Origin of the sequence: Paenibacillus anseongensis (genome assembly GCF_009757995.1) — a bacterium.
Lineage (GTDB): Bacteria > Bacillota > Bacilli > Paenibacillales > NBRC-103111 > Paenibacillus_E > Paenibacillus_E chondroitinus.
In genome coordinates, this window is sequence record NZ_WSEM01000004.1 from 115,343 (window position 1) to 173,013 (window position 57,671).

General features: G+C 47.2%; 40 protein-coding genes (2 of these 40 running past the window's edge). 33 read left to right on the forward strand and 7 right to left on the reverse strand.

Annotation, left to right across the window (positions count from 1 at the left end; all coding sequences use genetic code 11):
• Positions 1 to 849, reverse strand: the 5' portion of a protein-coding gene (locus GON05_RS02590) for an AraC family transcriptional regulator (protein WP_127453789.1). It extends 3 nt beyond the left edge of the window; 849 of the gene's 852 nt are visible here — the first part of the coding sequence; it begins with the start codon at positions 847 to 849; the stop codon falls past the left edge of the window.
• A 156-nt stretch (positions 850 to 1,005) separates the two neighbouring features.
• Here GON05_RS02590 and GON05_RS02595 point away from each other — a divergent pair, with 156 nt between their 5' ends.
• From GON05_RS02595 to GON05_RS02635, 9 genes are all read left to right on the forward strand, one after another.
• A complete protein-coding gene (locus GON05_RS02595; RefSeq protein ID WP_157317687.1) occupies positions 1,006 to 1,857 on the forward strand; it encodes a sugar phosphate isomerase/epimerase family protein in 852 nt (283 codons plus the stop codon).
• A gap of 308 nt (positions 1,858 to 2,165) precedes the next feature.
• Entirely contained in the window at positions 2,166 to 3,743 is a 1,578-nt protein-coding gene (gene hutH / locus GON05_RS02600) for a histidine ammonia-lyase (protein ID WP_246238776.1), read from the forward strand.
• A gap of 19 nt (positions 3,744 to 3,762) precedes the next feature.
• A complete protein-coding gene (gene hutU, locus GON05_RS02605) occupies positions 3,763 to 5,436 on the forward strand; it encodes a urocanate hydratase (protein WP_157317688.1) in 1,674 nt (557 codons plus the stop codon).
• Between the two features lie 11 nt (positions 5,437 to 5,447).
• Positions 5,448 to 6,749 (forward strand): imidazolonepropionase, encoded by a 1,302-nt coding sequence (gene hutI, locus GON05_RS02610; protein ID WP_157317689.1) that lies wholly within the window; start codon positions 5,448 to 5,450, stop codon positions 6,747 to 6,749.
• Positions 6,746 to 7,714 (forward strand): formimidoylglutamase, encoded by a 969-nt coding sequence (hutG, locus tag GON05_RS02615; protein WP_157317690.1) that lies wholly within the window; start codon positions 6,746 to 6,748, stop codon positions 7,712 to 7,714. Before hutI ends, hutG begins: the two co-directional genes overlap by 4 nt.
• Before the next feature lie 182 nt (positions 7,715 to 7,896).
• Positions 7,897 to 9,060 (forward strand): YecA family protein, encoded by a 1,164-nt coding sequence (locus GON05_RS02620; RefSeq protein ID WP_157317691.1) that lies wholly within the window; start codon positions 7,897 to 7,899, stop codon positions 9,058 to 9,060.
• Between the two features lie 466 nt (positions 9,061 to 9,526).
• A complete protein-coding gene (locus GON05_RS02625; RefSeq protein ID WP_157317692.1) occupies positions 9,527 to 10,192 on the forward strand; it encodes a TVP38/TMEM64 family protein in 666 nt (221 codons plus the stop codon).
• A 40-nt stretch (positions 10,193 to 10,232) separates the two neighbouring features.
• A complete protein-coding gene (locus GON05_RS02630) occupies positions 10,233 to 10,937 on the forward strand; it encodes a phosphatase PAP2 family protein (RefSeq protein ID WP_157317693.1) in 705 nt (234 codons plus the stop codon).
• 196 nt (positions 10,938 to 11,133) lie between these two features.
• Positions 11,134 to 12,156, forward strand: coding sequence for an LLM class flavin-dependent oxidoreductase (locus GON05_RS02635; RefSeq protein ID WP_127453773.1), 1,023 nt, complete (start codon positions 11,134 to 11,136; stop codon positions 12,154 to 12,156).
• Positions 12,157 to 12,186: 30 nt separating this feature from the next.
• Here the strand turns inward: GON05_RS02635 and GON05_RS02640 are convergent, their stop codons facing one another.
• Positions 12,187 to 12,495, reverse strand: a complete 309-nt coding sequence (locus GON05_RS02640; RefSeq protein ID WP_157317694.1) for a hypothetical protein — start codon at positions 12,493 to 12,495, stop codon at positions 12,187 to 12,189.
• 360 nt (positions 12,496 to 12,855) lie between these two features.
• Here GON05_RS02640 and GON05_RS02645 point away from each other — a divergent pair, with 360 nt between their 5' ends.
• The 4 genes from GON05_RS02645 (at position 12,856) to infC (ending at position 22,330) form a co-directional block, all read left to right on the forward strand.
• Positions 12,856 to 14,025 carry a WG repeat-containing protein gene (locus GON05_RS02645; protein ID WP_157317695.1) on the forward strand — a complete coding sequence of 390 codons (1,170 nt, stop codon included), beginning with the start codon at positions 12,856 to 12,858 and terminating at the stop codon, positions 14,023 to 14,025.
• 153 nt (positions 14,026 to 14,178) lie between these two features.
• Positions 14,179 to 15,330, forward strand: coding sequence for a HupE/UreJ family protein (locus tag GON05_RS02650; RefSeq protein ID WP_157317696.1), 1,152 nt, complete (start codon positions 14,179 to 14,181; stop codon positions 15,328 to 15,330).
• Positions 15,331 to 15,595: 265 nt separating this feature from the next.
• Positions 15,596 to 21,703, forward strand: a complete 6,108-nt coding sequence (locus GON05_RS02655) for an S-layer homology domain-containing protein (protein ID WP_157317697.1) — start codon at positions 15,596 to 15,598, stop codon at positions 21,701 to 21,703.
• A gap of 141 nt (positions 21,704 to 21,844) precedes the next feature.
• Positions 21,845 to 22,330 (forward strand): translation initiation factor IF-3, encoded by a 486-nt coding sequence (gene infC, locus GON05_RS02660; protein ID WP_157318042.1) that lies wholly within the window; start codon positions 21,845 to 21,847, stop codon positions 22,328 to 22,330.
• A 73-nt stretch (positions 22,331 to 22,403) separates the two neighbouring features.
• Here the strand turns inward: infC and GON05_RS02665 are convergent, their stop codons facing one another.
• Complete coding sequence (locus tag GON05_RS02665; RefSeq protein ID WP_246238810.1) at positions 22,404 to 23,147, reverse strand: C39 family peptidase; 744 nt, start codon at positions 23,145 to 23,147, stop codon at positions 22,404 to 22,406.
• Between the two features lie 281 nt (positions 23,148 to 23,428).
• Here GON05_RS02665 and GON05_RS02670 point away from each other — a divergent pair, with 281 nt between their 5' ends.
• Both GON05_RS02670 and GON05_RS02675 read left to right on the forward strand, forming a co-directional pair.
• On the forward strand, positions 23,429 to 23,935 hold the full coding sequence (locus tag GON05_RS02670) for a hypothetical protein (protein ID WP_157317699.1): 507 nt from the start codon (positions 23,429 to 23,431) through the stop codon (positions 23,933 to 23,935).
• The gene (locus GON05_RS02675) at positions 23,932 to 25,179 is read left to right on the forward strand and encodes a M48 family metallopeptidase (RefSeq protein WP_157317700.1); all 1,248 of its coding nucleotides are present in this window, start codon (positions 23,932 to 23,934) and stop codon (positions 25,177 to 25,179) included. Before GON05_RS02670 ends, GON05_RS02675 begins: the two co-directional genes overlap by 4 nt.
• A 47-nt stretch (positions 25,180 to 25,226) precedes the next feature.
• Here the strand turns inward: GON05_RS02675 and GON05_RS02680 are convergent, their stop codons facing one another.
• The 4 genes from GON05_RS02680 to GON05_RS02695 form a co-directional block, all read right to left on the reverse strand.
• Complete coding sequence (locus GON05_RS02680) at positions 25,227 to 26,375, reverse strand: virulence factor (protein ID WP_157317701.1); 1,149 nt, start codon at positions 26,373 to 26,375, stop codon at positions 25,227 to 25,229.
• Between the two features lie 81 nt (positions 26,376 to 26,456).
• Positions 26,457 to 27,044 (reverse strand): guanylate kinase, encoded by a 588-nt coding sequence (locus GON05_RS02685; protein ID WP_157317702.1) that lies wholly within the window; start codon positions 27,042 to 27,044, stop codon positions 26,457 to 26,459.
• Positions 27,045 to 27,204: 160 nt separating this feature from the next.
• Complete coding sequence (locus GON05_RS02690; RefSeq protein ID WP_157317703.1) at positions 27,205 to 29,106, reverse strand: DEAD/DEAH box helicase; 1,902 nt, start codon at positions 29,104 to 29,106, stop codon at positions 27,205 to 27,207.
• Between the two features lie 168 nt (positions 29,107 to 29,274).
• Entirely contained in the window at positions 29,275 to 29,961 is a 687-nt protein-coding gene (locus tag GON05_RS02695; RefSeq protein WP_157317704.1) for a hypothetical protein, read from the reverse strand.
• 279 nt (positions 29,962 to 30,240) lie between these two features.
• On the opposite strand from GON05_RS02695, the gene coxB reads away from it, so the two are divergent.
• From coxB to GON05_RS02785, 18 genes are all read left to right on the forward strand, one after another.
• Positions 30,241 to 31,257 (forward strand): cytochrome c oxidase subunit II, encoded by a 1,017-nt coding sequence (gene coxB, locus GON05_RS02700; RefSeq protein ID WP_157317705.1) that lies wholly within the window; start codon positions 30,241 to 30,243, stop codon positions 31,255 to 31,257.
• 66 nt (positions 31,258 to 31,323) lie between these two features.
• Positions 31,324 to 33,156 carry a cytochrome c oxidase subunit I gene (gene ctaD / locus GON05_RS02705; protein ID WP_181646644.1) on the forward strand — a complete coding sequence of 611 codons (1,833 nt, stop codon included), beginning with the start codon at positions 31,324 to 31,326 and terminating at the stop codon, positions 33,154 to 33,156.
• On the forward strand, positions 33,153 to 33,767 hold the full coding sequence (locus GON05_RS02710; RefSeq protein ID WP_127453747.1) for a cytochrome (ubi)quinol oxidase subunit III: 615 nt from the start codon (positions 33,153 to 33,155) through the stop codon (positions 33,765 to 33,767). Before ctaD ends, GON05_RS02710 begins: the two co-directional genes overlap by 4 nt.
• Before the next feature lies 1 nt (position 33,768).
• On the forward strand, positions 33,769 to 34,086 hold the full coding sequence (locus GON05_RS02715; RefSeq protein WP_127453745.1) for a cytochrome C oxidase subunit IV family protein: 318 nt from the start codon (positions 33,769 to 33,771) through the stop codon (positions 34,084 to 34,086).
• Positions 34,087 to 34,180: 94 nt separating this feature from the next.
• A complete protein-coding gene (locus GON05_RS02720; protein WP_157317707.1) occupies positions 34,181 to 35,038 on the forward strand; it encodes a cytochrome c oxidase assembly protein in 858 nt (285 codons plus the stop codon).
• Between the two features lie 18 nt (positions 35,039 to 35,056).
• A complete protein-coding gene (locus GON05_RS02725) occupies positions 35,057 to 35,512 on the forward strand; it encodes a DUF420 domain-containing protein (RefSeq protein WP_127453741.1) in 456 nt (151 codons plus the stop codon).
• Between the two features lie 153 nt (positions 35,513 to 35,665).
• Entirely contained in the window at positions 35,666 to 36,571 is a 906-nt protein-coding gene (locus GON05_RS02730; RefSeq protein WP_157317708.1) for an ABC transporter ATP-binding protein, read from the forward strand.
• Entirely contained in the window at positions 36,564 to 37,850 is a 1,287-nt protein-coding gene (locus GON05_RS02735) for an ABC transporter permease (protein ID WP_157317709.1), read from the forward strand. Before GON05_RS02730 ends, GON05_RS02735 begins: the two co-directional genes overlap by 8 nt.
• 307 nt (positions 37,851 to 38,157) lie before the next feature.
• Entirely contained in the window at positions 38,158 to 39,042 is an 885-nt protein-coding gene (locus GON05_RS02740) for a carbohydrate ABC transporter permease (RefSeq protein WP_157317710.1), read from the forward strand.
• Positions 39,039 to 39,920: a carbohydrate ABC transporter permease gene (locus GON05_RS02745; protein ID WP_246069069.1), complete on the forward strand. Its 882-nt coding sequence runs from the start codon at positions 39,039 to 39,041 to the stop codon at positions 39,918 to 39,920. Before GON05_RS02740 ends, GON05_RS02745 begins: the two co-directional genes overlap by 4 nt.
• Positions 39,921 to 39,955: 35 nt before the next feature.
• Entirely contained in the window at positions 39,956 to 41,974 is a 2,019-nt protein-coding gene (locus tag GON05_RS02750; protein ID WP_157317711.1) for a beta-galactosidase, read from the forward strand.
• Between the two features lie 252 nt (positions 41,975 to 42,226).
• Positions 42,227 to 44,026 (forward strand): sensor histidine kinase, encoded by a 1,800-nt coding sequence (locus GON05_RS02755; RefSeq protein ID WP_157317712.1) that lies wholly within the window; start codon positions 42,227 to 42,229, stop codon positions 44,024 to 44,026.
• An 80-nt stretch (positions 44,027 to 44,106) separates the two neighbouring features.
• Positions 44,107 to 44,358: a hypothetical protein gene (locus GON05_RS02760; RefSeq protein WP_127453721.1), complete on the forward strand. Its 252-nt coding sequence runs from the start codon at positions 44,107 to 44,109 to the stop codon at positions 44,356 to 44,358.
• 40 nt (positions 44,359 to 44,398) lie between these two features.
• Positions 44,399 to 46,039: a response regulator transcription factor gene (locus tag GON05_RS02765; RefSeq protein WP_157317713.1), complete on the forward strand. Its 1,641-nt coding sequence runs from the start codon at positions 44,399 to 44,401 to the stop codon at positions 46,037 to 46,039.
• 112 nt (positions 46,040 to 46,151) lie between these two features.
• Entirely contained in the window at positions 46,152 to 47,459 is a 1,308-nt protein-coding gene (locus tag GON05_RS02770; RefSeq protein WP_157317714.1) for an ABC transporter substrate-binding protein, read from the forward strand.
• 157 nt (positions 47,460 to 47,616) lie between these two features.
• Complete coding sequence (locus GON05_RS02775; RefSeq protein ID WP_181646619.1) at positions 47,617 to 53,928, forward strand: discoidin domain-containing protein; 6,312 nt, start codon at positions 47,617 to 47,619, stop codon at positions 53,926 to 53,928.
• Positions 53,929 to 54,006: 78 nt separating this feature from the next.
• Positions 54,007 to 55,797: an S-layer homology domain-containing protein gene (locus GON05_RS02780; protein ID WP_157317716.1), complete on the forward strand. Its 1,791-nt coding sequence runs from the start codon at positions 54,007 to 54,009 to the stop codon at positions 55,795 to 55,797.
• Positions 55,798 to 55,870: 73 nt separating this feature from the next.
• Positions 55,871 to 57,671, forward strand: the 5' end (the start) of a protein-coding gene (locus GON05_RS02785; protein WP_157317717.1) for an NPCBM/NEW2 domain-containing protein. 2,675 nt of this gene lie beyond the right edge of the window; 1,801 of the gene's 4,476 nt are visible here — the first part of the coding sequence; it begins with the start codon at positions 55,871 to 55,873; its stop codon lies beyond the right edge, outside the window.

The following is a 57,671-nucleotide window of genomic DNA, read 5'->3' on the forward strand; positions in this document are numbered from 1 at the left end:
GCCCCGCCGCTGCTGCGCCTGATATTGGCGCGGGGGAAGGCCGACCGCTTTTTTGAAGGTGCGGATGAAGTTGGAGTAGTCGTTGAAACCGGCCAACTGGCAAGTATCCGTGACCGTAGAGCCTTCACGGAGCAGCTGCTTCGCTTTGTTAATGCGCTTAAATAGAATATGCTCATGAATGGTGCTGCCTGTATGTTTTTTGAATAATCGGCAAAGATAGGAGCGATTCATAAACACAACATGCTCCAGCACCTCGAGCGACAGATCCTGATCCAGATTTTCGTCAATATACGTAAAAAGGGAGGACAGCTTATCAGGTATCATGACCTGATCCTCTTGTTTGCCTTGATTGAGGAAAATCCGGTTAATAAACACGAGCAGCTCGGTAAAAGCGGCCACAAATAAAATGTCCGATCCAGGCAACGCTTGAGGGCGCGTGTACAGCTCCATACGCTCGAATATTTTCAGGAAGTCATCAATTTGCTGTGGATTCAGACGCATCCGGTTTTGTTCGCCGAATTTGCGATTATTGAAGCAGTGCAGCAAATCAAACTGCGAAGAATTCAGGTTAGCGAGCAGCGCAGGATTAAAGTGGATGACGCAGTTCTCATACCGCTGTTTTTTGGATTGGAAATTAGGCCTGTGAAGCTCGTTGCTGTGCATGATTAACAGATCGCCATACTGCAAATGATAGACCTGCTTTTCGATAAAATAGTGAACATCCCCGGTTAGGAAAAAATAGATTTCATATTGATCCTGATGCTGATGGAAATCCATCGGCCGCGGCTCATTCGTCAAGGTATGGCGGAAATTGATCAACTGATGAAGATTTTGGTATAGATCCTGCATGAGAGGTTCTCCTCTATTAAACTGGAGTCAATATTAGCAAACTTTTGCCCAATTAATGCAATGAATACGTTTTTATTATACTGCAAAATAAAGAAGAGTTAAACAAACAAGCTATTCTACTTACAACGATGATCGATACTCTAAGGAGGATTCAATATGAAATTGTCTATTTTTACAGTAGCAACACCTGACTTAACACCTGAGGAACTGGCCAAGGCAGCAACAGCAGCAGGTATTGAAGGGATTGAATGGCGTTTTAAAGATACTCCGGCGGAAGTGGCTAACGAGAAGCCGTCTTTCTGGCGTAACAATCTTTGCTCCATTGATCCAAGTGCTTCCGATGAAGAATTGGAGCGTTTCAGACTCATTGCTGTTAACAATAACCTGGTGAATTTAAGCGTTACTCCTTACTTGAATGACTGCAATGTGGATGAAACTGAGCGTGTATTTAAAGCGGCGAAAAAAGTAGGAGCTTCTTTCATCCGTTGCGGAGTTCCTAATTATGATAAAAGCGTAAACTATAACGATTTGTTTGCAAAAGCTACGGACTATCTGCACCATGTGCAAGAGTTTTCGCAGCAATATGGGATCAAGGCGTTGGCTGAAATCCACCATAACACAATTACTCCAAGCGCGGGGCTGTCTCACCGCCTGGTTTCACAGTTCAATCCAGACCACATCGGCGTGCTGCATGATGCAGGCAACATGGTCCACGAAGGTTTCGAGAACTACCGCATGGGCCTTGAGCTGCTAGGGCCATACCTGGCACATGTGCATGTGAAAAATGCGCAATGGGTACCGACAGGTGAAACGCAAGACGGCATTAAGCTTTGGAAAAGCGAGTGGGCACCGATTGACGCGGGTATCGTGAACTGGAAACAGCTGCTGGTTGATTTGAAAGCAGTTGGATACGACGGCTACCTTGGCATCGAAGATTTCAGCGGTCAATACGGCTCGCAAGAAATGCTAAACAATTTCTCATCCAAAGTGAAAGAATGGTTAGCTTAAGTTTTTAGATAAAAGTCTCATTCGCTCAAGCAAAGGCGGGTGGGGCTTTTTTTGTGTGTGGATCTCAGTCTTTGGGCAATAAGCCATATTGACAGTCTGCGAACCCCCGTGTGACAATAAAGGAAGGTATAACAAAAGGCATAACAACAAAATAATTCAAAAGTGAGTGAGCGCGATGAGGGATCGGCTGAAGCAGGATACCGGACAATCGCATAAAACCCTCTTTTTTAAAATGGGACCGTATGGAAGAGAACATCTTCCGTACGGTCCCTTTCTTTTATTAAAGCGAGAAAGGGGTCTGAATAGACATGGCGATGATATATGAAGAGAAGCTGCAACAAGATGACGGAGGAGGTAAACCTCCGGTGAAATTAGATGGTGAGCAGTTGACGCCGGCATTAGTGGCAGCGGTTGCTTACGAAGGGGTGCCTGTGGCGCTGGAGGAAGAAGCGATGAAACGCGTGGTGAAGTGCCGCGCTATGGTGGAGGAGCTTGTCGCGACAGGCCAAGTGGTGTATGGCGTCACGACGGGCTTCGGGAAATTCAGCGACGTACACATTTCCCCGCAGGACGCGGTACAGCTGCAGCTCAATCTGATCCGCAGCCATGCTTGCGCGGTAGGCAGGCCGCTGCCGGAACCAACCGTGCGGGCGTTGATGCTGCTGCGCGCAAATGCGCTGGCCAAAGGGCACTCCGGCATCCGTCCGGAAACGCTGCAGCTGCTGGTCGATTGCATCAATGGTGGCGTGCATCCTATTGTGCCGGAGCAGGGCTCGCTAGGCGCAAGCGGGGACTTGGCGCCGCTGTCTCATCTGGCGCTCGTGCTGATGGGCGAAGGCGAGGCCATCTACCAAGGGCAGCGCCTACCGGGTGCTCTGGCGCTTGCCAAAGCAGGCCTGAAGCCGATTACGCTTCAGGCAAAAGAAGGGCTTGCTTTGATCAACGGCACGCAGATTATGGCTTCGATCGGCACGTTAGCGTTCGTCAAAGCGGAGCGCCTCGCACGGATCGCGGATGTCATCGCGGCGATGACGGTGGAGTGCTTGCGCGGCATCCCGGACGCTTATGCCGATGAAGTGCAGCGCGTTCGTCCTTACCCGGAGCAGATCGGGGTAGCGGGTAACCTGCGCACGCTGCTGCAAGGCAGCAAGCTGACGACGCGTCAGGGCGAGATCCGCGTGCAGGACGCCTATTCCTTGCGCTGCTTGCCGCAGGTTCACGGTGCGACGCGCCAAGTTCTTGGTTATGCGGGAGACAAGATCGCCATAGAGATTAATTCAGCGACAGATAATCCGTTACTATTCGTGGATAAAGGACTTGTCATTTCCGGAGGCAATTTCCACGGGCAGCCGATTGCTTTTGCGATGGATTTTCTGAAAATCGGCATGAGCGAGCTTGCGAACATTTCCGAACGCCGCACGGAGCGGCTGGTGAATCCGGCATTGTCCGGCGGACTGCCTGCTTTTCTCAGCCATAACCCTGGTGTCGGCTCCGGCATGATGATTACACAGTATGTCAGCGCATCGCTTGTGTCGGAGAATAAAGTGCTGGCTCACCCCTCCAGCGTAGATTCCATCCCGTCTTCGGCGAATCAGGAGGACCATGTGTCGATGGGGACAACGGCAGCGCGCCATGCGGCCCAAGTGATCGACAATGTGTCGAAGGTGCTGGCGATCGAACTGATTTGTGCTGCTGAAGCCGCTGAGTTCATCGGGGCGGAAGGTCTTGCCCCAGCCACTCGCGTGCTGTACGACAAACTGCGAGCACTCGTCCCGCCCGTGATTGAGGATCGCTCCACCTCTCGTGAGATTGAGGAAGTAGCTGCTGCGCTGCTGGAAGGCGAATGGCTGCGAGCCGTTGAGGCAGTTACAGGTTCGTTATTTTAAAATCAAAGGAGATGCTGATATGACGAATGCTAACCACGGAAAAAGAGTAATCCGCGCCCCTCGAGGCACAGACTTATCCTGCAAAGGCTGGGTGCAGGAAGCGGCGATGCGCATGTTGATGAACAATCTGGACCCTGAGGTCGCAGAGCGCCCGGAGGATCTTGTGGTTTATGGTGGTATCGGCAAAGCAGCACGAAATTGGCCGGCGTTTGACGCTATCGTTCGTGAGCTCCAACGTTTGGACAACGATGAAACTTTGCTCATTCAATCGGGCAAACCGGTAGGTGTTTTCAAAACGCACGAGCGGGCACCACGTGTCCTACTGTCCAACTCGGTGCTCGTTCCCAAATGGGCCAATTGGGAGCATTTCCGCGAGCTGGAAGCGAAGGGGCTGATGATGTATGGCCAAATGACAGCGGGCAGCTGGATCTACATCGGTACTCAGGGCATTCTGCAAGGCACCTACGAAACGTTCGCGGAAGCGGCCAGACAGCATGCAGGAGGTACGCTGCAAGGTACGCTGACCCTGACAGCCGGTCTTGGCGGCATGGGCGGCGCGCAGCCTCTGGCGGTTACGATGAATGAAGGCGTCGTCATCGCCGTGGAAGTCGATCGCAACCGGATCGAGCGCCGTATTCAAACCCGCTATTGCGATGTGCTCGCGGAAACATTGGATGAAGCGCTTCTCCTCGCCGAGAAAGCGATGACAGCCGGGAAGCCGCTCTCCATCGGACTTCTGGGCAATGCGTCAGAGGTGTACCCGGAATTTGTGCGGCGCGGGATTAAGCCGCATTTTGTAACGGATCAGACTTCGGCACATGACCCGCTTATCGGATATATCCCTGCCGGGATGACGCTGGAGGAAGCGGTGGAACTCCGGCAGCGGAATCCGGAAACGTATGTGCAGCTTTCCAAAAGCAGCATGGCCCAGCATGTGCAAGCAATGCTTGATCTGCAAAAGATGGGTTCCATTGTATTCGACTATGGCAACAACATTCGTCAGGTTGCGTTCGATCAAGGTGTCGCGAATGCTTTTGATTTCCCTGGCTTTGTTCCTGCGTATATCCGACCGCTGTTCTGTGAAGGGAAAGGTCCGTTCCGCTGGGTCGCGCTTTCCGGCGATCCGGAGGACATTCGCAAAACCGATGAGCTCGTGCTGCGCCTCTTCCCGGACAATGCCCATTTGCATCGTTGGATTAAAATGGCGGGCGAACGCGTCGCCTTCCAAGGGCTGCCGGCGCGGATCTGCTGGCTGGGCTATGGCGAGCGCGAGAAATTCGGGCACGCGCTTAACGAGATGGTCCGCAGCGGAGAGCTGAAGGCGCCGATTGTTATCGGGCGCGATCATCTGGATTGCGGCTCCGTTGCTTCGCCGAATCGGGAAACGGAAGCGATGAAGGATGGCTCTGATGCCGTTGGCGACTGGGCGATATTGAATGCTTTAATCAATACGTCAGCAGGTGCCTCTTGGGTTTCTATTCACCACGGCGGCGGCGTTGGCATGGGGTATTCGCTTCACGCAGGCATGGTCGTGGTGGCGGATGGAACGGAAGCAGCGGCAGAGAGGCTGCGTAGTGTGCTGACCTCAGACCCTGGCATGGGTGTTATCCGCCATGTGGATGCCGGGTATGACGAAGCGATCGAAACGGCGGAGAAACACGGCATCCGCATCCCGATGCGCGAGCAGGAATAGGAGGAGCGAAGATGGAACGAATTGATTTGCTCCTCACCGGTATAGGCAGTTTGGTGACCCCGCAGGGAAATAAACCGTGCTACGGGGAGTCCATGAAAGAGGTTTGTGAGATCAAGGATGCGGTAATCGCCATTAGGCAGGGGAGAATTGCTTGGTTCGGACCGGCGAGTGTGTTTCAAGACCAGTTTGCAGGGAGCCAAGTAGCGGTGAAGCTGGACATCGGCGGACGGCTGGTCACGCCCGGTCTCGTTGATCCGCATACCCATCTCGTGCATGCGGGTTCTCGTGAGCATGAGCTGGCGCTAAAGCGGTCGGGTGTTCCGTATTTGGACATTTTGGCGCAGGGAGGGGGCATTCTTCATACGGTCAGATCTACACGCGCGGCAAGCGAGCAGGAGCTGTATGAGAAGGCGCGCCGCAGCCTCAACGAAATGCTGCTGAATGGCGTTACAACTGTTGAAGCGAAGAGTGGCTATGGTCTCTCATTAGAAGCGGAATTAAAGCAGCTGCGCGTTGCCAAACGTTTGGACGCGACACACGCTGTTGATGTTGTATCCACATTTATGGGGGCGCATGCGGTGCCTGAGGAGTATAAGGGGCGACGCGAGGCGTTCGTCGATGCTATTGTGGGCGACATGCTGCCTAAAGTAGCGGAAGAGGGCCTTGCCGAGTTTTGCGACGTGTTTTGCGAAAATGGCGTTTTCTCTGTTGAGGAGTCGCGTCGTATTTTAACGGAAGCGCAGCGTCTGGGGCTGCGTGCGAAAATTCACGCGGACGAAATTGTTCCGCTCGGTGGTGCCGAGTTGGCGGGAGAGGTAGGCGCAGTATCCGCCGAGCATTTGCTGGCGGCAACGGATAAGGGGCTTGCGGCTCTGGCTGAGAGCGGCGTTATCCCGGTGCTGCTGCCGGGCACATCGTTCAATCTCGGTCTAGCCACGCATGCGCGTGCCCGTGACATGATCGACAGGTACGGCCTGCCGGTAGCCCTGTCCACGGACTATAACCCCGGCTCCTGTCCGACGGAGTCGATACAGCTTATCATGATGCTGGCGTCGCTGTATTTGAAAATGACGCCAGAGGAAATTCTGACCGCCTGCACGATTAACGCGGCGAATGCGCTGGGGCGCGGGGATGTTATTGGATCGATCGAGGTGGGCAAATGCGCGGATCTAGCGATTTTTGATGCGCCTAACATTGCCTATCTCCCGTATCATTTTGGGATCAACCACACATATGGTGTGATAAAAAACGGGAAACCCACCGTTTGGAACCGCCAGCTTGTGGCGGCGACAGAGGAGGAGGAAGCGTTATGAGTGATGAGATTCCTTATTTGAAATCGCCCGATCAAGCTGCGTTTCGTGATCATATGGAAACCAAAGTCGCCCAGTGGATCCGCCCTTGGGACGGCCATGAGGAGCTGCTTGCAGGGATTGTCGGCGTACCTTTATCCAAGTCGTCGATCTCGCATTCGGGCGCTTCAACGACCCCTGCCACAGTTCGTGCGGCGTTCAAGTCTTTTACGACCTATTCGATGGAATATGGCGTCGATTTGCAGGATTTGGCCGTCCGTGACCTCGGCGATATCCAGATGCATGTGACCGACATCGCGGAATGTCATCGACGTATCGAGGATAGTCTCCGGGTGCTGTACAAGGAGCAGCCTAACTTGATCCCGATTATTGTTGGCGGCGATCATTCGACGAGCTGTCCGTCGCTCAAAGCCTTTGCTGACCGTCATCCGGGCCAGAAGGTGGGCATCATTCATTTTGACGCGCATCATGATGTACGTAATTTCGAGGATGGCGGGGTGACGAATGGTACGCCGTTTCGCGGCATCCTGGAGTCCGGTGTGGTTCACGGACCTGACATCGTGCAAATCGGAATCCGCGGATTCATGAACTCTAAGCCATATCATGACTATGTGAAGAGCAAAGGCGTACACGTGTATACCTCAAGGGATGTAAGACGTATGGGGATTGATGCCGTGCTGGATGAAGCGATAGGACTTGCCGGGAAAAATACGGATGTGCTGTATGTGAGTTTTGATGTTGACGTGATCGATCAAGCCTATGCACCGGGCTGCCCGGCTATCGGCACCGGCGGGATGAACCCATGGGACGCTATGGATGCCCTTTATCGTTTAGGAGCGCTTCCGAAGGTGCAGGGGCTGGATTTTGTCTGCATTGATCCGACTGTGGACCTCCGCAATGTGACATCGCGTTTGGCGGTTCAATTCATGCTCAGCTTCCTGGCGGGAGTGGCTGCTCGTCCAATTTAACTGGGTTAGTAATGTTTTGCAAGGCACTTGCCGATAAGTTGGTAAGTGCCTTTTTCATGGCTAATTCGTTAACTTTTATGGAAACTAGTGGGAAACTCTATCGCAAACGGCTGATAAATTGTACAATGGTAGGATGTCATTAAAAGTTGAAGTTGTTTTTCTTTTCGGAAAGGATGAAGAAAATGGACAAGCGCAAGAGCGCCAAAAAACAGAATGAGGCTTATGTAGGGGAGGAGTTTGGACCCGAGCTTACAATTCCGCTTTCACTCGCTGACTGTCTTGTTCGATTAACGAAAGGCGATCTTACGGAAATTCGGACTAATTTGGAGATTAAAGGGGTAAGCACTTTAAAGAAACAGGATCTAGCTATGGCATTGGTAGAGCATATTCCAAACGCGCTGCCAAGTTTATTTTTTAAATTCGATGATAAACGTTATCAAATTATGAAACAAATTGCTGGGCGCGGCGGCGTTGCCCCTAGTACGCTGATTGATGTAGATCAGATTTCTTATTATGTGGAGCGAGGGCTGCTTTTCCTTGGCAGGCACAATGGGAAACCTGTCATAGCCATGCCGAAGGAAGTGCGTGAAAGCTTTCAAAAGCTGGACTACAAATACTTCCGCGAGAAGTTCCAAAGAAATGCGGAATGGATTAAGCTCACGAACGGCCTTTTGTATTATTATGGTCATCTCAGTATCGAAGAGCTGCATAACCTCGTTGAGAGCTATACGGGGACGGAAGTGTACTGGCAAGAGTACTCAGCTGTTATAGAGGATTCGCTTGTGTTTTATATGCAAATTAGCCCAGACTCCAGAGGCTATCATAATATTCTATTGAACAACCCGAAACAAGTGCAGCAGGAGCAGGAGTCCCGATTGAGTGTCTCCCTGTATCCTTTCACCAAAGAGCAGCTTCTGGCTGCTGGGGAGAAAGATTTTGTGGATCGGACTCCAGCGCACAAAGCTTTCGTGGACTTCATTCGCAAAAACTATACGATTTCGTTTGAAGAGGCGGACTTTATCGTAGAGGATTGTGGGGATCATATTCGCAACGGAGCAACGCCGGGTTTTCTGCTTCAATCGATCCAACAAGATCTTGAAATCAACGACTTAGAGCTGACAAGAAGCTTTATGAATCACATTGCAGCTTTGAATAATACGACAAGGCAATGGATTCTCAAGGGTTATTCGCCGAATGAGTTATCTCCTGCCAAACCGCTAGCTGTACTCCAGCAACCTCCTGCTGTGGCAGATGTCATTGACATGAAAACACGCACGAAAGTAGGCAGGAACGATCCTTGCCCGTGCGGAAGCGGTAAGAAGTTTAAGAAGTGCTGTGCGGGTTAAGCATTAGCGGAAGCAACTTGGCTTAAAAATTGAGAAAACCGTTGAGACGATTTGTCTTGGCGGTTTTTTTGGCATTGGGTTGGGCCACTCAAGAAAATTGTTGCAATCGCTTGAGTGGTTCCTCCCTGGCCAGCGACGGGAACTACAGGGCTCTATTTCATCCGGAATAGGCCCTACTTCGCACGGAGAGGAACTGTGGGACTCTATTTGTCCGTTTCCTTAAAGAAAACGGGCTTAGTGGTCAAATAAGGCCCTGTAGTTCCGCATGAACGTGGAAACGGGCTGAATTTGATAGAATAGGGGCCTCTAGTTCCTTTATCCTCGCACAACAATTCCAACCAGCCTCTTAGCCCCACACTGCGAAGCCTTGTAGCTGCCAATAAGCAAAAGCGCCAAATTGTTGATATTGCCCCTTCGGTTTTGTAAGATGGAAGTCAAATAAGACTGTGCCGAAAGGAGGCAGCCAATGCCGCGCTCAAAGTCGCTTTGGTTATTAGTGGGATGGTTTCTGGCTGCTGGAGCGGGTTTGCTCGTTCTGCAGTGGACCGGAGTATGGGCTCGCTTGGATTTAAGTCGAGTGACGGAATGGCTGCGGCATTCAGGCCTGCTAGGCGGGCTTTTGTACATTATTGTTTACACGCTGCGTCCTTTGGTATTGTTTCCGGCAACGCCGTTGACGCTGTATGGGGGCTATGTGTTTGGCGCTTTTTGGGGGACGGTCTACGATATCATTGGAGCCGGTGCCGGTGCGATGCTTTCTTTTTATATAACGCGAAAATGGGGCAGAAATGGCTTTCAACGGATTTTACGCAATAAGAAGCTGCAATCTTTTGATCAGAAAGCTGAAGAGAAAGGGTTCATGGTCGTCTTGTACATGCGCTTGATGCCTTTTTTTCCGTTTGACGGTGTCAGCTACGGGGCCGGGCTTTCCAAAATTCGTTTTTGGGACTACACATGGGGGACGCTCATTGGTATAATTCCAGGAGCAGTGGTCTACAACGTGTTTGGCGCATCACTGCAAGATATTGGATCTGGCAAATTTTATGCAGCCGTCGGGATGTACATCCTATTTGCATTAATTCCGCTGCTGCTCAAAAAAAGACAGTCGATACGGGCTCGCAAACGGGCCTGACGAATAAGGAAATCTAGCGATCATCAGAGGGGAAATCAGCATGCAGGGGAAACCATTATACAAAGATTTTTTCTGGGGGTTAGGGGCGGCATGCGTGCTGCTAATTGGCTTTGTTATCTTATGGCAGAGCCTGTCGTCCAGTTGGTTACAAACATTTGATGCAGGAATTAGCAGGGCTATTCAGTCACTTCGAAGTGAAGGGCTAACGCCAATTGTTATTTTTATTACTACACTCGGAAAAGCAAAAGCAGAAAGCATCGTTTTCGTAGTGGTTGCTGCAATCTTGTTGTTTAAATGGAAACAGAGATGGGAGACACTAGTGCTGTTCATAGGTGTTCTGGCTACGTGGGGGCTTAACATCTTGATTAAAGGATTAATTGAACGCAAACGCCCTGCAGGACCGTGGCTCATTGAGGAGACAGGTTTCAGCTTCCCTAGCGGCCATGCGATGGTGTCTATTTTATTTTACGGATTGATAGGCTACTTAATATGGATCAATGTACGTAGCGGATGGAAGGCAGCATGGCTGGTACCGGTTGTGACTGTTGTATTTGTTCTGTGCATTGGAGCAAGCCGGATTTATTTGGGCGTTCATTATCCCAGCGATGTGCTGGCTGGATTCACAGTGGGCGGCGCAGCGCTGAGTGGATGCATTCTGGCCATTCATCGTATTACAGATCGTAAAGCTCGCGTGCAGCAAGGAATGAACCGGTCAAATCGGCCAGGCTACAACTATCCTGCATAGACGAGATGAGGTTTATTTACAAAAAAGTAAGGCATAAAATGATGCCAAAGTCATAAACTTTTAGTAAGTAAGAGGATCACTAAAGACATAGTTCACATCGGGGACAACGCCTTCCAGGGGTTCGTCCTTTTTCTTTTGCTTCCAGGACGTTGTATAATTAATCCATCGGCAGATGACTCAGAAAGAAGGGATGACTATGCTGAAACTAAGTATTCTTGATCAATCACCGGTTTCTTCCGGTTTTACGCATAGCGATGCGCTGCAGCAGACGATTCAGCTGGCGCAGTTGGCTGATCGCCTAGGCTACACGAGATTCTGGGTGTCGGAGCATCATAACTCGCAAGGGCTCGCCGGCTCTTCTCCGGAGGTGCTGCTCTCGACTTTAGCGGCGCGCACAAGCCGCATCAGGCTCGGCTCAGGCGGCGTGCTGCTGCCGCATTACAGCTCCTACAAGGTCGCGGAGAACTTCCGGATGCTCGAAGCGTTGTATCCGGGGCGTATCGACCTTGGTATCGGGCGTGCACCGGGCGGCACGCCGCACACGGCCAAAGCGCTGAGAGGGGTCAGCGCTGATCTGTTCGAAGGACTTGAGCGGTTCCCGGCGCAAGTCACGGATCTTCTCGGGTTCCTCACCGATTCGGTGGAACCCGGGCATGTGTTCGAGGGCATCCGCGCCACCCCGATGGTGGCTGGAGTGCCCCAGGTGTGGCTGCTCGGCTCCACCGGGCAGAGCGGGGTGTACGCCTCGCAGGCAGGCGCAGCGTTCTGCTTCGCGCACTTCATTAACGGCGCGGGCGGACAGCATGCGGTGCGCAGCTACCGCAGCTCGTTCAAACCGTCCGCGCTTAATGTCGTGCCGCAGGCGACGGTATGCATCTATGTGCTCTGCGCCGAAACGCAGGCAGAGGCGGAGGAACTCGCCGGTTCCATCGATTTGCGCATTCTGCAAATGGAAAAAGGCGAGTTCACCGGAGTGAAATCGCCTGAAGAAGCGGCTAACTATGTTTACTCGGATTGGGATCAAACGCGAGTAAGAGATAATCGGTCCCGGATGATTATCGGAGATCCAGGGCAAGTTCGGGAACAAATGCTGAACTTGGCTGACAGCTACCAGGTGGATGAAGTCATGGTCGTTGCCGGCGGTTACCTGCCTGAGACGAGACAGCGGACGATTGAGCTGCTGGCCGAAGCTTTTGATCTCGCAGCAATTAAGGTCTGATTTCCTTTAGGGTGTTAACGGTTTAGGGGGTTAACGACTTCGTTTGTTCCTTTTATCGATCTCCTGTGTCACGATGAACGCAAGTTCCTCGTTGCCGAAGAGAGACAGCACGCCTAATACGGTGTGATCCGCCACTTCGCCGGCCTCCTCTTTGGGAACCGTTAGATCAAGAGCTTGCTGAAGTGAGGCATTGTCCTCTTGATCCGGATAAGCAGCACGATAAAGTGCTGCCGGGTCTAAATCATGATTGATACACCATTGGGCAAAAACGAGAATCATCATATGCTCCTCGCGTTTATAGTTCTCGATCATCTGTTCTTCTAATTGTTTTTTATTCATGCTAGGTAAACATCTCCTTCAACTACTTTTCGACTTAATGGAATGGATGGGTTCATTATAGCGAAAGATCAGGTGCAATCACAATGATTAAGAATGACTTCGCTGCACGTTAGCATTGCATGGCATTTATAGTGGTATCACGAGCGCATTCGTCCCTTCGAGTGCGCTCTTTTTGCATTTATTTCAGATTCGGTATAAGGGGTCTGTTGAGTCATTCCAGTTTTTGTCAGATTATGTCGAATCCTTTACCAAAGCTTATCATGACGCTTATGCAGCCAAAACAAAAATTAATAGAATGAAGTAGTAATAGATTTTGCTCGTTACATTCAGAAAGGATAATTAAAATTGAAAAATAGACTAATGAAGAAAAGTAACATATGGGTGCCAATTATCATTTTAATTATGGTAGCGATAATCATAGGTGTTTTAGCTGTAAACAAGAAGAACAATGAAAAGACATTATTATATCCGATACAAGTTGATGGAAAATGGGGCTATATAAATAAAAGTGGGAAGATTGTTGTAGAACCAACTTACGCATGGGCCGATGATTTTCATGATGGTGTCGCCGTTGTTCTATTAAATAATAATTCAGATGGCAGCAAACAGACGATGGAACAAGATAGTGTAAAATATGGCGCCATTGATACTACAGGAAAAATGGTAGTAAAGCCGGATTATTCCTATATCACCAAGTATAACGAAGGTGTAGCCGGGGCGATTCAAGTAGATGCGATGACGTATGATCTTACCTATTTCATCTTGGATAGTAAGGGTAAGGTTTTATACACGTTACCTCCTGAAATGCAGATCGTTTCCATGCTGTTCAATGGAACGGGTTTGCAGACGCAAAGTGAAGGTCTGATATTAGTGCAAGACGATAAAACCGAAATGTACGGGTACATTGATCGCTATGGGAAAATGATTATTCCAGTTCAATATCATGAAGCTAGCAGCTTTTCAGATGGCTTAGCTATCGTAAAGGATGACAAGCACTACCAGTATATCGACAAAACAGGAAAAGTGATGATTGACGCTAGTAAATATGTCTCCGGCAAAAGCTTCTCGGGTGGATTAGCAGCCGTAGCTGTGCAGAATAAGGATCGGTCCACTGTTGAGTACGGATATATTGATACAAAGGGCAACATGAAGATAGAGCCTAAATATGCAAGGGCATATGATTTTTCAGAAGGGCTTGCAAAGGTATGTGTTGGCGAAAGTATCAACCAATATTCAATAGGATATATAGATGAAACAGGAGCCTATAAAATTGGCCCTACTTTAAATGATAGCTATGATGAAACGCTGATATCAGAGGGCTTAGCTCCCATTGCTGATGGGGCTGGCGGGTATATGAATAAGGAAGGGAAAGTAAGTATTGCTCCGGTAATTACGAAAGATGAGAGCAACTATTTAAAGCGCAATGTGGCCGGAGAATTTAGAAGTGGCATTGCCAAGGTAAGCTTGTCCGATGGAAGGATTGGATATATCGATAGAATTGGAAAATATATCTGGAACCCTCGTAAATAACTGGACATTGGAAAGTTTTCAACTATTGAACTTAATAATTTAATTACAAGCATTTGACTTGGATATAACAATTGAATGATAGATTTGGTAAGCATCGAATATTACTACCGATTTCTGCAGAACTAGAAGCAGAAACAGAAAAGGAGGGCATATATGGCGGTTTGTCGATGGCGTTTCTTTCTATCAATTTTCATGGCGCTAATTGTGCTTCTGTCCATTGATCATCGAGCGGATGCTCATGCCTACAGCGCGACCTATTCGACATTGGAATTTTATAAATCCAAGACGGAGCTTACTTATGCACTCGATGACTTATCGGTCATAGAGCTTGTAGGTGGCGATACCAATCATGATGGAACACTCGATTCTGAGGAATTCGCTGCAGTGGATCAGAAGTTGCTGACGGTTCTGCAGAGCAACCTCGTTGTCAAAATTAACGGAGAAGCCGCAGCGTGGCCCCAACTTGAGAGTTTCGGTATGTACCGAAAAAGGGCAATTATGAAGATCTCCTTCCCACCGGTAGGGGCATCCCAGTCGATCCAGCTGACCGATCAGTTGTATTTAAATGACACAGCGAGTAATTACGTAAATCTGATGACGATTTATTACGGAGCTCAGAAAAGCACAGCCGCACTTTCGGGTAACAACCGGACCTGGACGCAGCAAATGACGGAAAATGATTTCGCCGGATTGCAGTCGGGCGATACAACGCCTCAGCCGCAAAAGCCTGAGGAGGAAGCTTCGTCAAGCAAGATGGACGGTTGGTTTTCTTTTTTCGTGCTGGGCATGAATCATATTTTATCGGGATACGATCATCTTTTGTTCTTATTCTCCTTGCTCATCGCAAGGCAAACGTTCAAGCAGTATGCGGGGACGATTACAGCGTTCACGATCGCGCATAGTATTACCTTGGCTTTGACAGTCACAGGTGTTATCCATATCTCCTCCCGTATTGTGGAGCCGGCCATTGCGCTGAGCATTTGTTATGTCGCTTTGGACAACTTGATTCGCAAGAAAATCAGCTACCGATGGGTATTGACCTTCTTTTTCGGGATGATCCATGGGATGGGTTTTGCGGACATTTTGACAGAAATGAACATTCCGAAGAGCGAATTGGCTGTTGATCTGATTAGTTTTAATGTCGGCATTGAAACCGTTCAGGTAATCATTGTTGCTGTGCTACTGCCCGCGTTAGCTCTTCTTTATCGCTGGAAGCACTCGAGGCACGTGGCTGTTGCCTGCTCTGCTCTAGCCCTGGTGCTAGGCGGACTGTGGCTTGTCGAACGGGTAATTTCTAATGTTTAACCATTATTTGGATTATTTATTAACCTTTGTTTAATTAGATTTTCAAGGAAACGAGATGACAAGTTGATCTAATAGGGACATTTCATAATGTCCCCATTAGGTATTGGTAAAACATCAACAATGTTTGTGAAAATATTTGCCCGAATGAAACAATCGGGGAGGCAGTAAGACAAGCGGGGGTCATTTCGCCATCCTGCTGACTCTTTAGATCCTTTCATTTAAGCGAAGATTTTACAATAAATAAAATGAAACAAGGAGAGAGGACATGAAAGCATTAAAAAAAGCGCTGTGGCGTATAGGTATGTCAAGTTTACTATTAGTGAACTTGATATCGCCTGCTTTACCAGCTACAACGGCATTCGCTGCAATTAGCGGCAGCAATTCGGTTGAAAATCCACCGCAAAGTATTGTGGAAAAAACGGATATTGCAACCTGGAACTATACCAGTGCTGCGCAAGTTACTGCTGCGGCCCCAAGCTTTGCAGCAACAAGTGGTTATTATTCCAATCCAAGTTCAACTTTGCAATTATTTAAAAGTAATACCCAAGTAACTTCAGGATTAAGCTATGCTTCTGGAGGGATCTCAAACACTAATTTCAGTGGACAGATGGATAAAGGATATTGGATCATTAAGACTTCCACTGTTGGATTTAAGGATCTGATTTTTAATTATGGCACACGTTCTTCAGGAACTGGTCCTCGTGATCTTAATACAGAGTGGAGTACTGATGGAACAAGCTGGACTGTATTCGGAAATAAAGTTGCCGATACAGGTTATACCGTTAAAATCGAGAGTACGTCTCTCGAGCAATTTGGTATGACTTTGCCGGCAGAGGCAGCGAATCAAAATACGTTATATATCAGAATTATTCAGAAATCTGATGCTTCTGAAGGAAATGGTACAATCGGTACAGGTGGTACTTACACAGTTAACGGTCTTCAACTCTACGGAGCCAAAGATCCAGCGTATACGACACCTGCCGTAACAGCGTCGCCGGATACAACCGGTGCGATACTAGACGTTACACCCATTACTTTAACGAATACAGATACTAACGCACAAATTTTTTACACAACAGACGGTACAACTCCGGCGACAACAGCTGGCGGTTCCACTAAATTATACACAACGCCTTTCACAGCTCTTTCCGAAGGCGGTTTTACAGGAACAAATCCGTTTGTCGTGAAAGCTGTAGCGAAGTCGCCGACGAAGCTTCTGCCGTCCGATGTCGCTACATTATCCTTCAATCAGCAAACTATCACATCGAATGCTGACGCGAAAAAGCTCGATGCTGGGAAATATGCCTGGGTAAAAGGCATCGGTACGTACTCAACTGCCACTAATACTCTGTACGTGCAAGACGGTATGAATGCCGGCAGCGGTCTCGTTATTTTTAAATCCGGCGCAAATATCTCCTCCTATGTTGGCAAAGAAATCTATGTCTATGGTAAAGCAACGTTGTATAACGGCTTGATGGAGATTGTTCCAGATGATGTAACAACAAATATTGTTGTACGCAACGCTAGCCCGACTCTTCCAACTCCGACCAAAATTATGTTCAGCCAGCTTGCTGACCGGACATACGAGGGCATGCTGGTCTCCTTCGATACGGTAAAGCTCAACACGGTTGGCGGAACAGCTCCAGGAACTCTTTATAATCACACAGTAAGCCAGGCAGGCATACAAACGACATTGCGCAGTAATGGTATTACTAGTGCAGTTGGCGTTTCAGGAAGCTATGTTAACATTACAAGGTCCATAGCCAGTTATTTCAACGGCGTACAGCTGCTTTCTACCAATGTTGCCGATCTCGTCGCGGTTCCAGCGCCGACCGTTGAATTTATGACATCTAGCGTGCCTACCGGAACGACAATCCCTCTTAATTCCAGAGTGACGCTTACCACACCAACAACAGTCGCGCAAATCACTTATAGCTTAAACGGAGGAGCTCCTGTAACTAGTGTGACAAATTCCGTTTATATTACAGTTGATGCATTCCAAAACGGAACAGCAACGATTACAGCATCAGCGTCAGACGGCTCCTATACAACGTCGACTCAAACATTTACCTATACACAAAGCCAGGTCGCAAAAGTATTAGCAAGCCCAGGTAGTTCTGCAATTGATCCCGCAACACCCATCACATTATCATCAGATACGGCGGGTTCAACGATCACTTATTCTGTATACAGAAACTCCTTTACTTCCACAGACGGTACTCTGGTGGGTACAGCCAATCAAACCTACACAGCTCCTATTACATTGGATGCTTCGTACTTCCCGGTAAGAATAGCTGCAAAGGCGACACTTCAAAACTATGTGGACAGTGCTTCTGAAAGTTTCTCCTATACGGCCAAGAAAGCAACCGGTGGCGAGAAGAACTATTACGGATCACTTCACGCGCATACGATGAACTCAGACGGTCAAGGGACCTTGCCGGAGGCGTACGCTTATGCAAGAGACCAGGGTAAATTTGATTTCTTTATCGTAACAGACCACTCAAACTCTTACGATTCAGCAACTTATGATGTTACCAAGGATCAAAATATCAATAATTACAACACAACCAACGCTCCTTGGCTTGCCGGTAAAAAGGCGGCGATAGATGCAGCCACTCCTACTTACATAACCGACTACGGTTATGAGATGACATGGTCCGGTGGTCCAGGACACATGAATACGTTTAATACAACAGGTTTTGTCAGCCGCAACAACGCGACTTTGAATAACAAAACAAATGATGGTGGTCTGCAAACCTATTATCAAATGCTTCAGAGTACGCCGGGCTCCATTTCACAGTTGAACCATCCCGGAGCTACATTCGGTAACTTTGCCGATTTTGGTTATCATAACAATGCCATTGACGATAAAGTCACTCTCGTTGAAGCAGGAAACGGCGAAGGCGCGATCGGCTCAGGCGGATACTTCCGATCTGTCGACCAGTTTATTTTGGCATTAGATAAAGGATGGCACGTAGCACCAACAAATAACGGAGATAATCATAAAAAAGGTTGGGGAACATCGAATACCGCTGCGACAGTCGTTTACACAAACGATTATACATTGAGCGGAATTTATACAGCATTGCACGACCGTTCGGTATGGTCGACAGAAAACAGGGATTTGGATGTCACCTATCATCTGTCCGACGGGACGAACACTTACAGCATGGGCGCAATTTTGAATTCTCCCCCTGCGACTGCCAACATTACGGTAACAGCAGCCAATAAAAACCCAGGTGTAGCGACTAGTAATATCGCATCTATCAAGCTGATAAGCTACGGAGGAAAAATTGTAGATCAGCAGACCTACTCTGGTGGAAGTAGTAACGTTAATTACACCTATTCGATGACGGCGCCTGCTGCCGGTTATTACTTCGCGATTATCACGGATAACCAAGGTTTTGTAGCTGTCACAGCACCGATATGGCTTGGCTCAGCGCCGAAAGTCGGAATCACTTCGGTAACTAACAGTTCCGTCATGCCTGTTACAACAGAGGCGTTGAATGTAACAACAAATTTCTTTAATAATGAAAGCACACCCGTCACACTTAAGTCTATTTCTTATACCGTAGACGGAGATTCCGCAGCCAACAAATCGTATACGCCTGGCACAAGCATTGCGCCTTCCGGTGTCGCAAAGCATGAATTCAGCTATACACCGACGACCCCTGGGCCAAAAACAGTAACAATTAACGCTGTGCTTACGGTGAACGGAGTCGATAAGACTTATACAGGGACCAATACGATGAAGGTCGTAGATATCAACTCCGTGTCGTATGTCGGGCTGGACGCCTCACACGGCAATGAGTACGTCAGCGGAGGCAGCTATCCGGATACAATGGCCAATATGATGACTCTCGCAGGCGCAAACAGTGTGAGAGTTGTACAGTTGAAAACGTCGTCGGATTTCATTGCCGCTACAAGCAATCCTAAATACAAAATGATCATTTTAAATGCTCCGTCTAGAAAAAGCGTTACTGCATGGCCGACTCCGGCGAATTACACACCAGAAGAAATTGCTGCGTTGAAAGCATTCTCGGAAAACGGAAACACGCTTGTCTTCGGAAATATCGCGGACTTTGGTGAATCCACAAACACGGATCCGTCTTCGCCGAAGAAACATATGTCCGAGCTTCAGAACGACGTCCTGACAGCCATCGGCTCCACGCTGCGCGAAAGTGACGATGAGGTGATGGACGATGATAAAAACGGTGGACAACCATACAGATTGTATCCGACAGAGTTCAATATGGCTAATCCGTTGCTGCAAGGCGTAGTCGACGGGCAGACCTACAGCCAGTACTCAGGTTCAACCATTTACGCTGTAGACCCGGCGACAGGAGAGAGAACCTCAACGCTGCCGACATCGGTAAGCCCGCTTGTTTTTGGCTTCCCAACCACGTATTCGGCTGAAACCGATAATGACAACTTTGGATACGGGACGACTAAAGCTACTTTTCCTTACATTACAGTCGGAACGAATAAAACCGATAAGGGAATGAGTAATTCTCAAGGGCTTTATATACCGAAATATGCAAATCCAAACAGCAAGATGGCAACAAACCCGGAAGAAAAAATGCTGGCGGCATCTGAAACTGTCACGCATCCGAACGGTAAAACTTCGCTTGTCGTCGTTGCCGGCGGATCATTCATGAGTAACTTTGAAATCCAAGTGACTTTGGACAACGCAGGGACATTGCCTTATGCCAACTATAATTTAATGGACAATCTCTATAAAATTGTTAATCCGATAACGATTACAAGCGTAGCCAACGCCAAGAATCTGCCGGATGGAACAGAAGTCATCATTGAAGCAACAGCGACGAGTGAGGTAAATACGCAAAGCACAAATCCTGATACAAACAAAGGCTTCTTCGACTCTATTTATGCGCAGGACGCAACGGGCGGGATCAATCTATTCCCGGTTGCCTCAGGCATCCAAGAAGGACAGAAGGCAAGGTTTGAAGGTACGATCACGCATTATCAAGGTGAAGTAGAGTTGATGGTTAGCAAAATGACTGTTTTGGATCCAAGTATCCAAAAACTGGCGCCTACTACTCTTACGACAGCTGGTTCCATGTCATCCACGAATACTGGAAACTTGGTGAAAACACAAGGCGTCGTGTCAAATATTTACAAAGACACGGACGGAACCATTAACCAATTTACAATTAATGATGGGTCCGGCCCGGCAATTGTCTTCATTAACGGATACATTACAAAAGGAACGGCGCTTCCGTTCGTTACAGACGGAGCAAATGTTTCCGTAGTCGGTTTGGCTTCTATTGGCGAGGTTTCCAGCGATTCGGATATGCACCCGAGAATTAGAGTCAGAGACCGTTCCGAGATCTTAAAGGTTACGTTAACTAATCCATCTAATCCATCCTCTTCATCAGGCGGCGGCTCCGCTCCTAGCGGCACTCTGATCTCCTCTTCTAACGGAGGAACGGTGAAGGATAACGGTGTGACGATTGTTATTCCAGCTGGAGCGGCAAACACGGATTTCCGGGTAACGGTTGAGAAAGTAACGAATACCGATGAAATGCTGAAAGGCACTTCTGGTAAGCTAATCAGCGATGTGTTTGAGATCAAGAAAGATTTAACAGGCAACTTCACTGCTAATCTAACGATTAGCCTACCGTTTGACCTGACTAAGGTAGATCTGACCAAGTCTGACGTGGCAGTCTACTGGTACGATGAGACAGCGAAGAAGTGGATTGCACTCAGCAACCCAAGCGTCGATAAAGACAAGTCGACAGTTAGCGGCATAGTCAACCACTTCACGAAATTCGCCGTAATTGCAACAGATAAGAAGCCGACAGATCCAACGAATACTGGTTCTACAGGTCAAGGCACCCTGTCCGATATCGCCGGCCACTGGGCGGAAGCGAATATTCGCGAGCTCATTCAAGCTGGAGCGATCGAAGGCTATCCTAACGGCACCTTCGGACCGGATCGTACGATTACGCGTGCGGAATTTGCATCGCTTCTTGTCAAAGCATTCAAGCTTCAAGAGAAGAGCGGCAAAGGTTTTGCCGACACGAACAATCACTGGGCGCGCAAAGCAATTGAAACAGCGGCAGCCTATGACATTATCTCCGGTTACAGCGACAGCTCCTTTGGACCGGATGATCAAATCACCCGCGAACAAATGGCGGTGATGATCGTTCGTGCAGCCAAGCTGCCTACAGCAGCGGCAGGCAATACATTCACGGATCGCACAGCGATCTCCGAATGGGCGCAAAGCGCCGTTGCATCTGCATCGGCTAGCCATGTAATCGACGGTTATAGCGACGGTTCCTTCAAGGCGCAGGCAAACGCTACGCGTGCTGAGGCTGTTACTGTTATCTTGAAAGCCCTCAAAAAGTAATAGCAAGCTGAATAAAGTCTCGGATTGCGGGTCTGAAGTTCCTTTATGGAGCGACAGGACGCGGTCCGGGACTTTTTTTCATTACTTAATATGGTATAGTTTATGAGAAAAGGGTTGTACGTATAGGAGGTAATACGGGTGATGATTATGAATGAGAAAATCAAAGCCTCCGAGGTTCATGTCACGGGTATTCAGGGTGAAGACCTGGGTGTGATGTCCACGAAGGAAGCGTTGCTCCTGGCGAAGCAGTTGAAAGTCGACTTGGTGTGTACTTCGCTCATGAGCAGCCCGCCGCCGTGCAAATTAATTGGAGCGGGCCAGGCCAAGCAGGAAGCGATGCAGGAGAAACAGCAAGCCCGCAAGCGGGAGCAAGCGCCAAAGACGAAAGAACTGCGCTTAACGCCGCACATCGAGGATCACGATCTGGATACGAAGCGCCAGCAGGCGGTACGGATCCAGCAAGGCGGAGATGCTGTGCAGCTGGTCGTGAAGATTTCGGGCAAAGAAGGCGCTCAGGCCAAAGCTTTGCTTGAAGAGCTGGTGAAGGACTTAAGCGCTTATGGACGCAAGCAAACAGGCATTCAGCTAAGCGGGAAGCAAGCTTCCGTGCAGTTGGATCCTTTATAAGAAAAGCATGAACGCTCCTTCGTTCTGGAAGGAAAGAGACGTTCATGCTTTTTTTCGTTATAGGGAAAGCTGCTTAGTTCAAGGTAATGGCCTGCGAGCCCATAAGCTCCCATACTTGCTTGAAGTCGCTTAATGCATAAGCTTCCTGCTGTCCGGTCATTGGGTCGTTCATATAGGCGTAATCATCGTCCCAGCCGGTTAGCAGTAAGGCATGTTCAGGTTGATACCATTCCACGAGCCGATCCTCGTCATCTTGCCATTCCAGATCCAGATAAGGGGTATCCATATGTTCCGTAGCCCAAATCATGGCGGGCTTGCCTGCTTCTATAACGTCCAGCAGCGTTTCAAAAGAAGCACCTGTGATATCTTTGAAACGCCTAGGCAATAGCTGGTTCATTGTGGCATACATCGGTTTATGGTAAATGCCATAGCCCGCCTTATAGGGGTTGCCGACAAAAACGTTTTCTGGATTTCCGCCCACAAAAGCCCCATCGGCGTTCTCAGCAGGCATCTCGCCTCTAGGGAGCGCGTCAGCCACTTCCTCCTTGGTGACAGGAAGCCCAGCCCAATTCAGCAGCATGGTAGCCGCCACAGCTTCGCACCCATTGGGCAGCTCCGGCAGCTGTGATAAAGCAGGGATATTAGGCACCTGATAATGGTGCTCTACAGGCGTAATGGGTTCAGCAGACGGCAGCGGTACTGGTACTGGCGCAGATGCAGCCAGAAGCGACCCACTAATCTCAGGCGGACTTGGCGCGACGGGCTGGAGAGCTTGTACAAATGCAGGCGCAGTAGGCTTGGGCAACGCCAAGCACATCACTGACCATACAACGATAAGGCAGCATGTCAACTTTTTGATGTGAAATCACTTCCGTTCTAGTACGATCTTTTCATTACATCATGAAGAATCTGGAAATGCAAGACGAGGTCCGAAAGACATATAAGGATGGTCAAGCGGCATAGTCTAGGAAAGCGGACAACATCTTGAGAATATTTTATGGCATGAAAGAAGGACTAGGGATGACCATATGAGGCAATAGCTCATACAATAGGGTAAAATGATTTAAAATACCCGTTCCATAGATAAGAGGGAAGTATATGAATAAGCATGAAGAGGAGAAAAAGGCGCTAGAGCAAGCTGCTATCGATATTTTTCTTGAACTATATAATATAAATAACCCGGTAGATCTGCGAATGGTTCGCCAGCAGGAGAAGCCGGATGCGCTTCTGGAGGATGCCAATAACGAGCAAGTAGGACTAGAAGTGACTCATTTGTTCTACGACATGGAGGAAGCCAGACGTATGATGTCAAGATCCGAGCTTACGAAGCCTGGGGCGGAAGTGCTGGATAATTTCATTAAGGTCATTAATGATCGGATAGTGAATAAGGAACAGAAGTTGCAGGATTATTCCCATGACTATCCTTGCATGCTGCTAATACGCAACGTATCTCTGCTGTTCGGGATGTCCGATGTGCTCAGTTTCAAGCATAAGCTCGTTCCGCCAAGTGGAAGGTTTACACAAGTCTGGCTGTTGTCCAGAGATTTTACACCGGATTGGCTGTTAATTAACTTATATGAAGTTGGCGGTGGAGGGATGAAATGAAGCGTCTGTACATAGGGCTTGGCGCAGCTTTTGGCGTGTATGCGATCGTCATGATTGTGTATTTATTAAAAGGAAATTTATTTGGGATACCTCGAGATCTGGTTGGCACCAGCGCGGACCCGCACACGTTCATGACGGCACAGGAAATAGACAAAGCTGAATCCTTGTCACGCATTCGGTCATTAGCTTATTTTCTCAGTTCTCCACTGCAAATTGGATTGATCCTGCTGCTCCTTGGTGTGGCTGTCCGTATTCGAAGCTTATCTGAAAAGCTGTTCAAGGCTTCCTTCCTGCAAATGGTCGTTTTTGTGCTTCTATTTACTCTGTTGATGGACGTGCTGTTCTTGCCGGTGGACTATTTCTTGTTCAAAATCGATCTAGCCTACGGAATCTCGACAGAGACGCTCGCGATCTTTCTAGGGGATCATGTGAAGGATTTTCTGTTAAATGCCGTAGGAACCATTGTGATGGTCTGGATATTCAGACTGGTGTTAAAATGGAGTCCCAACCGATGGTGGTTCTGGTTCTGGCTTTTGTCTGTTCCATTGATTGTGTTCGTCACGTTCATTCAACCCGTTGTGCTTGATCCCTTGTACAATGATTTCAGGCCGCTTCAGGATCAAGAGCTTAAGGCGCAAATTCTTCAATTGGCGGCGGATTCTCACATTCCGGCTAAGCAGGTCTACGAGGTCAATATGTCCGAGAGGACTAATGCGATTAATGCTTATGTCAATGGAATAGGCGGCAACGCCAGAATTGTGCTGTGGGATACGACGCTGAAAAAACTGCAGCCCGATGAGATTTTAACTGTGATGGCGCATGAAATGGGACACTATGTAGAAAAGCATATCTATATCGGCCTTGCTTATGGCATTGCGCTTAGTTTGGTGGGCTTATGGCTGGCTTTTCACGCTTATCGTTTCTTCCTTCGACGCTGGGCACATAAATGGGGTATTCGAGGAGAAAATGATCTAGCGGCGCTGCCCATTCTGCTGCTGCTTGTTACGGTCATGAGCTTTATCTCCGCGCCAGCTCAAAACGCCTTCTCCCGGGTGATTGAGCACCGAGCAGATGTATACGCGATGCAACTGACAGGAGACGGCAACGCGGCCATTCGCGCTTTTCAGCAAATTGCCAAAGAGAACTTGAGCCCTGTCACACAGCCGAAGCTGGTTCATTGGTTTCGTGGCTCGCATCCGGAGATTATGGATCGAATTATGTATTTTAAGCAGTATGACAAATAAAAGGCTAGTGAGGGAGCGGACAACCGCTGCTTCACTAGCCTTTAAATTTATTGCTCGTTCCTGCGCGTCATTTGCTGCCAGACCGAGCCCTCGGCTGCATGCCCGCCCTCGATACGCTCCAGTGCGATCTTGACCTGCATGCGCACTTCGAACTCGGGGTCGTCCGCCGCTTCCTGCAGATCCTTCAGCACGGAGTTGTCGCCTACCTCGTACAAAAAGCGCGCCGCGCGCCAACGGACCAGCTTGTTGCGGTCCTTGAGCGCCTTCGCCATAGCCGGCATGGCGGCGGGGTCGCCAAGGTCGGACAGCGTATCGCCAGCCGTCCGACGAACAGATGGGGTATCGTCCTCAAGGGCACGATACAGGAAAGGCAGTACCTCGGGTTCCTTGATATCCCCGAGGTAAACCGTTGCCAGTCGCCGAATCGACGTGTTCTCGTCCTGCAGGGCATGGACGAGAAGCGGCAGCGTCTCCAGCGACGGCTGGATCTTTTGAAGCGCGGCGTAGCGCAGCTTCCAGTCACTGTGGCGCAGCTGTTCCAGCGTTGCGCCGGTCTGATCTTCTTCGGAGGCTTCCGAAGAAGGAGGGACGTCGGTCTCCAGCATCGCGCTGGAGACCAAAGCTTCGACGCGGGCGTCGTCGTAAGAAGCGTCCAGCTCCTGGACGACTTCGCCCGCGATGTCCTTCAGCTCGCCGTAGCGCACGCCGAGCTCCTCCAGTTTGCGCTCCTTGATCAGGTTCGGCGATGCCGTACCTGCGCGGACCGCGGCTTGCGTGAAGCGCTCGGGCATCGCCACGCGCGCTTCTTCGTTGCCGGCGCGCACCCGCACCTGGAGCGGGATGCCGCGGAACATCTGCACGAGGACTTGTGCCTCTCCGAAGGCGGCTTCAGCTTGCGTTTGTTCCACAGGTAAGTCATTACTGCTGGCAGAGCCTTCGGCAACACCCAAAATCTCGCGGGCTTTGGCTAAAATGAACTGCCAGTCCCCCTTGGAGGTACGGTCCAGCGCAATGAAATCCGCTGCATGGAATAAGCTGATCACACCCTGAACAGCGAGCAATTGCTGAACGTTGTCCGGGGCTTCCGCACAGTTTTTCTTTGTGTAGGTTTTACGCACGCCGGCAGGCAGCGATTCGTCCATGTTAAGTTTCATGGAATTTGGGCTTGGTGTAGGTTCTATGGATATAATTTTCATTAATGACACTCCTTCCAGTCGGATGTTACATGAAAAGACCCGGACGTAGGTACGTCCAGGCCTGTTTATAGGCGTTTCATATTAATCCAAATCAACGAGGTTGCGGTTTAGGTATTTATCGAGCGTTTTGGTGAGATCAAACACCGTATGGGCCAAATCCACGTTCTCGAAAACGTGATCGCATTGATCGCGGAAAGCCAGCTCATCTTCGTAATAAGAAAGATACTTCTGAATGATCTCCTCGGAATCTCCGCTTTCTCTCATCCGCTCTTCGAGAATATTGCGCTGCGCGTAGATGAAAACCAGAACAACGTGATCACCGTAATGCTTTTTGAGCGTTTCCGCGCCGAAGCGGTTCAAGATTAAATAAATGCTTCCGCTGTGTTCGAACATCTGCTCAATATCGGCACTTTTAATCCCATATAAATGATCATTGACGGTACTAACCTCAATGAATTCACCGTTTGCCTGCGCCTGTACGAATTGAGCAGGGGAGATAAAGTGATAGTCTTGACCATCTTCCTCTGTTGCCCTCGGAGGTCTGGTGGTGTAAGAGATAACTTGCTTCATGCCCAGTGTAGAACCTGACATTTCAGCAACCGTCTTACGACCGGCTCCGTGTGGACCGGTGAATACAAAAATCATTTCCTTGTCCTTTAATGCGTACATGGAACATACCTCCTTATTTGTGAAAAGTGGGGGGTAAATCCTACGTGCGTGCAACGGTATGAAACGATTTTTGTCTAAGTAGGATCATTTTCAGCCGTACTTATATTTTACATGGTTCGGGTTATTCGGTAAAGGTCTAGCTATGGAAACGCTTTTCTGACTAGCGTTTTCCGCCGCGTCCGCCACCACGAGGCGCACTGCCGCGTGGTGAACCGCTTCTGTCGCCGCCGCGAGGCGCTCCAGTGCGAGAGCCAGCGCCGTCACCGCGTCCGCGCGATTGGCCGCCGCGTTCGCCGCCACCCTGGTAGCCGCGTGCTGCGCCAGGACGGTCACTGCGTGAAGCTGCGCCGCCGCGTGCTCCGAAGCTGTCCCCGCGTCCGGCACCGCGCTCGGCGCTGTCGCCACGGCCTTTGCCACCGCTGCGAATCGCACGTGATGCGCTTGCTGCATCGTCGCGGCCTGTGCCGGCGTACTTGTTGTACGGCGAGTAGGATTTATCGCCGTGAGGAGCAGAGCGTTTGCGGTCTGTGCCATCACCGCGTCCTGCAGGGCGTTGGTCGGATTCGCCGCGACCCCAAGAACGGGTGACTCGCGCTTTGGCAGCGCTCATGTTGTCTCCGCGACCCGGTCCTGCATCTACCGGCTCTTTTCTCTCTGCGCGACCCCAAGTGTTCGGGTTGCGCTCCGAGTTAACCTTCGCAGGGCGTTGTCCTCTTGGCGCATCGCTGCGCGCACCAAATTTATCGCCGCCTCTGGACGCGGAACGTCCCGTGCCGTATTGCACGCCGGCACGCTCTTCACGCGCGCCGGATCTTCCGCGGCTTATCTGAGCGCGCGGCTCGGATGTTCTGCCGCTGCGGCCGCTGCGAGCAGCTCCGCCGCCACGGCGGCCTGATCCGCGGCCTTCATGCTCGAGGTAATCCTCGGAGCTTGAACGAACGCGGCGCACTTGAGGCTCGGATGCCCCCCTTAAGGACATTTTGATGCCTTTTTCGATCAATTCGATTGTTGGCATATCCCGCTGGGTAGCGAAGGTCACGGCAACACCCGTATCTCCGGCACGACCTGTACGGCCGATGCGGTGGATGTAGCTTTCGGCGTCTTGCGGTACGTCATAATTGAAGACATGGGTGACACCTTCGACATCTAACCCGCGCGCAGCAATATCCGTAGCGACCAATAACTCGATACGACCATCCCGGAATCGTTTCATAACTTGCTCACGTTTGGCTTGTGACAAATCTCCGTGTAGTTCGTCGGACATAAGCCCGAGTTCCTGCAAAGCTTCATTTAAAGCAATGGCTCTTGCCTTGGTCCGACAGAAAATCATCGCGAGGTAAGGTTTATATTGTTTAATAGCGGCTATCAAAGCATCCTGCTTCTGACGGTCAGTCGTCGGAACGAGAACCTGCTCAATTTCGGTCAACGTAACTTGTTTGCTTTGAATTTTAATTTCTTTGGCGTCCTTCATATAAGCTTTGGACAGGTTCATCACTTGTTCAGGCATGGTGGCCGAGAAGAGAAGGGTCTGGCGATAAGGAGACGTTTGTGCAATGATGTCCTTCACTTCATGAAGGAAACCCATATGCAACATTTGATCAGCCTCATCCAATACGAGTATTTTCAATTTATAGAAATTGATAGAACCGCGGCGAAGGTGATCAAGCAGTCTTCCCGGTGTTCCTACTACTATATGTATGTTCCCTTGAAGCTTTCTAAGCTGCTTTTCTACATCTTGCCCGCCATAGGCTGCAAGTACCTTTGCTCCAGTCACTTGGACAAGGCCTTTCAGCTCATTCGTAATTTGAATGGCCAGTTCGCGTGTAGGTGTCAGAATCAGCGCTTGAACATCTGCACTTTCCACATCGATTGTTTCTAATATTGGAAGAACAAAGGCAAGGGTTTTACCTGTGCCTGTTTGTGCTTGTGCGATAACATCCGTGCCTTTTAATAAAACAGGTATAGCTTCCCTTTGAATGGGGGTCGGTTCGATAACGCCAGATGCTTGTAAAACTCCAACGAGTTTTTCTCTTATTCCTAATGAGGCAAATCCACTTGACATGGTAATTGGCCAGCTCCCTTTTTCCTACTATTGATAGGGATCTTTGGTGGTAGTCCAAAGTCTCTCCTTGTTAAGACGATTCCCCCATTGTACAGGAATGCCAGACAAATGGAAACAGGGGCCGGCCTACAAGCATTAAATATCTACTATATATAGTAGAAAATGTTTTTATTTACTGGGCAATACTTGTGCAGTTCCAAAAACGCGCTCCACAGTCTTGTTGAAATCGGTCAGAAGCGGCATAAGCGAATTCCCTTTCCAACTTTCCTGAGCATAGCTGTTCATTTTGTTGAGGAAATCCCGATTTGCTGAAATATAGACATCCATCACATTGGGTTGGAGCAAACGGATTTTCTCGGCCATAGCTTGTTTAAAACGATGAGATAACAGGTCATGATGAACGGCCGTTTCATAACTGTTATACCCGTTGTTCAAATCATTGGAAGGCAAATAATCATCGTGAGGAGCATTATCATTGTAAAAGCCTTTGCTCGTTCCTTGATTGTTTGTCTCCTTCGTTGTTCCTTTGGTGCCTGTAGCGCTGCTGTCAATCATAAGGGCTACATAGGCATTTTTGTCTGTTGTCATGACAATGGCCGTATTCACACCATTCATAGCGTTGAGTTGATTTGATAGAAACTGATTGTAGGCCAGACTAGTATTATTGTGCGAAACTGGACCAGAGAGCTGTTGAGTTTGGTAGGCTCTCTCGGATTCTGTCGATTTATCGACGGGAGCACCGAAGTTGGTATGATCGGGACTCTTGCCATATTCCCGTCCGTCCTCCCCGCAGCCTGATAAAGTCAGCATGAGGAATAGCAATCCAGAAATCGGAAAACCTAACTTACTGAGCATCAATAAAGACCTCCCAATCTAGAGTGTAATGTCTATAGGATGGGATGTTTCTCTCCTTTTATTCGTGTTCACAAATATACGCTTTTGTGCATAAAGAGGTGGGTGTATGGAAATAACCATGAAGGGAAAATATATCGCTACAGAGCGGTTTAAGAACAATTTGTGAACTCTCCTCCAGCGATTGACAAAAACTTTTCACGAATTTATAGTTAATAAAGTGAATTGACATGGGCATGGCCATCGTGGTAAAAATAATGTTTTAAAAGTGGGGTTGATACAATGAGTCGATTGAAAAAGTTATGGCGTCTGCTACCCCTTTTAGCGGTAATGACGTTCTTGCTAACCGGGTGTGGAGACCCAACTCTGTCTGCTTTACAGCCAAAAGGTCCTGTTGCATCAGAGCAATTGTTTTTGATGAAATTAAGTCTCTTTATCATGGTTTTTGTCGTAATTGTCGTATTTGCGATTTATGTGTACGTTTTAATTCGCTTTAGAAAACGCAAAGGCGACAACAGCATTCCGAAACAAGTGGAAGGAAGCCACGTGCTTGAGATTATCTGGACCGTTGTTCCGATTCTCTTACTGTTAGTACTTGCGGTGCCAACAGTATCTTACACTTTCAAGCATTCAACGAACTACAATAAGGACAAAGCCGCCGTTCACGTCAAAGTCACTGCGCATCAGTTCTGGTGGCAGTTTGAATATCCAGATCTAGGCATCGCGACTGCTCAACAGCTAGTAGTGCCTAAGGATAAAATTATTGCTTTTGAACTTGTTTCCGCGGACGTTTCTCACGCATTCTGGGTACCATCCCTAGGCGGTAAAGTAGATACGAACCCTGGAATCACAAATACGCTTTACCTTCAAGCGGATGAAATCGCTACATTCCAAGGTAGATGTACAGAGCTTTGCGGAGCCTCTCACGCCTTGATGAACTTCACCGTTGAGTCGAAAAGCCAATCGGATTTCGATGCATGGGTAGCGAAAATGAAAGCGCCTGTCACTGTGCCGGCAACAGCACAGAAGGGTGAAGAGCTTTTCAAAGAAAATTGCATGTCTTGTCACGCAGTTACAGCCAATGGTCCTGGTGTTGCTCCGAACCTCAAAGGTTTCGCTGATCGCGATACACTTGCTGGTATTCTGGAACATACTCCTGAGAAAATGGCGCTGTGGATACATAATCCGCAAGATCAGAAACCAGGCAACAAAATGCCGGCGTTCGGTAAACAAGCAGGCGGCAAGCTTGATGACGCCCAAATTAACGATATCGTTCAGTACTTACAGACTTTGAAATAAACTTCTCAGGTAAAGGAGGTTAATACGTTGGCTCACTCTCATCCAGTAAAAAAACATACCGGTCTAATGGATTGGCTTACAACAGTCGATCATAAGAAGATCGGTATCCTGTACTTACTTGCGGGCGGGCTTTTCTTCCTCGTAGGAGGACTTGAAGCCATTCTGATTCGGATTCAGCTCGCTTATCCCGATCAACATATTTTCATCGGTGATTCATTTAACCAATTAACAACGATGCACGGAACAACGATGATTTTCTTTGCGGCGATGCCGATCATCTTCGCATTCATGAATGCCATCGTTCCTCTTCAAATTGGTGCAAGGGACGTTGCGTTCCCATTCGTGAACTCACTTGGTTTCTGGCTGTTCTTCGCCGGCGGCGTATTGATGAACACGAGTTGGTTCTTGGGTGGCGCACCGGATGCCGGTTGGACGGGGTATGCTCCATTGTCCTCGATTACCGACAACAGTTGGGGGCAGACGCTCGAGGGTAACATTCAAGGTACAGATTTCTATGTTCTAGGTTTGCAAATTGCCGGTATTGGTACACTTATCGGGGGGATTAACTTCCTCGTTACCATTATCAACATGCGTGCACCTGGTCTTACGTATATGCGTATGCCAATGTTTACATGGGCAGCTTTCATCACTTCTGGTTTGATCGTTCTTGCGTTCCCAGCCATTACGGTAGCGCTAGTTGAACTAATGTTTGACCGTGTCTTTGGCGGAGCATTCTTCGATGCTGCCAGAGGCGGTAACAACGTATTGTGGGAGCATCTGTTCTGGATTTTCGGGCACCCCGAAGTTTACATTTTGATTCTTCCTGCGTTTGGTATTATTTCTGAGATCGTATCGACGTTCTCCAAAAAACGTCTTTTCGGATACAGCTCCATGGTCTTCGCAACTGTATTAATCGGTTTCTTGGGCTTCATGGTTTGGGTTCACCATATGTTTACATCAGGCTTGGGTCCAGTTGCTAACTCGATCTTCTCGATCGCAACAATGGCCATCGCAGTTCCTACAGGTGTTAAAATCTTTAACTGGTTGTTCACCCTTTGGGGCGGGCAAATTCGCTTCACTACAGCTAATATTTTTGCAACAGCTTTCATCCCGACGTTCGTTATGGGTGGAACAACAGGGGTTATGCTTGCGATTCCTGCAGCAGACTTCCAATACCACGATACGTATTTCGTAGTTGCTCACTTTCACTATGTTATCGTTGGTGGTCTAATCCTTGGCTTGTTCGCGGGTCTGTACTACTGGTGGCCGAAAATGTTTGGCCGTATGTTGAACGAAGGACTGGGTAAATTACATTTCTGGTTGTTCTTCATCGGTTTCCATTTAACATTCTTCCCGCAGCATTTCTTGGGTCTGATGGGAATGCCGCGTCGTGTATTTACGTACCAACCAGGGTATGATCTTGAAGTAGGTAACTTGGTTTCAACGATTGGTGCCTTCTTCATGGGTATCGGTACAATTGTGTTCATTATCAACATCATTGCAACATCCAGAAAACCAGTTACGGCTCTATCTGATCCATGGGATGGTCGTACATTGGAATGGTCGATTCCTTCACCAGCACCTGAGTATAACTTTAAACAAACTCCGCTTGTTCGCGGCTATGATGCACTTTGGAAAGAAAAAATGGCAGGTAATAAACAAATGACTCCGGCAGAACCGGTTGGTTCGATCCACATGCCGTCAGCATCCATATTGCCGCTAGTTATGTCTGTTGGTTTGTTCATTGCTGGTTTCGGTTTTATGTACAGAAACTACTATGTAGCAGGCGCGGGTATGGTTGTTACACTAATTGCAATGTTCTGCCGCTCGGTATACGACGATCATGGTTGGCATATTGAACCGGAAGAACTTGAAGATGACAAGGGGGTAAAGGCATGAGTACTCATCACACGGGCGCACTGCCTGCTAATCCGGAAACGGCTACCCTCGAAGGGAAAAATAAGGTTCTTGGATTCTGGTTATTCCTTGGTGCCGAGGTCGTATTGTTTGGTTGTTTATTCGCAACTTACATTGCACTTCGGAACTCTGTTCCAGACGGTCCAACTGCCGATGAGATTTTCAAGCTCAAAACAGTGGGCTGGTCCACGTTCATTCTCTTGACAAGTAGTTTAACAAGCGTGTTCGCGATCATCGCGATGCACAAACAGAAGTTAGGCCAATTGTTATTCTGGCTTCTGATTACGGTATTGTTTGGTCTTTCGTTCTTGGGTCTTGAGATTTATGAGTTCGTTGAATATGTTCACGAGGGTCATAAATTTACAACAAGTGCCTTCTCAACTTCGTTCTATACGCTGGTTGGTTTCCACGGAGCGCACGTTGCATTCGGTATTTGCTGGATTACACTGTTGATTTTACAAGGGCTTAAGAAAGGTCTTACCGTTGTTACAGCTCCTAAGTTCTACGTAGCAGCGTTGTACTGGCACTTTATTGACTTGGTCTGGGTATTTATCTTCACAGTCGTTTATCTGATGGGGAAGGTGGGTCACTAAGATGAGCAGCAATTCTCATGATACACACGCACCTAGCAAACGGGTCAAACATGAATCTCCTTTGAACCACTACTTGTCTTACATTATTTCGATCTTGCTGACAATGCTTGCATTTGCAGTCGTACTCTACGGAGACTTGGATCGTTCGTTTATTCTGATCTTCATCGTTACTTTGGCGCTTGTGCAAGCGATTATCCAGTTGTTCTTCTGGATGCATGCCAAAGAGAGAGGACACTTATTCCCGTTAATTTTTCTTGCGGGTGGAGCATTCGTAGCTCTTACAGGTGTTATTACAGCCGTATACTGGATGTGGTGGTAAACCACTGGAAGAGGCAACTTTGTCTAGGCAAAGTGCCTCCTCTTTTTTTAGAATGAAGGTCTAGCATGAAGTTGAAAGGAGAAAGAGATCAGCTATGAGCCAAATTGGTGGATTTTTCGAGTTGTGGAATCCGGTATTACTGTTGGTGATCGTCGTTGTCGGATACATGTATCGTCGCTTTGTCGCTAAGGGGAAAGGGAATTCCGCAGAGAATGAAACAGTTTCGGTTTCGCAGCAGATTTCTTTCTATATTGGATTGGCTCTCTTCTATATTGGCCAAGGAAGTCCGATTAATTATATTGGACATCACTACTTGTTCAGTATGCATATGCTGCAGCAAACGATCTTGTATTTAATAGTTCCGATCTGTATATGGCTGGGCACACCAGCGTGGATGATGCGTTCGCTGATGAAAATAACGGTTATTCGCGGTATATTCTCATTTTTCACACGTCCGTTGATTGCACTATTCTTATTTAACATGCTCTTCTCCATATATCATATGCCTTTGGTTATGGACTACTTAATGATTAATGATCTATCGCTTTTCGGTTACCACACGGTGCTGTTATTCACTGCTTTCATGATGTGGTTCCCTGTTTTTTGTCCACTGCCTGAGATGAATCGCTTAAATGATTTGAAGAAGATGGCTTACATCTTTGGTAACGGAATTCTGCTGACACCAGCCTGTGCGCTCATTATTTTCGCGGATACGATCATTTATGACATGTACGCGAATGTAACCGTACCCTTCGCCCATTTATCACCTCTGGATGATCAGCAATTGGGTGGCGTTCTAATGAAGATTGTTCAGGAAGTTGTCTATGGAGCAACACTTGCCTATATTTTCTTCCGGTGGTACCGCAGAGAGCGGAAGGAAGAGGACGATATGGATCTAATAGAGACTCAAGAGGGTCTGAATAATCAGGGCGGTAATTGGAATCGCGCTTAGGGGAAAGGATTTAGGAAGATGCACATTTTACCAACGATTTCTACGATGTTTATCGTAATTAGTGCCATTTTTGTCGGTTTCGGCTGGTATCATATTGTGAAAGGGAACCGAGAAACCCATCAAAAACTGATGGTTCTTGGTGCCATTTTCGCACTAGCGTTCTTTATTATATATATGTCGCGCACGCTGTTTGAGGGGAACACCTCATTCGGTGGTCCTGAGAGCTTGAAGCTGCCGTATCACTTATTTTTGTTTTTCCATATTGCCTTAGCTACGGTAGGCGGTGTTCTTGGGTTAATAACACTTTGGTTTGCGTACAAAAACAAATTTCTCAAGCATAAGAAAATTGGCCGCGTTGCGGCAATTGTATGGCTTTTAACTGCACCAACGGGTGTATTGGTTTATGTTTTGCTTTACTTGATGTATCCCGGTGGAACGACGAAGCCGGTTATTGATGCGATTTTTGGATTATAAATAAAAAGCTGGACCTGTGAATCATTCACGGTGTTCAGCTTTTTTTATTTTTGGGGAAAGCTCGCTAAATTTCTTTTATCTTCCAATCTCATGTAAACTAGTAGAAAGAACAATGAACATGTTTTATACCAATTAGAAAGGCAGGTTCAATCCATGACATACCCGCTTACGGTAGAAAACGTTTCGAAGCAGTACGGTGAGAAAACCGCTGTGAACGCTATCCATCTTCGTGTGCAGGAGGGAGAAATTTATGGACTGCTAGGCGCTAATGGTGCAGGGAAAACGACAACGATGCGAATGGTTCTCGGCCTTATCTATCCCGATCAGGGACATATTTTGTGGAAAGGGAAGGGCTATCGTGAAGAGTTGAAAAGGCTTATGGGCTACTTGCCGGAAGAGCGAGGCTTATACCCAAAAATTAAAGTAAGCGAACAAATCCTATATTTAGCGGAGCTGCGCGGCCTGTCCCGTAAACAAGCCGAGGCAGAGCTGAAAGCTTGGCTTGACCGGTTCGACGTCCCAGAGTACTACAATAAGAGGGTTGAGGAGCTGTCCAAGGGGAATCAGCAGAAGATCCAATTTATTGCTGCCGTCATTCATAATCCGGATATTTTGATCCTGGATGAGGCTTTTAGCGGACTGGATCCCGTGAATGTGGAGTTGTTGAAAAAAACAGTGAAAAGCTTGCGCGACGAGGGAAAAACGATCCTGTTCTCGAGCCATCGCATGGAACATGTGGAGGAGCTCTGTGAACATATTTGCATATTGCATCGTTCGAATACGATTCTGCAGGGGAGCTTGAAGGAGATTAAGTCAGCATTTCCAAAAGAAAAGATCATTTTGCAAACCGAGCGACCGGTTGAGGGCTTGGAACAGCTTCAAGGCGTTACGGCTGTTGAAAAGCAGATGAACGGCTATCAAATTCGGATAGATTCCACGGCAGATCCCCAACAGATTTTACAGCATGCGATAGAGCAATCTGCTATACATCGGTTTCAAATCATGGAGCCAACACTGAATGAAATCTTTATTCAAAAGGTGGGGAATGCACATGAATAGGACCTGGACAGTTATAAAATTTACCTACTTAACTCGTTTCCGCTCCAAATCCTTTCGAGTGATGAGTTTGATTCTAGTTGTACTCTTATCCGTTCTCATACATCTACCAACGATCATGGAAAAGCTATCTTCGCATGAAGCGACGAAAATCGGCGTGTTCCCGGGGAAACAAGAGCAGGTTGCAGAGAAACTAGCCGCTTTTTACAATACGCAGCAGAAACCGGATATCGTAATCGTACCTCTACAAGATGCAGGAAGTGCCGCAGCGAACGAGGCGCTCGCTAAGAAGCAAATTACGGATAAATCGATAAAAGGTTATCTCGAATTCACAGATACAACGGTAGCCGGATTCCCCAAAACGGTTTATAAGTCCGAAGGAACGATGGAGTTTTCGCTCAAAAACAAGCTTCAGACCGCTCTACAGCTGGTCAAAACGGATGTGGTCCTGCAGGGAGCAGGGATTGCCCCCGAGCAAAAAGCCAACATGCAAGCTCCTGTTTCTTTGGAGACAGTGCAGATTCTTATGAACAATGAAGGGGCTGCGGGCAAAACGGAATCGCAAATGGTCATGTCTTATGCGCTTGTATACGTTATGCTGTTCATGCTTTATATGGGCGTTATTGGCTTCGGCAACATGGTAGCGATGGAAATAACCGCCGAGAAGAGCTCGCGGGTGATGGAACTGCTCATTACGAGTGTTTCACCGCTTAAGCAGATGTTCGGGAAAATCGTTGGTATTTGTTTGCTGGCATTAACCCAGATAGCCCTCTCCATTGCTGTAGGCGTTGCAAATTTAAGCTTATCCAGCAGCAGCCAGCTCGTCTCACAGTTTAATCTGAAGTGGGAAAACCTGCCGGCTTCACTTATTGCCTATTTCTTGATCTTCTATCTCTTAGGCTTCTTTATTTACGCAACTGTCTTCGCGGCGGTTGGCTCACTGGTAAGCCGCACGGAAGATGTGGGGCAGGCGATTATGCCGGTGACGATGTTGGTCGTAGCAGCGTTTATGATCGCGATATTCGGATTAAATAATCCGAATACCGGATTCGTTGTCACGATGTCATTCGTGCCGTTTTTCTCACCATTGATTATGTTCCTGCGAATAGGGATGAGCTCACCAGCTTTGTGGGAAATAGGCCTGTCCATCGTCATCCAATTGGTCTCGATCGGAGCAATGGCTTGGGTGGCAGCTAAAATCTACCGCACAGGCGTGCTCATGTATGGCAAAAGGCCTACATGGCGAGAACTGCGCAAAGCGATGCGGGCTTATAAGGTTTAAATATGTGAAAACGTAGGCATTTATTGCCTGCGTTTTTTTATGTTTTGGGGCTCGCGAGAAGCGATGCTTGCCGGTCAACCGGCTGTCCCACCCAGTTCCAAGGTGAACCACCTTGGGCATGAACGTGCCAATTCATCCACCTTTATTTCTGTCAGCCAACAAAATTTATCAATCGAAAGCACAAAAATTATCATGTGAAAGCGCGTCCATTCTCTCTAAAATTAGGCTTACAAAAAGATGATCTAAGGGGTATGCACCTGCACCGCTGTCATTACAAACATCATTGATGAAGGAATGAGGGAAGTACATGAACAACATAATGCAAAAAAGAGTGCTTATTTTTTCTTTTCTTGCGTTGCCGATTGGATTAATGCTGTTATTTCTCATCTACCCTACGGTGAAGCTGTTTCAATACAGTTTGACCGACTGGAATGGAATTAGCAGGGATTTGCACTTTGTAGGTTTTGACAATTATTTGAAAGCGCTCAAAATGTCGCAAGTATGGCAATCGCTTTCGAATAACTGGCTTTATTTTATTATCCATGCGCTGTTGATTCCCATTGAGATTTTATTGGCGGTTATGTTAAATGCCAAAATGCGAGCTAGCGAATTCTTCCGTTCTATCGTTTTACTTCCTTACATCATTAATGGTGTAGCAGTCGCTTATATTTTCGGATATTTGTACAACCCAGTAAATGGTCCAATCAATGAGATGTTGATGGCTGTCGGTTTGGAGAGCTGGATTCATAACTGGCTCAGTGACGTGAAAATCGTTAACTATTCTCTTGTCGCGATCTCCCTATGGCGATTTGCAGGTTTTCATATCATTTTATTTCTAGCAGGTGTGCAATCCATACCAAATGATCTGTATGAAGCTGCAACGATTGATGGCGCTAACAAAATGCAGCAGATTCGCTACATCGTTTTACCAGGCATTCGCCGCGTTATTGAAATTATTTTGTTCTTAAATATTCGGGGAGCACTTCAAGTCTTCGATATTCCTTTCCTTGTCACACAAGGCGGTCCAGGTACTTCGAGTAGCACATTTACGATTTTCACGATCAATACGGCCTTTAAATTCAATAGTTATGGCTTAGCTTCGGCTTTGGCGATTATTTTAATGGTTATGATCATTGCATTCAGCATTATTCAGAACCTACTGATTCGTGAGAAAGGGGAAAAATCATCATGAGCATGCCTCAAGCCGAGCTTGCAGCCAAACCTCGCAGAGTGGAAAAGGCAAATTTGTTTTCCTTTCTTGGCAAGTCACTCTATTACGTCATTTTATCGATCATCACGATCATTATCTTTGTTCCGCTGCTTGTGGTTGTTTTCGCCGCATTCAAGACATCCCCGGAGCTCGCGGCTACATCGCCGTTTGCGCTGCCTAAGAGCTGGTCGTTCCACAACTTTGCCGTCGCCTTCGAGAAAGCGAATATGTTAGTAGGGTTAATTAACTCACTAAGTGTTACGGTTTCTAGCGTTGTCATTAATGCTATTCTCGGAGCTATGACAGCCTTCGTACTTAATCGGTTTAATTTCCGCTTCAAAAAAACGATCTTTCTGCTATTTATCATCGCGTCCGTCGTACCAGCCTACACGACTGAAGTGGCACGTTTTCAAACGATTAAGTCATTAGGTCTCTATAATACGATTTTTGCACCGTTGATCATTTATGCCGGAACAGATTTGATGCAAATTTTCATTTATCTGCAGTTCATTGAGAAAATATCGAAGCAGCTGGACGAAAGCGCGCTTTTGGATGGGGCATCGTATTTCCGGATTTTCCGCTCGATCTTATTCCCGCTCTTACTGCCCGCAACGGCTACACTGGCGATCATCAAGGCCGTTGATATTATGAACGATATGTACATTCCTTATTTGTATATGCCTTCGAAGAAACTAAGTACGCTATCTACCGCGTTGATGACGTTTGTAGGCGAGCGCGCAACCTATTGGAATGAGTTGTCAGCCGCAATTATTTTGGTGATGTTACCAACCATCTTGATTTATTTGGTTCTGCGTAAATTTATTTTTGCCGGATTAATGGACGGAGCAATTAAAGAGTAATACTTTTCAACGATTGTACTTTGGGGGGACAACCAATGATTAATGACAAACTGCCATCCATCTATTATGGCGGTGATTACAATCCGGACCAATGGCCAGAGGAAGTTTGGCAAGAAGATATGCGGATGTTTAAATTGGCGGGCATCAATATCGTTACACTGCCTGTGTTCAGCTGGGCGAAGCTGCAGCCTTCAGAAGATACATACGATTTTGAATGGCTGGATAAAATTATTGCTACAGTCGCACAGGAAGGCATTTTCCTTTGCTTGGCTACTTCAACGGCGGCGCAGCCTGCTTGGATGTCGCGCTTGTATCCAGAAGTGCTTCCCGTCGATATTGACGGCAGGAAGCGCACGCACGGCTCCCGCGTTAATTTCTGCCCTAATAGCCGGGTGTACCGAATGTTCTCGCAGCGTCTCGCAACCAAGATGGCGGAGCGTTATGGACAGCATCCATCCTTGCTAGTTTGGCACATTGGGAATGAGTATGCGCCGCATTGCTACTGCGATACGTGTGCGTCTTCTTTCCGTACTTGGCTGCAGAAGAAATACGGCACGTTAGAGGTTGTAAATCGCGTATGGAATATGAGCTTCTGGTCTCACACGGTATATGAGTGGGAAGATATTGTACCCCCTACGAATTTGAATGGGAATAACAGATGTTTCCAAGGAATCGCGTTGGATTATAAAAGATTTATGTCGGATGCGATCCTAGAGTGTTATCAAGGCGAGTATGACATCATTAAACGGATTACTCCGGACATTAAAATCACGTCGAATATATGGGGACTCTTTAACGGGCTGGATTTAAAGAAATGGGCCGACCATATGGATGTTGTATCATGGGACAGCTATCCCCAAATGAATGAGCCCATGAGCAACGTGGCGATGAGGCATGATTACATGAGAGGGCTGAAGGACGGACAACCTTTCATGTTGATGGAGCAGACGCCAAGCCAGCAAAACTGGCAGCCTTATAACAGTCTCAAACGGCCCGGTGTTATGCGGCTTTGGAGCTATCAAGCGATAGCGCACGGGGCAGATACGGTTATGTTTTTTCAACTGCGTCGTTCCGTTGGTGCGTGCGAGAAGTATCATGGTGCTTTGATTGCTCACGCAGGCCATGAGCATACAAGAGTATTTCAAGAGTGCACACAATTAGGAAAGGAGCTGCAGATGTTGGGGGATACGCTTCTAGATTCCGTAACGGAGTCCAAAGTAGCGCTGTTGTTTGATATTGATACTTGGAATGCCGTGGAAATGACCAGCGGACCGAGCGTGGATCTGGATTATCTTAAGCAGGCTCAGAAGTACTACAGAGCCTTTTATGATTTAAATGTTAGTTTGGATGTCATTAGCCCGCTTAGTGACTTCTCCAAATATGAATTAATTATCGCACCAGTGATGTACATGTTGAAACCTGGCGTAAGCGATCGGCTGAAGTCGTTTGTGAAGCAGGGTGGGACGTTTGTTACGTCGTTTTTCAGTGGGATTGTGAATGAAAATGATCTTGTAACCTTAGGTGGTTACCCAGGCGAATTACGTGACTTGCTCGGCATATGGGTAGAGGAAATCGATGCGCTCCAACCGGAAATGACGAATAGAATTATGATGAATTCGACGTTTGGGGAACTTCATGGCGAATACGAATGCGGACTCTTGTGCGATTTGCTGCACCTTGAGGGAGCGGAGGCGCTTGGCGTTTATGGACGTGATTTTTACGCAGGCATGCCGGCAATCACCCGAAATACATTCGGGCAAGGGGAAGCTTATTATGTAGCAACTGACCCTGAACAGAGATTTTTGGAACAGCTCAGCAAAACGATTTGTGAACGATTGAATTTGACGACGGCTCATCAAGCTCCAGAAGGTGTCGAGATCAGAAGCAGACAGAAAGATGATAAAACGTATACCTTTGTTTTGAATCATAACGCTTATGAAACAGCAATTCTATTAAATGTTGGATCCTATAAGGATCTATTGTCACACCGAGTCTATGAACGGACGCTGGTACTTGAGCCGCATGGAGTAGCTATTTTAGAAGTTTGTTCCTAATAACTTTCATAGGGAAGACAGTTATGTCTTCTCTATCTTTGGTTGTAATTAATTGGATTTAATAGGGGGTTGACGTATTTCGTAATAAATTTTATGATGACGGTAGATGTCGAATCATGGTGAATACGCGATCAATTCATAAATGAAAGCGTAACAACTTTTACACAAATTACCTGGTACCCAGTTTCCCGTCATGCCGGAATGTGTAATCTCACAGCATAGTTGTAACTTGAGAAAACGGGGGGACTGCCAGTGCGTATTTTGAAAAAGAGATGGCCAATCACATCGATTCTGTACGTGATGTTCTTTTTTGTGATCGTTATGCCTATTGTTTTAGTTGCGTTTCTATCATTAAGAGCTTACACAGATATTTTGTTGTCTAACATCACTTCACGCACTATGCAAACATTGGAACAAGTCTCTTACTCCATCGACCAGGAGAAAAGTAGATATATCAGGACGGTTGCCGCAATTGCCTCGGATAATAATCTAATTTCGCTTGCTACTTCTTACCATCGCAGCACACAATCCAAAGACCTATTCAACTCTTCCATTCAATTAGAAAATCAATTAAAAAATTATTTGCACGATATGCCCGATGTTGTTTCCGCGATGTTCGTTTATCGCGACGGAGGCGCCTATTACTTTGAAGGCACCCATTTTCACAATATTAATACGCGGATTAACGAAAATCTTTTAAAGAGTACGGATCTTTATCAGAAAACGCTTCAGAACCAAGGGCGAGTTTTGTTATTCGGATCTGAAGAGAATGTATTGATTGAATCGAATGATAAATATATTTTATCCGCAGCAATAGCTCCCCAGTACGAAAGATCATTTAGTGATGTAGAGATGATCTATTTTGTGATCCAAGCCAAAACATTTGAGAATCTGGCAGAATCTACGTCTAACCAGGACGGTAGTTTTATTATCCTGGACGGCAGTGGGAATATCATGCTGGATACAAGTAAAGATAAAAGTAAAAACATTGAAAAACAAACCATTGAACAAGCGCGGAACAAGAAAAGCGGCAACTTTGAAACGATGGTTTATGACGAAAAGATGTTTGTCACTTTTCTAACCATGGAGCGGACGGAATGGAAAATCATCTACATTACCCCATATGAGCAGATGACGGCCCAAGTTAGAGAGATCTATAAACTAGTGATGAATGTTTCCGCGGCAGGACTCATCATATTTTTAATCGTGTCGTTTTTCCTTGTCCGGAGTATCGTCGGCCCAATCAAATCGCTCATTTTCCAAATGAATAAAATGAAAAGCGGTTCTTTTCATGTGGATTTGGAGCTTGCGGGTCCATTGGAAATTTATTCACTAGGTAAAACATTTCAAAATATGACCGTCCGTATACAGGAGCTTATCATTGAAAGGCAAGAACAAGAAAAGCTGAAAACACGGGCGGAAATCGATGCGCTGCAATCTCAAATTAATCCTCATTTTCTGGTAAATACACTTAATGCCATTAAAATTATGGCGATGTTGTCCAAGGCTACCAATCTGGTGGAAATGACGGATTCTCTTATTAAACTGTTATCTGCGACCTTTCATCGGGGCGGCTCTTACATCCAGGTTTTTGATGAAATGCAAAGCTTGGAGAAGTACATCCATATTATGAAGGTGCGTTATGGTGATCGGTTTAAGGTCGAATACGACATCGATGATGGTGTGACAAACACCTATGTCCTGAAGCTGCTGTTGCAACCTATTTTGGAAAATGCCATTATTCATGGATTTTACGGCAAAGAAGCAATGGGAATCGTCAAAATAACGAGTAGAAAAAAGAATGATCAACTCATCATCACCATCACGGATAACGGAAAAGGGATGGAACAACGGACAATGGAAGCCTTGCTGCATGAGAAGAAGGTAGAGTCTTTATGTGGAATAGGTATTGCCAATGTGAATGATCGAATTCGATTAAATTACGGCGAGCCATACGGTTTGAAAATTAACAGTGAGTTAGGAGTTGGAACAGAAGTCATAGTCATACTGCCGCTCTTATCAAATGATCCGGATCATTCGCAGGCCTCATAGACCGATGTTTATAAACTGCAAGTAACTGCTGCTGTCCGTGATGCATAGAGAAAACGGATAAAGGGGGGCGTGTCTTTCCTATGAAATTTTGCTTATATGATACCAAATATGATCGAGTCATCCTCATTGAAAAAAGCTTTCTTTCAGCCTTGTTGTTGAAGGAGAAATTCGGGCTATCCGTTGATATTGCTGTACTGCCTATTCTATCCAAGCAAGAGTACATGTCCTTTCCCAGCTCGTTTCGCGGAGAAGTGGGCGGTCGATCTTATTTACTATACGAAGTTCCAGGAATCATAGAACAAAAGTACGATCAAGTCATTGTTCAGGATTAAGGCAGCGATATCGGCTTTATTTTCAGAATGGGGGAAAAGAATGTTTAGAGTCATGATCGTCGATGACGAGCCGCTAGTAAGACTAGCCATGGGGGCGATTATTCCGTGGGGCGATTTGGACTGCGAGGTGGTGGCAGAAGCTGCGGATGGTTATGAAGCATGGCAGCGCATATCGGTACATCAGGACGTTGATTTGATGATTGTTGATATGAGCATGCCAGTTATGGATGCCCTTACTTTGCTCTCTAAATTGCAGGAAGCAAATTTGACGAATCCACCGCTTAGTATTGTGCTTAGTGCGTATTCAGATTTTGATTTTGTGAGGAAAGCATTCCTGCTTGGAGCAGTCGATTACATTATGAAGGCGGATCTTGATCCCGAACATATCATTCCTGTGATCAAAAAGGCGATCAGCCAGATCCAAGAGAAGTCGATCACTGCGGCGAATTTGATAAAAAGCAACAGTGAATCCGACTTGAAGCAGCGAGAAACCTGGCTTAGGGGCTTGTTATGCGATAAAGACTATATGTACAGCCATAACTTAACGCAGGACGACTCCTTTCAAAAGTGGATGACGCAATTTGTGAATTTTCAGCATGTTATGGTATCTGTTATGCCGGATATACCATCGACCGCTGCGAATTTGCCGGGGCACGCCGGTATGGATCATCAGGATCATTTAGTTAAGATCATTAAACAAGGGATGGAAATTGTTAAACACCCTTATGAATTATTGCAGGTTCAAGAAGATGAGTATGCGCTTCTGTTGTGTTTTGAGTCATCGACGAGCTTTTTAAATTTACGTGGACACGTAATGGAACTCCTGGATTCCTTGCGCAATACGGTCAAAAACTTTTTAAATGTCTCGTTATCCGTGGGAGTAGCAGAATCATGCACAGACTGGAAAAACTGGCATCTCCGATACAGTCAGGCGAAGGGATTGGCCAGCCTGCGATTTTCAGAAGGTCCTGGGCGTGTGTACTATCCCGAAACGGTAAGCGTAAACGAGAAAGTGCTGCCCACGCCTTTTGATTACACGGTGATGATGTATCTTATGGAGAAGGGGGATGGCAAGTGGCAGCAGCAATTGTACACCGGGTTAAGTCAATTAAGCGAGATGCCGAATGTAACATTGGAAAGCTCTCTCCCGATCTATGAAGAATTGATTTGGAATATAGGGGCACTCCTGCATGCCAAAGGGATGAACTGGACGCATGTCATTGAAACGCGACGAAGGCCGTATGAGATTGTTGAGCAATTCACGTTCCGTGATGATTTACACGAGTGGATTGAGAAGTTGGTGTTTCGCCTGGCAGATTTACTGCATCCTGATAAAATTCGTGAAGAGAATCCACAGCGGTTGGTGGAGAGGGTCAAGCGTTATGTAGAGAAACACTACTGTACGGCAATTACGCTGGGGCAAGTCAGTGAATGGGCGCAGGTGACCGAGAGCCATTTGAGCAAACAGTTTGTGAAAGAAACAGGTGAGCATTTTATTGAATATGTGACAAAACTACGGATTAATGAGGCGACCAGGCTCATAGAAACGGAAATGAAAATGTATGAAATTGCCGTTAAGGTGGGATATGAGAACCCTGAGCATTTCAGCCGTGTGTTTAAGAAATATCGGGGAATGAGCCCTCAAAAGTATCGGGACAATTATTCAAGGAAAAAAGAATGAGCACAAAATATATCAAGCTAATCACCAAATATATCAATGAAAGCGTATTCTGTATTTTTGTAATATATAGATGTAAATAGGTCACGTTATCTTAAGGGGGTCAAGAAAGACTATGAAAAAAAGATTAGTAACATCTGTACTTTCAATTGCCTTGACGTTTGGATTAGCAGGTTGCGGCGCGAATACGGCGACTACGGACAACAGTTCTTCAGCTGCTCCTACAGCAGCAGACAGCACCAAAGAGAATGCGGTTACATTGAAACTTGCGATGTGGGATAGCGACAGCGAGTTCCTGGATAGCTGGACCAAAAAGGTAAAAGAGTTCTCAACCGTTATGCCGAACGTGAAGATGGAAGTTGAAACTTTCAAAAGTGACGGCGACTACCTGCAAGCGATGAAAGTTAGATTAGCCGCTAACGAATTGCCGGATATTATCGAGTTGAAGCCTAACTTTATCAACGATTTCAAAGCAGAGCTTCTGCCGCTTGATGGTTTGAGCGTTACGGCTAAAAATACAAAAGCGAAACAATTTGCTGTAGATGGTAAAGTGCTGGCACTACCGGTTATATCTTTCCCAGAACTTGTTTACTATCATCCAAGTGTCTTTAAAGAGTTAGGCTTAAGTGTTCCGACAACGTGGGATCAGTTTGTAAGCGTATTAACGGACATTAAGAAGAGCGGTAAATATCAGCCTTATGCAATGGGCGGTAAGGACTCCTGGCCGAACTATCCATTCAATGAATTTATGCCGCTGTTAGCATCCGGTGACGAGAATTATTATGACAAAATCGCCGGCATGGATAAGCCTTTTGAAAAGGGTACGGCTTTCTACAAATCTTACAGCGATATTCAGGCTTTGTACGATGCCAAAGTGATGGGGGCAGATCCACTGGGCTTAAGCAATGACCAAGCAACAGGATTGTTTGAAGCGAAGAAAGCGGCTGTCATTGCCGCAGGACTATGGTACTTGCCGCAATACAAATCGAAAGTAGGAAATATCGATGATCTTGCAGCATTCCCACTTCCTACTCGTCATTCCGAAAGCGAACCGCTGAAAGTAATGACGTTCACGGATAACTTCTTCGGGATTAACAACAAATCCAAAAACGTAGAAGCAGCGAAGAAATTCCAAGAGTGGATGTTTGGCTCGGATGCCTATTCCTTCTATGTGAACAAGAAGCAAGCCAACTCCGTCATGGAGGGTGTCAAGGCAGATGTTCCGTTCTTGAATGATTTCTACAAAGCCAACAAAGTAGAAGAGTTCAACTATCGTCCAGGTGGCGAAAACTTCAATAAATATGTGAACTCCATCCAATTGGATTGGAAGAAGCTAGGCCAAGAGATGATGGGCGGAACGTCACTTGATAAGATTGCTAACGATCTGAACGACAAATGGACGAAAGCAAGAGCCAGCAAGTAAGGTTTGGCATGCAAGTAGGAGAGGGATGGCTTGTCATCTTCTCTCCCACTTTATGGGAAATTGATGCAAATCGGTTTCCATTTTTTTAAACGATTATGGTAAGCGTTTCCAAATTATGGTTTTGGTGGTTATACCATCTCAGAAGGAGGTTGTCTTGATGACTACAAAAGTTGGACGAAAAATATTTGCTTCCTGTCTTGCTGCTTCATTAGTTACACCTGCGTTTTATGGTCTAACAGCTCAGCAGGCAAGTGCCGCTACAACAACATCAATCAATTTAAATCCGAGTAATATGCAGCAATCATGGGACGGTTGGGGAACGGCGCTAGCTTGGTTCGGAAATGTTACAGGCGGTTGGAATGAAGCGACTAAAAACGCTTTGGCCGATGCGCTGTATTCACCACAAGGCTTGAATTTCAATATTGCCAGATACAACATAGGCGGTGGTGAAAATCCTGCGTACGATACGATGCGCCAAGGCGGTGAAGTGCCTGGATTCTCTCCTTCTCCTGGTGTGTACGATTGGACACAGGATGCGAATCAACGTTGGTGGCTGGGAGCTGCCATAGCAAGAGGGGCTAATAAATTGGAGGCATTCTCCAATTCCGCTCCGTACTATATGACGGTAAGTGGAAGTACAACGGGGAATTCGGATGCTTGGAAAGATAACTTGAAATCAACGGAGTATGACAATTTCGCAGACTACTTGGCGACGGTTGTCCAACATTTCGACGCTGAAGGAATTAAGTTCAACACACTGTCGCCGATCAATGAACCGAATACGAATTATTGGGGATTCGGCGGAGGGCAAGAAGGTTCTCACTGGGATACGGGCTCGCAAGCGAAAATGATTAATGCGGCTCGTGCAAAACTCGATTCCAAAGGACTTCAATCTGTCGCAATCTCGGCGATGGATGAGACTAGTGTGGACACGTTCATGACCGATTGGAACTCTTATGATTCAACAACCAAAGCGAACATAGGACAAATGAATACCCATACGTACAGCGGGTCAAACCGAACTGCGGTCAGAGATGCAGCTAAAAATGCCGGCAAACCGCTGTGGATGTCTGAAGTGGATCTTGGTCCATCGGGCGTTGCTCACAATCACGATGATTTTGAACCGGCATTGGCATTAGCAGAACGAATTATGACGGATATTACTTGGCTGGAACCTAAAGCTTGGGTACTCTGGCAAGCCATTGAGAGCGAGAAAAACATGCAGAGGGAAGACATGAACTGGGGTCTCCTTCACGCGGATTTTGATACACAAGATTGGTGGTATGGTAAAAAGTATTACGCAATGGCGCAATTCAGCAAATTTATCCCGCAGGGATCCAGATTTATTGCAGATAACAATGATAACACGTTAGCGGCGTATGATCCTTCCAAGAATAAAATTTATGTTGTATACAGAAATGCAAACACGACTAGCCAAAATATTTCTTTAGACATGTCACAGTTTGATGCTGTCACAGGGATTGCAACACCATATGTTTCATCTGCTGCGGAAAATGTAGAGCAGCATGCCAATGTTCCGATCGTGAATAAAACATTAACTACGACAGTTAGCCCGAAATCAATTACAACGTTTGTGATTGACGGAGCATCCTATACGGGTAATACGGTAATTCCGCAAAGTCAGATGAGTGTAGCTGCGAGCAGCGCTCAATCCGGGGAAGGACCTGAGAAAACACTGGATGGGAATGCTTCAAGCAAATGGCATTCGTCTTGGGATCCTTACGACGGAGGTCCGCATACCCTCACTTATAACCTTGGGCAAACTTATAACGATGTCTATAAGCTGAGCTATTTACCAAGGCAAGATGCTGACTGGAATGGCGTTATTACCAAGTATACCGTTGAAACGAGCACGGACGGCACCGTTTTTAATCCTGTTGCGCAAGGTACATGGAATAACGATAAAACCGAGAAAACGGCAACATTCTCGTCGACCACTGCTCAGTATGTAAGGCTGAAAGTGGACGAAACGAATGGTTCGGGAGCACAGTATGCGTCGGCTGCCGAGATCAACATTTTGAGAAAACCAAGCTTTACCGTAGATAAGGATACGCTGAATCAGACAATTGCCAGCGCAGAGGCATTGATAGCTACTGACGCCAGCTTGACGACATTGCAAACGTTAGTCAACGAAGGCAAGACAGTTCGGGATACCGCCTACGTGACACAAGAAGCTATCACAAACATCACAGGTAAAATTACCGCTGAATATAATCAGCAAGCTAATTCGTTCGGAATGATCCCGCAAAACCAAATGACGGTAACAACAGACAGTTCCGCATCCGGTGAAGGACCAGCGAAAACGTTGGACGGTGACATTGGCACGAAATGGCATACAGCTTGGGATGGCTCGTATACACCGCTTCCGCATTCCGTCACTTACAATCTTGGCAAGGCGTATGATGGTGTGTATAAGCTGAGCTATTTGCCAAGGCAGGATGTAGATTGGAACGGCGTTGTAACGAAGTTTGAAATATCCGTGAGCCCTGATGGCAACGCTTTCACTAAAGTTGCTGAAGGAAACTGGGAGGCAGACAGACTGGAGAAGTCAGCAACCTTTAACGCACACGGCGCTTCCTATGTGAAGTTTACCGCACTGGCTTCGAAAAGTGATGCAGGCAAGCAGTATGCATCGGCTGCTGAAATCAATATTTTCAACAAAGCTGGATTTACCCTGGATACGTCCAAACTCGACAATGCGATGGCTGCAGCGACTACGTTCATTAGTAATTTTTCGGGTGATCCTGCCTATTTGGCTGACCTGGAAACATTGCGCACGCAAGGTACGGCGCTTTTGAACAGCAGCACGACGACCCAGGAAGAGATGGCGACTCTGGCAAACAAAATGACAGCCGAGATCGCAAAAATCCAAAGCAATGAGCAGCAGACTAACGGAATTAGTCTCTTCTACACTCCGGAAGCTTATGCTTCTAATCCTTCCAGCCTCATGTTGGATAATAACAACTCAACGTTCTATGAATCCAACTGGGCATCAAACGGAAGAAAATACAGAGCTGGCGATTACATCATTGTGGATCTTGGTCAGAACAGGCCGGACATTGGAAAGGTCATGGTTACGCCAAGGCAGGATAAGGCAAACGGAAGAATTGGACAATTTAAGATTTACTACAGCGATGCGGATTTAACCAATAAACCGGTAGACGGTACGCAAGCTTATTTGGACCAGAATTTCACTTTTGCAGCGAATGGCGTTTGGGACACATCCAGCTCCAGCGCACAATCGGCAACATTCAAATCGCATAAAGCCAGATATGTAGCGATTCAGGCTCTTTCTACAGGCGGGGATGGTGATACCCTAACTGCCGCAGAGATTGCTGTCAGCCAGAAAAAATCCACTGGCTTCGATACGTCAAGCTTGGAGAATGCCATTACGCAATTGCGCACGGCGTCCAGCATTAGCCCGAAAGTAGCGGAGACGATTGAAAGTAAAGTTTCATCGATCGGAACGCTCAGCGATTTAACTGAGGAAAGCATTCCTTACTACACTAACACTCTGCAGGACTTATACAATTTATATCAGACCGTAGGTAAAACGAATTCCATTAAAAATGGTGAAGTGTGGCTGGATGGAGATGGCGTTCCAATTCAGGCTCATGGCGGCGGCATTCTGTATAACGAGAAAAACAAAACGTACTACTGGTATGGCGAAGACAAAACGGAGAATAATGTTGGCTCAGGTTATGTACCGGTAACAGGCGTTCACGCGTACTCTTCTAAAGATTTGTATAACTGGAAAAATGAAGGGGTTGTATTGCCGGTATTCAACAACCCGCAACTTGGCGAAGATGTATTGTCTGGCGGAAACCTGCCACTGTACTTGGATGAGAATTCCGAGACTTACAAGAACAGCGGAGTTCCATTCGATCCGAATCGAGTTGTGAATATCACGGATCGCTATGGCGATTACACAGGTCCGATGAAATCGCCGGTCAATTCGTTAAGCAAACATAATTCACCTGAACGCATAGCTGAGCTTAATGCATTGTACGCGGACAAAACGAATGCAGAGAAGCAAGCGATGTATAAAGCTTTCAACTGGGATAAAGTTGTTGAACGTCCGAAGGTTGTCTACAACAAGAAAACGGATAAATATGTGATGTGGTGGCATCAAGACGGGCCGATCGCCGGTAAGTATTGGACGGCGGCAGGCGGCGTTGCGATCAGCGATTCGCCAGCGGGTCCATTCAAGTTTCTCGGCATATCCCGATTGCCGAACAATGGATGGGGTGGCGGCGAAGGCGAAGGCATGCTGCGCGATATGACGCTGTATGTAGACGATGACGGCAATGATGCGACGGATGACAAAGCTTATTTAATTTATGCATCCGAAGGGAACGAGAGGACTGTCATCACGATGCTGAATGATGACTACACGGGTCCGGCTACGAATGCGAACGGCCAGTCTGTGGAAGGTACTCATTATGTGAGAGCCTTCCCGTGGTACAGAGAAGCGCCGACGATGTTCAAACAGGATGGTGTCTATTACATGATTACATCCGGACAGTCGGGTTGGAACCCGAACCAAGCGGAATATCATGTATCGACAAATGGCATATTCGGCCCATGGGAACATAAAGGTGATCCGTTTGTGGACGACTGGAAACACACGACACATGATAGCCAAAGCACGTATGTTCTGCCTTACCGGGATGGCAATGGCGATATCGTACCGAATAAATTCATTTTTATGGCCGATCGTTGGTACCCTAATGATCTGAAGGATTCCAGATATGTATGGCTTCCATTCGAGATAAATACCCAGAACCGAACGATTGGCGCAAGCTGGTCCTACGAGTGGAAACTCTCCGTCTTCAAAACAGGTACGACCGTGAGCTTCAACAGCAACGGTGGCAGTGAGGTTCGTCCTGTGTACGGAGCTGTACAAGGTTCGAAGATTGCAGCACCTGAAACTCCAGCGAAGAACGGGTTTACTTTTGCAGGCTGGTATCAAGATGAAGCCTTGACAGTCGGCTGGGATTTCGGCGTGAATACGATTCCGGCAACGGATATCACGCTCTATGCGAAGTGGGAGCAAGTTGGTGCACCAGTCATTACAGGCGTTCAGCCAGTGACTGTAGCTACAGCTACCTATGTGGCACCAATTTTGCCTGCCAATGTCACTGTCGTTTATAACAATGCTACAACGGGGACAAAATCGGTTCAATGGGACTCAGTGGCTCCGTCTAAGTATGGAGTGGCTGGCAGCTTTAACGTGAATGGCGTTGTAGACGGTACCGCGATACCGGCCGTTGCGAAAGTGACCGTAACCGATAATGTGTACCCTGTTCAATCGATTTCCGTGAGCGGCGTCGGCGGCATGAATGAGATTACGGTACAGGGCGGCACGCTGCAAATGCAAGCCATAGTACTGCCTTCGAATGCCAATGGTCAAGTCACATGGAGTGTCTGGGAAAACGATGGTCTCACGACGACCAATAAAGCAACGATTAACGCCAATGGACTGCTAACGGCAAATACGAACGGAATTGTGAAAGTGGTGGCGGCAGCTGCAGACGGCAGTGGTGTTCAAGGTTTCAATTATGTCCAGATCAGCGGTCAGATAGCGACGCCGACCGATGTGCCTCATGCTACGTTAACAGGGGCAGCAGCCGTTCAAGCAGGAGCTGCATTCTCGACCAACTTTGGTTTAACGAACGTCACGAATAGCTCATCTTCCAGCGTATATGCAGCAGACATCGTAGTAAGCTTCGATGCAAATGCGATTGAATTCGTATCGGTGGATTCATTGAAATCCGGCTTTAAAGTGGTAGATACGAAAACGGATGTACCGGGTCAAGTTCGGATTATCGCGATCAGCGAAGGAGAAGCGGGAGCTATTACCGCAAGCGGAGATGTATTCAGCTTTAATTGGAAGGCAAAGTCTCAACAATCATCCCCGACAACCAATCTGAATCTAACCAAGGTAGCCCTTTCTAATGCACTTAGTCAAAAGATGGATGCATCCTTAGCAAATCTTACGATTTCTATTACAGCGGCTGAAGCTGCAGACAAGACAACGTTGCAAACGGTACTCAATTTGGCGCAGTCCATCTACGATCGTGCGGTAGAAGGAACGCAAGTCGGACAACATGCAGTTGGTTCCAAGGCAGTATTACTTGCTGCGATCCAAACGGCCACTGCCGTCAACACGGCTCCGGCGGTTAGCCAGCAGCAATTGGATGACGCAGCGATCGTGTTAAACCAAGCGATCCAAACGTTTAACAATCAGTTCATCACGACCTACGCTGCAGGAGATGTCAATGAAGATAGACTCGTTGATATCGCAGACTTGGGTGAAGTAGCGGTGAATTATGGCAAGACTTCCGCAGCAAGCGATTGGGACAAAATCAAAGTTGCCGACTTCAATCATGACGGCAAGATTAACATTCTCGACGTAGTAGGAGTCGCTAAACGGATCCTGCAATAACAATGAATCTGAAATGGAAGAGAAAGGCCAGCCCTTTCTCTTTCCATATTCGGATGATATTCAGAAGGAGTGAACCCCATGTTACGTAAAACAGGGTTATTTTTAACAACTATGATGCTCTTATTTACGATTATCCCATTCGGCATGACGGTAAGTGCTGCTGGAATCCCTACATTTAATGTGAATCTAAATGCTTCTCAAGTAACCGTCGGCGACAATGTGGTCGTTACGATTCAAGGTACTAATGTAACAGATTTATATGGATATGAAGCTATTCTGACCTATGATGCAGACCGTCTGGAATTCAATTCAGTTCAATCGCAATCTAATGGCTTAATCAATGCGTACAAGATCGCGCAAGCTTCAGGTAATCAGGTCACATTTGCTAATACGAAAATTAAAAATATACCGGGCGAAAATGGAAATCTAGTTATTTGCACGCTGGTTTTCAAGGCGAAGCAGAGCGGACAAGCTAACGTAACTTTGACTAAGATGACAACCGTGACATCGCAAGAGCTTCCGTCTATTTGGAATGTTAACGCACAAGCTGCCGTAAAAATTAACGGTGTAACTCCTGGTCCTAGCGGCGGAGGAGGAGGAGGAGGAGGCACAACGACTCCAACAACGAAGGAAGATCCGGGCCTCTATGTACCCAAAGAATCGGAGCTGCGGATTGAAACCAAACAAGATGGCCAAACCTCTGTGACAGCAGTGATCGATAGCAAACGCCTTGCGCAGAAGTTAGCGGATCTGCAAGCAACGAGCGGCACCGTTTTGAACTTTGAGATTCCTGGCGAGCGTGAGTTGAATGCCTTGCAATTACCGTTGGCAACGTTGCTCGATAGCTTGAAGAATCATAAAGATACCATTTTGAGCGTACGCAGCCATTTGGGTACTTACGATCTTCCGATGTCCGTACTGAACCAGTCGGATTTTGCGGGGGCTGATGTAGAGGGAGCGACGCTAATCATTCGGATCGATAAGGCTAAATCGCTGCATGAAACGAAATTTGACCAATCCATTTCCGATAAGGGCATGGTGCGTGTGAGCGATATGATCGATTATAAAGTCATTCTGAAAACCAAGGACAAAGAAGAGGAAATTCATAGCTTCGGCAATAGCTTTGTGACTCGTGTTATTCATGTAGATGAATTGATTCAAGATTCTTCTGCAGCGACAGCGGTCGTTTATGATCCAGCTACAGGAGAAATGAAATTCGTGCCTTCCGTGTTTAATGCCAAAGACGGTAAAACCGAAGTGAAGGTGATTCGAAACACAAACAGTTTGTATGCGATCGTTCAAAATAAGAAAACATTTGACGACATGATCGGTCACTGGGCACAGCAAGATGTGGAACAGTTGGCTTCGAAAATGATTATTAACGGGACTTCGGACCGTACGTATACGCCTGAGATGCAAGTCACTCGCGCTGAGTTTGCCGCCTTGCTCGTACGAGGACTGGGATTGCCTGCAGAGGCTGGGCTGAATGTCTTCACAGATATCGCAGCTACGCAGTGGTACGCCCCAGAAGTTAATACAGCGGCGAAGTACGGCTTGGTTCAAGGCGTCGCGGAGGGGCAATTCAGCCCGGATGCGCAGATTACAAGAGAGCAAATGGTCGTGATGATGATGAAAGCGATTGGGCTTGTGAAAGGAACACCAGCATCTAGCGCAAGTGCGACGAATGTTTCATTCGCCGATCAAGACCTGTTGTCGGATTATGCCCGCAGCGCGGTGGCAGACGCCGCCAGCAAAGGGTTGATTCACGGCAAAACAGAAACAACGTTTGCACCACAAGATGTGGCTACTCGCGCTGAAGCGGCTGTCATCATCAAACGAGTGCTGAAATATGCGAATTTGATCAATTAAGAAGAAAGTTTATTACAACATGTATGGTAAGCCTGCTTTCAGCAGGCTTACTTTTCAAAAGGAGGGGATTTAGTTGTGCAGGAAGATTTCAACATGCGTAGGACTCATATTTATGCTGCTTTTTGCCTCGGTTACACCCGTTTTTGCTACTACCAATAATCAAAACACAGCAACCCCCGTTGTGAATGATAGCTACACAAATCAGAAAAACTATGTGGATCTCAGGTTTGGCATGTTTATCCACTACAACATGGGAACCTATCATGATCAGGAATGGGTGACACCAGGACAAGATCCGCTTTCTTTTAATCCTAAGCAAGTGAATACAGATCAATGGGCGGCAGCCGCCAAATCCGCAGGCATCAAATACACCGTTCTAACGACCAAACACCATGACGGATTTGCCCTATGGCCAACCAAATATGGCAATTACAACGTGATGAACAGCTCCTACAAGAAAGATATCGTGAGGCAATATGTTGACTCCATGCGTGCGCAAGGAGTTTTGCCAGGGCTGTACTTCTCCATCTGGGATCGTCAGCAAGGCGTTCAGAAAGGTTCCGTCAGCAGAGTAGATATCGAATTTATTAAAGGGCAGCTAACTGAGCTACTGACGAATTACGGCGAAATTCCGGTGTTGGTTATCGATGGCTGGGCCTGGGAAATGGGACATAATGAAGTCCCTTACCAAGAAATTCGCGAATTAATAAAGCGGTTACAACCCAATATTCTAATTGTGGATCATAATGGACAAACGCAGCCATGGGATGAGGATATCATTTATTTTGAAGAACCTAAAGGCGTTTGGGCACCTTCCAACAATGCATATGCCGCTAACCAGGGCATGCCTCTCGTGTCCAGTCAATGGTTCTGGCACGATTGGATGACGAATGCAGAGCCGGCAAGCGTGCAGAATATTGTGCAGGATCATCTTGGTTATTTAGAACCTCGTTATACAAACTTCCTACTCAACGTTTCGCCGAACCCGGATGGGGAGCTGGATCCTAACGTAGTTAATCGGTTGGGGGAGATTGGACAAGCATGGTCGCCGAATGCATCTCGTCCTCCACTGCCTGAGCAGCCAATTGTGATGGAGCATCCGATTACAGCAAATTCGGCAACGGCTACTAGCGGGAATGCAAGCAATGCGATTGATGGCTTTATGGATTATGTAGGCACTTACTCGGAGACGGTTTGGCAAACGAACACATCGCTGCCTCAATCCATCACACTAGATTTGGGCTATACGTACAACAACATTAATATGTTGAATTACTTGCCTTCGCAAAATTTATCACAAGGGATGATCACATCCTATCAGTTATACGCGAGCGAGGACGGAACGAACTTCACTCCGGTTACAAACGGCACATGGGATGGGGACAAGACCATGAAACGTGTGACGTTCCCATCGCAAACAGCACGTTATTTCAAAATGGAAGTGAGTGGAGCTGTAGGGGGCTTTGCTGCTGCGGGCGAGCTGGAAGTGGGCTCCTACACGAATGACATTCCAACTCGGACGGGGATCGACTCCTTTGATGTCAACACGCTGTATCGCATCGTGAATAAAGCGACCGGCAAAGCGCTGGGCGTTGGGAATTCTACGGCGGATGGAGCAGCTGTTGCCGAGCGGACGCAATCAGGTTCGCTGGATCAGCAATGGGTTATCGACGATTTAGGACTGGGCAAATATAAGATTGCCAATAAACTTAGTAGACAAGTTATGGATGTTCCAGCTGCCAGTAAATCGCCTGGGAAAGCAGTTATTCAATGGACAGATTCTGAAACTGCTGCAGATCCTGCTGCCATCAACCAGCAGTGGGCCATCTCCAATGTTGGCAACGGTTATTTCAAAATTACCAACGTAAACAGCC

Excerpts from the sequence above, each read along its gene's own strand:
- GON05_RS02735 (WP_157317709.1), top strand. The coding sequence starts at position 36,564 with ATGAATAGGACCTGGACAGTTATAAAATTTACCTACTTAACTCGTTTC.
- GON05_RS02650 (WP_157317696.1), top strand. The coding sequence starts at position 14,179 with ATGGCGGTTTGTCGATGGCGTTTCTTTCTATCAATTTTCATGGCGCTA.
- hutU (WP_157317688.1), top strand. The coding sequence starts at position 3,763 with ATGACGAATGCTAACCACGGAAAAAGAGTAATCCGCGCCCCTCGAGGC.
- GON05_RS02715 (WP_127453745.1), top strand. The coding sequence starts at position 33,769 with ATGAGCAGCAATTCTCATGATACACACGCACCTAGCAAACGGGTCAAA.
- hutH (WP_246238776.1), top strand. The coding sequence starts at position 2,166 with ATGGCGATGATATATGAAGAGAAGCTGCAACAAGATGACGGAGGAGGT.
- GON05_RS02670 (WP_157317699.1), top strand. The coding sequence starts at position 23,429 with ATGAATAAGCATGAAGAGGAGAAAAAGGCGCTAGAGCAAGCTGCTATC.
- GON05_RS02775 (WP_181646619.1), top strand. The coding sequence starts at position 47,617 with ATGACTACAAAAGTTGGACGAAAAATATTTGCTTCCTGTCTTGCTGCT.
- GON05_RS02780 (WP_157317716.1), top strand. The coding sequence starts at position 54,007 with ATGTTACGTAAAACAGGGTTATTTTTAACAACTATGATGCTCTTATTT.
- hutG (WP_157317690.1), top strand. The coding sequence starts at position 6,746 with ATGAGTGATGAGATTCCTTATTTGAAATCGCCCGATCAAGCTGCGTTT.
- infC (WP_157318042.1), top strand. The coding sequence starts at position 21,845 with ATGATTATGAATGAGAAAATCAAAGCCTCCGAGGTTCATGTCACGGGT.
- GON05_RS02645 (WP_157317695.1), top strand. The coding sequence starts at position 12,856 with ATGAAGAAAAGTAACATATGGGTGCCAATTATCATTTTAATTATGGTA.
- GON05_RS02635 (WP_127453773.1), top strand. The coding sequence starts at position 11,134 with ATGCTGAAACTAAGTATTCTTGATCAATCACCGGTTTCTTCCGGTTTT.
- GON05_RS02730 (WP_157317708.1), top strand. The coding sequence starts at position 35,666 with ATGACATACCCGCTTACGGTAGAAAACGTTTCGAAGCAGTACGGTGAG.
- GON05_RS02625 (WP_157317692.1), top strand. The coding sequence starts at position 9,527 with ATGCCGCGCTCAAAGTCGCTTTGGTTATTAGTGGGATGGTTTCTGGCT.
- GON05_RS02685 (WP_157317702.1), bottom strand. The coding sequence starts at position 27,044 with ATGTACGCATTAAAGGACAAGGAAATGATTTTTGTATTCACCGGTCCA.
- coxB (WP_157317705.1), top strand. The coding sequence starts at position 30,241 with ATGAGTCGATTGAAAAAGTTATGGCGTCTGCTACCCCTTTTAGCGGTA.
- GON05_RS02695 (WP_157317704.1), bottom strand. The coding sequence starts at position 29,961 with ATGCTCAGTAAGTTAGGTTTTCCGATTTCTGGATTGCTATTCCTCATG.
- GON05_RS02675 (WP_157317700.1), top strand. The coding sequence starts at position 23,932 with ATGAAGCGTCTGTACATAGGGCTTGGCGCAGCTTTTGGCGTGTATGCG.
- GON05_RS02750 (WP_157317711.1), top strand. The coding sequence starts at position 39,956 with ATGATTAATGACAAACTGCCATCCATCTATTATGGCGGTGATTACAAT.
- GON05_RS02765 (WP_157317713.1), top strand. The coding sequence starts at position 44,399 with ATGTTTAGAGTCATGATCGTCGATGACGAGCCGCTAGTAAGACTAGCC.
- GON05_RS02665 (WP_246238810.1), bottom strand. The coding sequence starts at position 23,147 with ATGTGCTTGGCGTTGCCCAAGCCTACTGCGCCTGCATTTGTACAAGCT.
- GON05_RS02760 (WP_127453721.1), top strand. The coding sequence starts at position 44,107 with ATGAAATTTTGCTTATATGATACCAAATATGATCGAGTCATCCTCATT.
- GON05_RS02710 (WP_127453747.1), top strand. The coding sequence starts at position 33,153 with ATGAGTACTCATCACACGGGCGCACTGCCTGCTAATCCGGAAACGGCT.
- hutI (WP_157317689.1), top strand. The coding sequence starts at position 5,448 with ATGGAACGAATTGATTTGCTCCTCACCGGTATAGGCAGTTTGGTGACC.
- GON05_RS02725 (WP_127453741.1), top strand. The coding sequence starts at position 35,057 with ATGCACATTTTACCAACGATTTCTACGATGTTTATCGTAATTAGTGCC.
- GON05_RS02680 (WP_157317701.1), bottom strand. The coding sequence starts at position 26,375 with ATGAAAATTATATCCATAGAACCTACACCAAGCCCAAATTCCATGAAA.
- GON05_RS02690 (WP_157317703.1), bottom strand. The coding sequence starts at position 29,106 with ATGTCAAGTGGATTTGCCTCATTAGGAATAAGAGAAAAACTCGTTGGA.
- GON05_RS02620 (WP_157317691.1), top strand. The coding sequence starts at position 7,897 with ATGGACAAGCGCAAGAGCGCCAAAAAACAGAATGAGGCTTATGTAGGG.
- GON05_RS02595 (WP_157317687.1), top strand. The coding sequence starts at position 1,006 with ATGAAATTGTCTATTTTTACAGTAGCAACACCTGACTTAACACCTGAG.
- ctaD (WP_181646644.1), top strand. The coding sequence starts at position 31,324 with ATGGATTGGCTTACAACAGTCGATCATAAGAAGATCGGTATCCTGTAC.
- GON05_RS02655 (WP_157317697.1), top strand. The coding sequence starts at position 15,596 with ATGAAAGCATTAAAAAAAGCGCTGTGGCGTATAGGTATGTCAAGTTTA.
- GON05_RS02770 (WP_157317714.1), top strand. The coding sequence starts at position 46,152 with ATGAAAAAAAGATTAGTAACATCTGTACTTTCAATTGCCTTGACGTTT.
- GON05_RS02640 (WP_157317694.1), bottom strand. The coding sequence starts at position 12,495 with ATGAATAAAAAACAATTAGAAGAACAGATGATCGAGAACTATAAACGC.
- GON05_RS02630 (WP_157317693.1), top strand. The coding sequence starts at position 10,233 with ATGCAGGGGAAACCATTATACAAAGATTTTTTCTGGGGGTTAGGGGCG.
- GON05_RS02740 (WP_157317710.1), top strand. The coding sequence starts at position 38,158 with ATGAACAACATAATGCAAAAAAGAGTGCTTATTTTTTCTTTTCTTGCG.
- GON05_RS02720 (WP_157317707.1), top strand. The coding sequence starts at position 34,181 with ATGAGCCAAATTGGTGGATTTTTCGAGTTGTGGAATCCGGTATTACTG.
- GON05_RS02745 (WP_246069069.1), top strand. The coding sequence starts at position 39,039 with ATGAGCATGCCTCAAGCCGAGCTTGCAGCCAAACCTCGCAGAGTGGAA.